Below are 57,671 nucleotides of genomic sequence, written 5' to 3'. Positions count from 1 at the left end.
AATGTGCGTTCCTGTGGAGAAACTCGCCAACATCCCGGTGAGTATTGAAGCCACGGCTCTGCTGGGGCTTGAGGGCCGGGCAGATGGGCTATATCCCGATTACGGCATAGATGCCGTGCTGCAAGGTATCGCAAAAGCAACCCACAAACAGCTTATCGCCTTGGAAACAGCCGAGACGCAGGTTGCCTTACTGACAGGCAAAACACAAAGCGAAGAAGACATGGTGGTGGATTCCGCCATCAAGGCCCTCAGCAGCGCCACAGCCAGAAAAGACCTGAGCATTATTGCGACCATGTGGAGCGAGAGTGACCTGACCAAGCTGAACCATTACCGCGACTGGTGTAAGTGCGTGGGCACCGCGGCTGAAAAACTGCACACCAAAGCAATGCTGGACGACCGCAACAGTCTTATGGCCCAGAAAATTGAGCAGCTTCATCAAAGCGGCCAAAGTATTTTTGTTGCCGTTGGTGCCCTGCACATGAGCGGCCCTACGGGGCTACCCTCCCTGCTCCGTAAAGCGGGTTATGATGTGCAGCAGCTTGTGCCAGCCGCAACAGCGCTCTGACAGATAATAGGGTTACATTCGGTCTGTAAGCAGAGCTGGCCATTTGTCGGAAGAGCCACAGTCTCTGCAGTGTTGGGCTTAGTCTTGAGCAGGCAGGCGCTAACGCATGAAAGTCGAAGCTGCTTCGATATCAGGCCTGCTCTTGCTCAATAAGAATACGGGCCTGTGTTGCCAGTTCGTCCACACGCTCGTTTTCAGGCACGCCGGAATGGCCTTTGACCCAATGCCACGACACATCATGTTTTTTGTTGGCGTCCAGAAGCCTGCGCCACAAATCCATGTTGGCGACCGGGTCACCGGACGCATTGCGCCAGTTACGCCGCACCCAGCCCGTATGCCAACGGGTAATGCCATTTCTGACATACTCGCTATCCGTATGCAGCCGAACCACACACGGACGTTTCAACGCCTCCAGCGCCTCTGCCGCAGCCGTCAGTTCCATACGGTTGTTGGTGGTGGCAGGTTCGCCACCAGAGAGCTCCCGCTCTGTTCCCTTAAAGCGGAGCAGCACACCCCACCCGCCGGGGCCGGGGTTAGGGCGGCAACCGCCATCCGTCCATATTTCCACAACGTCCTGCTCTGGCGCAGGCGTGGGATCAAACTCCGTATCCATCCAACGTCTCCGTTGCCAGATGGAAGCGAAGGCGCTTCACATAATCCAGCGGGTCTTTGGGGGTGACAAGCGCATCTGCTGGCGTGTTGATCCAGTCATACAGGCGTGTCAGCAGAAAGCGCATGGCGGCACCACGGGCAAGAACCGGCAGGGCTGCCCGCTCCTGCGCACTCAAGGGCCTTACGTCATCATACCCCAGCAAAAGCTGCCGTGCGAACGTGACGTTAAAAGAGCCGTCTTCCTCAAAGCACCAGGCATTCAGGCAAATGGCAATGTCGTATGCCAGAATATCCGTACAGGCGAAGTAGAAGTCGATCAGGCCTGAGAGCATGTTTTTCAGGAAAAACACATTATCGGGGAAAAGATCTGCATGAATCTGCCCGCGCGGCAGGTCCGGGTTGCCACCCTGTCCGGGCCACACGGGTAGAATATGGTCAAAGGCGGCATCCAGTTCTGCTTCCAGACCAGCCACAACGCTATCTGTCTGGCCCCGGCAGCTTTCCAGCAGGGGTTTCCAGGCGTCTGGCCCCAGACTGTTGGCGCGTACCGGCGCATAGCTTTGCCCGGCAGCGTGCAGCCGTGCCAGAGCCTGACCTAGTGGACGGCAATGCGCTGCCTTGACCTTACGCGGCCAAACCCCCGGCAAAAAAGTTGTAATGGCAGCCGGGCGCCCTGCCAGCGTGTTGAGCATAGCGCCACTTCTGGCCGCCACAGGCTGCGGGCAGGACACGCCCTGCCCTGCCAGATGCTGCATCAGCCCCAGAAACCATGGTAGTTCCTGCGCATTCACCCGCTTTTCGTACAGGGTAAGGATAAAGTCCCCCTGTGTGGTACGAAGCTGAAAGTTGCTGTTCTCAACCCCTTCAGCAATACCGCGAAAAGCGACCAGATCCCCTATGTCATAGTCTGTGAGAAAAGACGTAAGGGCCTCATCACTGACATCCGTGTAAACGGCCATGGAAGCAACAGCGCCTTAGCCGAGCGGTGCGGGCAGACGGAAGATCACGTTTTCTTCCTTCACTGTCCGCTCATCAATGCACAGCGTGTAGCGCTTGGCCAGCTCTGCCACCATTTCCTGCACCAGTGCTTCCGGAGCAGAGGCACCAGCAGTAATACCCAGCGTTTTCACGCCTTCCAGCACAGACCAGTCAAGCTCGTTCAGGCGGGGCACCAGCAGGGCACGGCGTGCCCCTGAGCGTTCCGCTACTTCCCGCAGCCGCTGTGAGTTGGAGGAGTTGGGAGAGCCAATGACAATCACCAGATCACACTCAGGCGCTATGGCCTTCACAGCTTCCTGACGGTTGGTGGTGGCGTAGCAGATATCCTCACGCTTCGGGCCTTCAATCAGAGGAAAGCGCTCACGCAGGATATCAACAATCTCTGCCGTATCATCAACAGAAAGCGTGGTCTGGGTAATGAAGGCCAGACGGGACGGGTCTGCTGGTTTCACGGTGCGGGCTTCTTCCGCATCGTTAATCAGTGTGACAGCACCCACCGGCAACTGGCCCATGGTCCCCACCACTTCCGGATGGCCTGCATGGCCAATCATCAGAATATGGCGGCTTTCCGGGCCACCACCTGCAAAGTGGCGCTCTGCCTCACGGTGCACTTTAGACACCAGCGGGCAGGTTGCATCTAGATACAGTAGGTTGCGGCGCTCTGCCTCAGCAGGAACGGTTTTGGGCACACCATGAGCGGAGAAGACAACGTGGCCATCAGGTGGCACTTCGTCCAGTTCTTCCACAAAAATGGCACCCTGAGCTTCAAGCTCCTCCACAACCGTGCGGTTATGCACAATTTCGTGGCGCACATAGACAGGTGCGCCATAGCGGCGGATGGCTTCCTCCACCACGCGGATGGCGCGGTCTACCCCGGCGCAGAACCCGCGCGGGCCAGCCAGAAGGACTTTCAGGGTCTTATCGTGCACGGCCTGAGTGGTATCGACCGGGACAATGGTTTGAGTTTGATCGGGCATGGTGTTCCCCAAACTTGCGGCAAACGATATAGAAGAGACAGAATATGACAAAGCATATAAGAAAGAGGCTATGCCCGAAACCCGGAGAAGGTACGGTAACCGTTGCGCATGGCCTACGCAAAGCGCGGGACGGATGCAAGCCGTTTTAGGGCTTTCCTCCCCGCATCTGGCAGATATACCACTGTTTATGGTTTTATTCTGGCTTGTTCTACCCTGTTAACTGAAAAACCCGGATTCGCATATGTCGCATGACCTTCCCCGCCCACGCCGCCTTTTACCGCGCCTTGCGCTGTATGGTCTTGTGGGACTTGGCCTGCTCACCCCGCTGTCCGGGTGTGGGGATGAAGAAGACCAGTCCATGGCCTTTGCCCCAAGCTGCCCCCTGACACATATTCCGCCAGAAGCGGCCGATTTTTATACCTATGACGGCAAGACCACTACCTTCCCGCACCTGATCACACGCGCCAGCATTCTCAAACTTCAAGGGGACTGTCTGGCTGCGGGCAAGAAAGATCTTAAAACCCGAATCGCGCTGCGTTTTGTCGTCAGCCGTGGCATGGCCGCCCAGAATGGCACCATCACGCTGCCATGGTTTGTTGCCGTGCTGCATGGGGACAAGATTGTAAACAAACATGTGTTCCGTCACACGTTCCAGTTCCCCGCCAACCTGTCCAGCTTCACGACGGACACCAAGGTTGTAACGGTGGACCTGCCTATTGTGCCTAAGAATACGGACTCTGATTACCGGTTTGAGGTTGGTTTCCAGTTGACCAAGGACCAACTGAGCTACAACGAGGCACACCTGAAAAAAGCGGATTATCAGGCATACTGAGCCTGACGGCCCTCCGCGCTCTTCAAGAACGCGGAGGGCGCATTTGCGCAAGAGGGCTGTAGCTCCTACACCTTAAAAGACGGGAGGCTCCGGGAACCGAGCAGCCTCAATAGCGGCTTTCTGGCGGGCTGCCAGTGCGGCCTCATCAAATTCACCAACAATCTCCCGGAAGAGCTGGCACCAGTTCATTTTCACCTTCAGCCGCATAAAGACTGACCCCAACCCAACGGCTGAACGGTCCACCAGCACAAATTCACGCGGGAGCCTTACGCCACCTGTACGTTGCAGGCCGTCATGCACCTTGCTGAGCACTTCCCGGCCAAATCCGGGGTTCTCGCTATCCTGAATATAGCGCTCCCGGTCGTCCATCAGGGGGCCGAACAGAAAACCAGCCCACTCATTCAGCACATCCACCTTCTCGGGCGTTAAGCCTGTAAAGCCCCATGCGGCATAGGCTTGGGTGGCCAGCGCTTTGTCCTTGGTTTCCAGCGCACGGTAGAGGTCAATATTTCCCTTGATAAAGGAGGGGCGGAAAATACGGATTGCGCCAAAATCCAGCAGGTTCAGGCCGCAGTCTTCCCGCAGGGTAAAGTTGCCCATATGCGGGTCACCGTGCACGACCCCGTAGCGATACAGCGGAAGATACCATGCCCGGAACAGGGTGCGGGCAATCTTCTTTTTCTGCTCTTCCGTCAAACCAGCCTCAATGGCGGCGTTCAGGTTACGGCCATTCACCCACTCCATAGTCAGCAAACGCTGGGTGGAGAGTTCATCAACGGGTTGGGGCACCGTAATTTCAGGACATTCGGACAAAATAGTGCGGTAGAGGCGCATATTTGCGGCCTCACGCTTATAGTCCAGCTCTTCATGCAGGCGCTCGGTCAGTTCCTCCACAACGTCATCCTGCCGGATGGCGTTATCAAGCTTATGGTAGACACCAATAGCCATACGGAACTGCCTGAGGTCAGACTCTACGGCTGCCTTCATGTCCGGGTACTGGAGTTTGCAGGCAACGCGGCGACCATCCGTAAGGATAGCCTGATGCACCTGCCCCAAACTTGCGGCAGCAGACGCTTCGCGCCCGAAGGAACGGAAGTTTTTCTCCCACCCGGCACCCAGTTCTGCCGTCATGCGGCGGCGCACAAAGTTCCAGCCCATTGGCGGAGCGTTGGACTGAAGCTCCGCCATTTCCTTGGCATATTCTTCCGGCAATGCGCCGGGAATTGTGGCCAGAAGCTGGGCTGCTTTCATCAACGGGCCTTTCAGCCCGCCCAGAACACCCTTCAGGTCTTCTGCGTAAGCGCCGCCGCCGGTCCGCAAGCCCATTTTATGGCCAGCAAAGCGCGCGGCAATGCCCCCAACTGTGCCGGTGGTCTGCACCATGCGGCGCAGTTCACCCAGCATACCACTGTTATCTAAGTCGCGTTCGGCCATGGGTTAGACCTGTTCCAGTTGGTCAATGAAGCCGGAAATAACATCCAGCCCTTTTTTCCAGAATTGCGGGTCAGACGCATCCAGCCCGAAGGGCGCCAGAAGCTCCTTGTGGCGCAGGGTGCCACCGGCTTCCAGCATGGCGATGTATTTGTCCTGAAAACCCGGAGCGCCTTCGTTGAACACACCATACAGCGCATTGACCAGACAATCCCCAAACGCATAGGCATACACATAGAACGGGGAATGAATGAAGTGCGGAATATAGGCCCAGAACACATCATAGTCTGAGGTGAAGTTAAAGGCTGGACCAAGGCTTTCTGTCTGTACCTGCTGCCAGATTTCACCAATCCGTTCTGGCAGAAGCTCGCCTTTCTTACGCTCATCATGCACGCGGGTTTCAAATTCGTAAAACGCAATCTGGCGCACAACGGTATTGAGCATGTCCTCCACCTTGCCTGCCAGCAAAGTACGCTTGCGGGCGGGGTCCTGCTCTGCATCCAGCAGGGACTGGAAGGTCAGCATTTCCCCAAACACGCTGGCAGTCTCCGCCAGTGTCAACGGTGTGTTGGACAGGTAATAGCCTTGCTTGGCGGCCAGAACCTGATGCACCCCATGCCCCAACTCATGCGCCAGAGTCATCACATCCCGCGTGCGCCCGTGATAGTTGAGCAGAATAAACGGATGGGCAGATGGCACCGTAGGATGGGCAAAAGCGCCGGGGCTTTTTCCGGGTGCGGGTGGCACGTCAATCCACGGACTGGTCAGGAACGTGTTAATAACGGCACCCATGCGGGGGTCAAAGTCCGTATAGGCTTTCTGCACAATGGACTTGGCTTCATCCCACGCAATTTTGCGGTCTTCCGTACCGGGCAGCGGGGCATTGCGGTCCCAATGCTCCAGTTTTTCCAGCCCCATCCATTTGGCTTTCAGGCCGTAATAACGATGGGCAAGGCGTGGGTAATCCGCCCGCACGGCAGAAACCAGCGCATCCACCACCTCATCTTCAACCATGTTGCTCAGGTTGCGGGAGGATGTAGGCCGTGCAAACTGGCGCAGGTTATCCGTAATGGCCTTATCTTTAGCCAGCGTATTGGTAATAAGCGCAAACAGGCGGATATTATCTGCAAAGACAGCGCCTACCGCCTTACCTGCCCGCTCCCGCACTGCGCGGTCTGTATCTGACAGGCGGTTCAGGGCATCCCCAACGGTTACGCTCTCACCATCCAGCGTGACGCGCAGGGCGGCAATCGTCTCATCAAACAGGCGGCACCATGACTGGGCTCCTGTTACGGATTTTTCAAGCAGCACTTTTTCAACGGCATCAGAAAGCTGGTGCGGGCGGAACAGCCGTGTATCCCGCAAGAAGGGAGCCCAATGCGCAAGGGCCGGGTCTTTCAGTTTTTCCTCAAGGTCAGCCTCTTCCAGCCGGTTGATTTCCAGCGTGAAGAACAGAAGGTCTCCTGAAATATCTGTCAGGCGTTCGTTGATGGACTGGCTGAACCGGCTGATAGCAGGGTCTGATGAATTGGCTGCAAACAGTAGGGACGCATAAGACCCGGCCTTGCCCAGCTTTTCATCAATCGCTTCGCTCTCCACAATGGCTTGGGCCAACTGGGCGGCGGACAGGCTGGCCAGCTTACCCTGATAACGGGCAGAAAAGGCTGAGGCCTGCGTCTGGGCATCTGCCAGATCCTGCGCCAGTGCCGGATCTTCCATCCCACTATAAAGCGCGGAAAGATCCCACCGGGGCAGAGTATCCCCAGCCCCGTGCTGTGCCTGAGCCGCTGTGGCAACACCTGCTTCCGCCGCTAAGGCCGGACGCGAGGACGAACGAAGGAAATGCGCTGTATGTTCCATGCCCTCACCCTACAGTGCATTTTGAAATGAGGCGAGAGCATCTGCACACAACAGGGCTTCACATCCAATGCAGCTCTGGCGATGGCGTTGAAGAACGTGTGGGAACTGCCTTTGCGGCAGTGAACTTAATTCTGATTTTCTAGTCAATTTGCAGGTTTTTCTGAGCTGCCTGTGCGGCAGTGAACTAGAGCAAATTTTGGCTAACGCTTTGAGAAACTGCGGTTTATTGCCTGTTTAGCCATTTTACCCTTTTTTTCGGGGCATCTAGCTATCTATTTGATTTTCAAAGAATTTCGTTATCTCTCAAAAAAGAGGGGTAAAGTTTGGTAGCATAGTTTTGGCAACCACGGTGCACAAAAGCGGTCTGGCTCAAAACAAACGGGCCAGCCCCCTGAAAAAGCTGCTGCAATGCGGCTCTTCCGAGGGACTGGCCTGCCTGTGTCAGGTTTTACGCCGTTTGTTTGAGGGGCTGTGCCGGGGCTTCAAAGCCGATAATCTTGGCATACTCCGTTGGAACAATCTGCCAGAAGTGGGGCAGGATCTCATCCCACTTATGCAACAGCGTGGTGGCGTAAGGGGAACCCGTTTCTGCCACATGCCGTTCTACCAGCTCGCGCAGCTTATCCGCCCACTCACCCGGCACCATACGGGTCCAGAGGAGTGTTTCCGGGTTAACCTTGCGCTCAAAGCTGTCAGTTTGGTCCAGCACAAACGCCATGCCGCCAGTAAAGCCTGCGCCAAAATTGTCCCCAATATCACCCAGAATAACAACCGTACCGCCGGTCATATATTCGCAGGCATTGGAGCCACAGCCTTCCACCACGGCGGTTGCGCCAGAATTACGCACGGCAAAGCGTTCACCGGCCTGCCCGGAGGCAAACAGTTCACCTGCGGTTGCACCGTACAGCACCGTGTTGCCAATAATGGCATTCTGGTTGCAAACAAGCCGTGAGGAAGCAGGCGGACGCAACGTAATGGTAGCACCCGACAGGCCTTTGCCAACATAGTCATTGGCATCCCCCAGCACTTCCAGCTTCAGGCCCTGCACAGCAAAGGCCCCAAGAGACTGCCCGGCAGACCCGCGCAGGCGCACGGTCAGGTGACCGGGTGCCAGTGTTTTCATGCCATATTGCCGGACAATGAGTGAGGAAATACGCGTGCCAATGGCGCGCTGCGTGTTCTGCACATTGTAGTGCAGTTGCATTTTCTCACCGTGGTCAAACAGGGGTTTTGCATCCCCTATCATCTGGGCGTCCAGTGTGTCTGGTACCTCGTTCCGGCCTTCCAGTGTGCAATAACGGGCATACGGGCCGGGGTCTGCCTGAGACAGCAGGGAGTTGAGGTCCAGGTCGTCCAGATAATCTGCTCCACGTGAAACCTGACGCAGCAGATCTGTTCGGCCAATGACCTCATTCAGTGTCCGGAAGCCCAGTTCTGCCAGAATATTACGGACATCTTCCGCAATGAAGGAGAAGAGGTTGATGACCTTTTCCGGTGTACCTTCAAACTTTTTCCGCAGTTCTTCATCCTGAGAGCACACGCCAACCGGGCAGGTGTTGGAGTGGCACTGGCGCACCATAATGCAGCCCATGGCAACAAGGCTGGCTGTACCAATACCAAACTCTTCCGCACCCAGCATGGCGGCTATCACCACGTCACGCCCGGTTTTAATGCCCCCATCGGTCCGCAGTTTTACGCGGTGGCGCAGGCGGTTGAGCATGAGCACCTGGTGCGTTTCCGCCAGCCCCAGCTCCCACGGCAGGCCCGCATATTTAACGGATGTCTGCGGGCTTGCCCCGGTACCACCGGAGTGGCCGGAAATAAGGATGGCATCAGCCTTTGCCTTGGCCACACCGGCTGCAATGGTGCCAATGCCTGAACGGGCCACCAGCTTAACTGTAACCGTTGCATCCGGGTTAATCTGCTTCAGGTCATAAATAAGCTGCGCCAGATCTTCGATGGAATAAATATCGTGGTGCGGCGGGGGAGAAATAAGGGTCACGCCAGGGGTGGCATGGCGCAGCTTTGCAATAAGCTGCGTTACCTTAAAGCCCGGCAACTGCCCGCCTTCACCCGGTTTGGCACCCTGTGCCATTTTAATTTCAAGCTCGCGGCAGTCATTCAAATACTGCGCGGTCACACCAAAGCGGCCAGAGGCCACCTGCTTGATGGCAGAAGACGCATTATCCCCGTTGGCGCGCGGCTTGGCGCGGGCCGGGTCTTCCCCACCCTCACCTGAGTCTGACTTAGCGCCAATACGGTTCATGGCGATAGACAGGGTCTCGTGCGCTTCCGGGCTGAGGGCACCAAGGGAAATTGCTGGTGCAATCAGGCGTTTACGCAACTGGGTAATGCTTTCCACCTCTTCTACCGGAATAGGTGTACGGCCTTCACGGAAGTCCAGCAGGTCACGCAGGGCAACGGGCGGCTGGGCGCGCACGGCATCAGCATACCGCTTGTAGATTGTAAAACTGTCGGTTGCCACAGCAGTTTGCAGCATGTGAATGAGCGTGCCGTCAAAGGCATGCTGCTCCCCACCACGCCGCATTTTATACAGGCCCCCCACCGGCAGGGTCAGGCTGGCCGTGTTCCATGCTTCATCATGGAAAGTTTTCACATTGCGGGCAATACCGGGCAGACCAATACCGGAAATACGGGATGGCATACCGGGGAAGAACTCTGCCGTCAGCGCACGGGACAGGCCCACGGCCTCAAAATTACACCCGCCACGGTAAGAAGCCATGATGGAAATACCCATCTTGGACATGATCTTGAGCAGGCCTTTATCTACCGCTTTACGGTAGCGTTCCATGCATTCACGCAGGGTCAGTTTATCAAACAGCCCACGGCGGTGACGGTCTGCAATACATTCCTGTGCCAGATAGGGGTTTACAGTTGTCGCCCCGACACCAATGGTCACGGCAATAGCGTGAACATCCAGCGCTGTGGAGGTACGCACGTTCAGGGATGTGAATGTCCGCAAGGAGTTACGGACCAGATGCGTATGCACCGCAGCCGTAGCCAGAATCATGGGAATATAGGCGCGATCTGCTGACTGGCCTTCATCACTCAGAAACACATGCGTGCAGCCACCGCGCACGGCATCTTCTGCTTCCCGGCGGATGCGGGTAATGGCATCCCGCAGTCCGGCTTCCCCCTCGGCTACCGCAAAGGTGCAATCCACCACACAGCCGGACGCACCACAGAACGCAACAAGCCCTTCATACTCGCCAGATGTCAGGACTGGGCTGGGCAGTTGCAGCATTTCACACTGGTCTGCTGACTGGTCCAGAATGTTACCCAGATTACCAAGCCGCGTCACAAGGCTCATCACGCGCGATTCACGCAGGGAGTCAATTGGCGGGTTGGTAACCTGACTGAAGCCCTGCCGGAAATAGTGCGACAACCCACGATAGCGCGGCGAGAGCACGGCCAGAGGTGTATCATCCCCCATGGAGCCAATGGCTTCACTGCCGGTTTCCACCATCGGGTGAAGGATGGCTTCAAGTTCTTCCAGCGTAGTGCCAACAGCCAACTGGCGGCGGCGCAGGGTTTCCGTGTCGTAATTGACTGGTTCTGTCACATCTGAACGGACAACGGACCCAATTTTCTGGATACGGCCAATCCAGGATGAAAACTCCTGACGGCTGGCCAGAAGGTCCAGCAACTCTTCATTGCCGTACAGTTTGGGCTCGTGCAGATCAACACCAATGACATCCCCCGGGCCAAGCCGCCCGCGGGACACCACATTGCTTTCCGGCACGCGCACCATACCGGTTTCAGACCCCACAATAAGCAGGCCGTCCGCCGTAACCGTATAACGCAGCGGGCGCAGGCCGGAGCGGTCCAGCCCGGCCACAACCCAGCGGCCATCAGTGGCGCACAGGGCGGCGGGGCCATCCCATGGCTCCATGACAGCGTTGCAGTACGCAAACATGTCCTTATGGCTCTGCTTCATGGAGGAATTCCCCCCCACGCTGGCCGGAATCATCAAAGACTTGACGGCAGGCGCATCCCGCCCGGCAAATGTCAGCAGTTCAAACACGTTATCCAGCACGGCCGTATCAGAACCACCCGCCTGCACCAGCGGCTTGATATCTGCCATCCATGGGTCAAGGTCTGGGTGAGACAGCCGGGTTTCGTGGCTCTTCATCCAGTTGATGTTGCCGGAAATGGTGTTGATTTCACCATTATGCGCCAAACGCCGGAAAGGCTGCGCCAGCTTCCATGTCGGGAAGGTGTTGGTGGAATAGCGCTGGTGATAAATGGCAAAACGGCTGACAAACCGCTCATCCCGCAGATCGGGATAGAAGATGGTCAGATGTTCCGCCAGAAACATACCTTTATAGATAATGGACCGGCATGACAGCGAGCAGATATACAGGTCGACCTGTGCTGCAATAGCTGCTTTTTCAATTTTACGGCGGATCACATACAGGTCACGTTCAAACGCATCCTCTGCCTTACCGGGCAGGTTGCGGATCATGATCTGTTCAATTTCCGGCCGTGTTGCGTTGGCTTTTTCACCAATGCAGGATGTGTCTATAGGCACCTGACGCCAGCCATAAATGCCGTAGCCAAAGGCCAGAATTTCAGTTTCAATAATCTGGCGGCACTGTTCCTGCGCCACCATGTCCGTTTTTGGCAGGAACACCTGACCAACGGCAATAATGGTGCCGTCTTCTGGCTGATCGCCTGTGCTGGTTATGGCATCGGCAAAGAAATCCTGCGGGATTTCAACGTGAATACCAGCGCCATCCCCTGTTTTACCGTCAGCATCCACAGCGCCTCGGTGCCAGATGGCGCTCAGGGCGGCAATACCAGCTTCAACCACGTCCCGGCGGCGTTTGCCATCAAGGGCGGCAATCAGGCCAACACCACAGGAATCCCGTTCGTCCGCAGGGTCATAAAGACCTTCTAGGGCTTCTACGTTTGCATCCCATGCCGTGAAAAATTCTTCTGCGCTTTCACCGCGCCCTGTGTTCTGGAGCTTATCCATGTCCATTATCCCTGCTCCGCCACGGCTTCGGCCGATGCGTGTTCTTGAATCCATGAGTGAATACGGTCTGCGGCGTCGCGGCCATCCCGAATGGCCCACACAACAAGGCTGGCGCCGCGCACAATATCACCAGCGGCAAAGACACCCGGCAGGTTGGTCATGAAGCTGTTTTGCCCTACCTTAAGCGTACCCCAACGGGACACTGCCAGATCTTGCTGGCCCCACTGCTCTGGCAGAGGCTCCGGGTCAAAACCCAGCGCTTTGATGACCAGATCTGCCTCAAGCGTAAAAGAGCTGTTTTCCAGCGGTTCAACAGCCTGCCGGCCTGTGGCATCCGCCATACCCAGTTTCATGCGGGTAGCGCGTACACCTGTAACCGTGCCCTCACCTACAAAGGCTTCCGGTGCTGCCAGCCAGACAAATTCCACACCTTCCTCTTCCGCATTTTTCACTTCGCGGGCAGAGCCGGGCATGTTGGTCTTGTCACGGCGGTAAAGGCATTTTACGGATTTTGCACCTTGGCGAATGGCCGTGCGGACGCAGTCCATAGCGGTGTCCCCACCACCCAGCACCACAACGTCTTTCCCGGCAGCGTTAAGGGCTGATTCATCCTGCTCCGGCAACGTGTCTCCCAGAGAGCGGCGGTTGGATGCGGTCAGATAATCAAGCGCCCGCTCAATCCCTGCCAGCCCAGCCCCCGGCCCCCCGATCTCGCGAGATTTGTAAACGCCGGTTGCAATCAGCACAGCCTGATGCTGCTGGCGCAGGGCTGCAAAGGAAAGCTCGCCTTCACTATCACCAACAGCCTGACCCAGATGAAAAACAACGCCGCTTTCTTCCAGCAGGGCATGCCTGCGGGCAACAATCTCTTTTTCCAGCTTGAAGCCGGGAATACCATAAACCAGCAGGCCGCCTACGCGGTCATAACGGTCATAAACATGCACCTGATAGCCTTTGGCCCGTAACCGGTCCGCCGCAGCAAGCCCGGCTGGCCCTGCCCCGATAATGGCAACCGATTCTGTACGCTCGCGTACCGGGCGGGTTGGCTTGACCCATCCCTTCTCAAACGCAGTATCCGTAATATAGCGCTCTACCGCACCAATAGTAACACTCTCAAACCCCGGCTCAATCACGCAGTTGCCTTCACACAGGCGGTCCTGCGGGCAGATGCGGCCACAGATTTCGGGGAAGGAATTGGTTGCTGAAGAGACTTCATACGCCTCCTCCAGCCTGCCATTTGCAGTCAGCATCAACCAGTCGGGAATATTGTTCCCCAACGGGCAATGAACGGAGCAGAATGGCACACCACATTGCGAGCACCGGCTGGCCTGATCTGCCGCATCCGCTGGTCTGAAGTCTTCGTAAATTTCCGCAAAGTCCGCCCGGCGGACCTGTGCGGTCCGCTTGTCAGGCTGCTTTTGCGCAACGGAGATAAATTTCAGCATCGGTGTGGTCATGGAGGCTCTTCCCGGCGAAAGGGCATGGCAAACGGACCACGCCCAAATGTGCTGAAATCAGGTAGCCCGTAGCCTTCCATCTTGAAAAGGCAGCAATGCTGTCCTTTCTGTATTTTTTCAGAATTTCATGCCGGATAATATAATATCCCTCAGATAATTATGTATCATTTCGGACCAATTTATCTCTAAACCCTTATTTTATAACAACAGTTCCTGAACGCCCTCCGCCCGGCCGGAATCTGTCCAGATAGAACGGCACGCACTCCTCCACACTGCGGGGCACCATACCCAGTTCAGCAAAACCGGGAGTGCCGGGCGGCACCACATTGTCCCGGGAGAGCATAAGGAGTTGATCCCGCGTGATAAGCTTGCCGGGCAAATGCTCAAAAAAGGCCGCCTGCAATTTTGCCAGCCCTGACGGCACCGCAAACAGGGGCTTGCTCCGGTGCGTTGCCTTAAGCACCCATTGGTAAATTTCCCGCATGGTCAGAATATCCGGGCCACCCAATGAGAACGTCTGCCCGGCCAAGGCGGCATCCCACCCTGCACGCGCCACAACCTGTGCCACATCGCCCACAAAAACAGGCTGAAGCCGTGTGTTGGCTCCATAGACCGGCAACACAGGAAGATAGCGGGCCAGTGTGGCGAATAGATTGAAAAACCGGTCATCAGGCCCGAAAATCACGGAGGGTCGGATGAGGGTTGCTGTTGGGAAATGTCCTGTCACAGCCTCTTCACCCGCTGCACGGCTGCGCGCGTAGGCAGAGGGCGCATTGGCCGCAGCACCAAGCGCGGACATATGCACAAACCGTGTCACACCGGCTTGCGCTGCCATACGCGCCACACGCTCTGCGCCCTGAACATTCACCGCATCCAATCCCTGTCGGGCAGAAGAGCCCAGCACGGCAACCAGATTGATAACGGTCTCCGCCCCCTGCACAACAAACCGAACAGACTCATCATCCAGCACAGACGCATAAAATGGCGCTATCTGCCCCACCCGTCCCAGCGGCCGCAACTGGGCTGCCAAGTCAGGACGACGACTGGCAACGCGTACCGTATAGCCAGCTTCAGCAAGGTTCTGGACAACATAGCGGCCCACAAAACCGTTGCCGCCAAATACTGTCGCAATTTTACCTGTGGTCATGCTTCTCTTCCGTTTGCCTCGCACCCTGCCCCTTGCGAAGGCACAGGGTTTTACCGTGAACGCCACACTCCCTCAGACGCTGCATGCAGTCTTTATTTTTCTGGGCCGTTTGTACGGGAGCAGCCCACCTCAAACAGGGTGCGCTTTTCCCGCCCGGTCGACCAGACCAACAGAAAACACAAAATTGTCAAAAAAAGTTATTTTCCCCGTTGACGCCCCCACCGGGTCAGGGTAAACCCCGCTTCACCAACCCGGAACACTCCGGGTTGCCATTTGAGCCCAGATGGCGGAATTGGTAGACGCGCAGGTTTCAGGTACCTGTGACCGAAAGGTTGTGGAAGTTCGAGTCTTCTTCTGGGCACCAAATGTTCTTCTAAAGAACATTCTGGTTTGAAGCTAGCTTACAAGTTAAACGATTATACAACACCGCCTCTGGCGGTGTTTGTCGTTTCAAGGCTTTTTAACTCAATTTATAGCCTCCTTAACTGTTTAACAGTTATCCCCAGATTCTGCGGATGGTTACGTGGATAAGCGTGTGGATAGCCAGTGCAGCATCTGTGCATTCCATCCCAACCCCACCGAGACAGACCGTATCCCTCTGGTACGAAAGAGGAATCGCCTTTGTAGGGCCAGGATGAAGCATGATCCATCAACCCAAGTGGCACACCAGACTGAACAGCGCTCAACCCCCGAGCTTTCCAGCCCTGAGAGATAACAAAGCCCACGCTCTCTGACTGTAATGGCCACAAACACAAAAAAGAGCCCGTCAGACGCAAAATGTCTGACGGGCTCTGACTATAGACCGGCACTTTGATAAAAAGACCGAGGCTATTTTTTGCGGAATAGACCGGCTATCTTAAGGAGAAACCACGCCATGATAACACTGCCTATAACAATAAGATGTGCCACCGGCTTTTGGCGTGCCTGAAAGTCTTTGGATAGTTTTTCCATCTCTTGGCTTCCTTCCCTGATGAAAAGTCTAACGCGCGTTTGAGGTGCATGTTCCGCACCTCAAGCAGCGCCCCCGCCCTTTCGCATCAAATAACGTGCTGCACGCAGTAGTGTGACATAACGCCCGATGTCATCTCTGGACCTGACACACCCTCAATTTTTACAGAAATTTGCAAATCCAATTTTACACTTTGCCGTCAGCGTCAGGGGTCTCTGTGTTGTGCGGCGCTGTCTGTGCCTGAGTAGCGGCCAGATGATTGGCCGCCCATCCAAAATTTAGCCCCACAAAGGCAACACCCTTATAGAGCGCTGACCAGGCAGATTGAGGCTGCGGCGCGGGAATGACGGTAGCCAGTGCGCCGCACACGATAATAATTGTGCAAACCAGCGTATCCCAGGGTTCTGGAACCTGCGCCAGCAGCAGAGGAACAAGGGTAATAATGCCACTTATTTTGCCACCCGTAATAAGCGCTTGCTTCATGGGTATATCCTTACAAACTAAAACATTTGGTTTTTATTTGGCGTGAGGGAGTTTTTGGCGATTTACTGTTAAAATGCGCCAGGGTGGTTCACTAAACTGATCAGGAAATGCCACAGGGCTTCCCCCAGTTGCGACCAGCCGAGCACCGCCGTTGCGATGGTCATGAGCGTGGCTGTTATCCAATTTGCCAGCCGGATACCGCCTTCAATACGGGCCAAACGGTCCGAGACCGCCGTATCTCTCTGCTGTGCCATACGGCCTATTGCTTCAACCCTGCCCATAATTTCATGGCGTGTACGGCTGGCATTTTCATCAACGGACTGTGTCAGGTCACGCCGCAAATCTGCAAACTGTCGCAGCAGCGCGTCCAGCCCCGTTTGCAAATAGTCATGCGCCCCTTCCACCCGCGCAACACGCTCCCGTAAAAGAGCAACTTCCTCCGCTGTGGCACATCGGTTCTCCTGCATTTTTTCTTACCTAAAACAGAAAAAGCCACCCAAAGGGTGGCTTTAGATACGGAAGAAAAAGGGGCATCCGCCCATCTTCCAGACTGCTTCCGTCTTACGCATGACCACGCAGCACAACAACGCGGAAGGAGAGAGGGAAAAGCCCTCCCTACGCACCCATTCTTACAGGTCTGCGGAGACCGAAAACTTGAACGTACGCGGCTGCCCCTGAAGCAGGTAGCCATTAAAAGATGAAGCCCAGTACCGTGTGTTTGCAAGATTATCGACGCCAAAACGTAGTGTCATCGGTTTATGCTGCACAGCAAATGTGTAACGGGCAGCAAGATCAAACCGGGTCCAGACAGGCAAATGCGCGGTGTTGGCTGTATTAACCCACTGCTTACCCGTGTTTACCACACGCCCGACCAGCGTTCCCCCTTTAAGGAAGGGCAGGTCATATTCCAGATTACCGTTAATGGTATAATTCGGCACGCCAATAGCTGTATGGCCATTGTTTGTGCCCCCTGATGTGCGCGTCAGGTTGGCATCAATCAGCGTTGCCCCACCGTTAAAACGCAAACCACGTATAATCTGGCCATTAATGCTCAGCTCGGCACCGCGGTTCCGCTGCATTCCGTCATTGCGATATATAAGCGCGCCGGAATTACCGTAAGGCTCCGTATAGCTGTTTTGCTGCGAAACCTGAAAAAAGGCGAGTGTGGTACTAAAACGGCCAACATCATACTTGGCCCCCACTTCATATTGCACGCTCTGATACGGCGGGAACACCTGACCGACATTAATGACGTTACCACTGGCCGTAGGCGCTTGGGATAGGCCTTCAATACGGTTAAAATACAGGGACGTCTGACGGGTTGGGTGAATAACAAGACCCACCACAGGTGTTATGGCATCCTGATTATAATGGCTGGTCATGGCTGTGGTGTTATAGTCATAGCCATTAATCAGCATATTCTGGTAACGGAACCCTGCCGTCAATGCGATACGATCTTTCCAGAACGTCATGGTATCGGAAAAGAATAGACTATAAAGGCGTGTATTGGCAGTGCGTGTTGGATTACTGGTGTTGCCGCCAACAAAATTCTGCACCAAAGGCGCGGAATAAACGGGATGATACAGATTACCCGTGGCAGACGTGCCCCACGCCATAGCGTAGGCCGTATCCGTTTCAGACCACAGGGCAGACCCACCGGCATTGACCTCGTGCCGAATTGGCCCTGTGTCAAAATGCGCTCTTACGCCAGCACGCGTACTTTCGTTGGTTTGTACGTAGGGCACATACATGCTGCCGTATGTGCCACTACCCGTTGCCGCATTGTTGACTGTAAGGGATGAGTACGTCCCTTTTTCATTACTACCCAATCCACCAAAAGCACCATAAAGCGTCACGTGCTTGGATAAATCGTGCTCGACATTGAGCATACCAAAAATATAGTTCAGGTCATTGTAAGACCAAGGCTGTCCGTAATTTTTGCCCGCCGAGGGAGCACGTGGCACCTGCGTGACACCACTTGCCAGAAAAACGCCAGGGCGGCCCCAGTCTACACCCTGATTCTGAAAGTTCATATCGACAGACACACGTGTGGTCTCGTTATGCCAGTCAAAATCTGCACCCAGCGCCACACTATGCCGCCGCTCGTGCTCGATAGCGTCCTCGCCCGAGCGCCCGGCTACGTTCAACCGCAGACCATAAGCCTTGTCACGCCCAAAACGGCGCCCCACATCCAATGCGCCACCGCCAAGGGCCTTACTGGTGTAATCACCGGTTATGCGGGTAAGCGGGGTGTTTTCAGCATGTTTGAACATCAGATTAATGTTCCCGCCAATAGCGGACCCACTGGGTGCTGCACCGTTGAGGAACGCACTGGCCCCGTTTAACACCTGCACCTGATCATAAAGCTGAGGGGACACAAGTTGCCGCGGTGTGATGCCATACAGTCCGTTAATGGAAATATCATCCCCATTCAGCACCAGTCCGCGAATGATGAACATTTCTGAAAAGTTGCCATAACCGTAGGTTGTTCTTACGGATGGATCGTTCTCCAGAACCTCCCCCAATGTCTGAGACTGCTGGTTCAGGATAAGGCTGGACGTGTAGCTGCGGATATTAAACGGCACATCCAGACCACGTTTGGTGCCCAGTGCCCCAAGCTGCCCGCCGCTGATAACCTCCATCTGGTTACGGCGCTTGGCTTTCACCACAATCTGCTCATCCCGCTTGGCCTCAGACGTCTCCTGCTGTTGCTGTGTGGACTGTGTTTGAGTTTGCGCCTGAACTGGCAGAGCCACCAGCACTGCCGTACTGGAAAGCAACCCAGCCAAAGCCATGCGGGCGTGATATCTGCGAGCAGTAGCCAGCCGAAGGGACATAATTTTAAACCTTGGAAAGAAATCCTGTTGCGCCCTTCTATACGCAACTAATAGCTATTCGCAACTATCAATTGATCTTATAGAAGGGTCATGCACTCGACAGGTGTAGAACAACCCCTTAGCAGGATGGTTATGGCTTTTCTCACGTCCCTGGCTTTGTCTCCCGGCCAAAAAACCAAACAGCAGCAGAAACGACTGCTTGTTTATAAACGGATTTTGTGGCTGCTCGCTGCAAGCCTGCTGGCGTACGCCGTATGCCATTATGGCACACTCCTTGCTCTGGACACGCATGGGGAAGACAATCGGGTGCGGGTAAATGTCATTGAAATGTTTGGCGTTGCCTTACTGCCTCTCCTCCTGCTGGTGGGGTATGGAGCACGCACTTATAAATGGGGCCTGTGGAGCCTGGTCGTGCTGGCTGGCGGCATGACCCTGTCTGGCTGGTGGCTGGCATGACAGGAGAAAAACCTAAGCGTGAGACGTTCCGGGTGCATATGGGCTGGCTGCACAGTTGGGTAGGGCTACTGGCTGGCTTTATTCTGACTGCTATTTTTGCCACAGGCACCCTGAGCGTTTTTGACACGGAAATAACACACTGGATGCAACCTGAGGCTGTGCTGACCGGCCCTCCGGCTCTTACTGCACATGCGCTCCAAAACGCTGTTGAAACCTTGGAGGCTGAAAAAACAAAAGGGTTTTCAGCTTTTTTAAATCTGCCATCTGTTAGAGACCCCTTTATACGGGTCATTCATTATGACGGCGCGCAATTTGTTGGCGCCGTGCTGGACCCTAAAACTGGAGACGCCCTACCCGCGCGGCAAACTGCGGGCGGACAGTTCTTTTTTGATTTTCATTACACGCTCAGAAGCGGGCCGGTTATAGGCTCCACCATTGTTACCATTCTTGCGGTGTGCCTGTTAGTTGCGGTTGGGGCTGGGGTGGCTATTCACATTCGCGCTCTCTGGCCCGATCTGGTGCTTTTCCGGCCCTTTGGCCCCCGCCCACGGGCGTGGCTGGATGCCCATTTGTTAACCGGGCTTCTGTTCCTCCCCTTCCTGATTATGATGACCTATACAGGTGCAGTCATACGGGGTCGCAATATATTACCACCCCACCCCTTTCTAGCAGCGCATACAGAGCTGGATCATCCACGGGGTAACGGTAACGGCAGAAGGGCGCATGAAACACCAGCACAACAGCCTGCGCCTGCCATCCCGCCCCTTCTGCCACTTATTGAACAGGCAAAAACGGCTCTTAACTTGCCTGAGTGCAGTTTTATTCTCTTCTCAGACACGGAAGTGCGTATTTTCGGAAACGACACCGCCAGCGTTTTCATGAACCGTGACATGGCTGTTTTTAGCCGGACGGATGGGCATTTCCTCTCCACAACCATTCACCGGGAACCTGCGTCACAAGCCACGGCGCTCATGCATGGGCTGCATTATGCCCGCTTCCCCTCCCTCCTGCTGCGCTGGCTGTATTTTATCTCTGGCCTTGCCTGTACTGCCATGATGGCAATAGGTCTTATTTTATTTTTCATAAAACGGCGCCGCGCATCTGGAGATATGCTGACCTTCCGGTTAGGCGAGGGCCTAACCATGAGTTGTGTGACAGGACTAACGGCAAGCACTTTGGCTTTCTTCTGGGCCAATCGTTTGCTGCCTGCCACACTCCCTAACCGCATTCATAGCGAAGTCAGTGTATTTTTCATTCTTTGGGCGCTGTCTTTTGTGCATGGTGTATGTTTTTCGCTCTGCAAAAAGCCTTTGTCTGGATGGATCATGCAGACCCAAGCCGTTTTGGTTCTTGCCCTAGGCCTACCTCTGCTTGACGCTGCTGGACAAAGCCACGACTGGCACCATAATCCAAGCTTATATTATAGCGTTGATGGTCTGCTGTTCTTGACCGGTGTGATAGCCCTTGTGGCACTAAAACGCATGAAGCGAGCAGAATTGTCATGATGGCTTTTGTGATCTTTTTTTTGTGGTGCATCACTTTTGTCAGCCATGACAGTTTGCAAACACATTCCCTCAAGCTCATGCCACTCTCAAAGGCGCAGACATGTCTTGCACATTGCATACGCGCACTCGCGCCGCTGCTGGCACTTGTCTGGTGCCTGTATTCTGACCCGGCAAAGGGTATTTTGCTTTGGTTGGGATTAGGGTCCGTTGCGGGTGTAACTGTCGCTTTGGCTCTGGCTTACTATAAAAACAAACGGAGCGCCCCTGCGCAAAGGGCACTCCGTCAAAAACCCTGAAAACAGTCAGATCAATAAAGACTGACTGTCTCTGATGTTTTTACTGACCTACAGAAAGCGGCTTGTAGGTGCTGGTAATAAACTTGGCAACGTTGTCATGCAGTTCCGCCAGTGACTGCTGATGTGCATACACCATGTGGCCTGACTGATACTGCACAATCTGCACGTTCTTGCTGAGTTCAGCCGAAATAGGCAGATGCCGCATTTCGTAAATACCCTGGAAGTATGGCGTGCCAAGGTCATAATACCCTTGGTTCAGCATAACTTTCAGACTGGTGTTGTGCTTCATGGCAGAGGCCAGATCTGGCAACACGTTGACTGCTCCATGAATGGGGAAGTCAGACCCTGGCGGACGATGCGTGAAATCCCATTTCATGATGGCATCACTAAAGAATTTGTATTCCTGGTAGCCATCGCCAAATGCCGGGCTATTGCCATAATGCAGGGTGTTGCGGGCATAGTCGTTAAATGCCGCAATATAGGCTGCCGACATGGCGGAAGACTGTGGGTCGTAATACGGATACTGCGCAAGGCGGTCCATGGTCGGACCGGAGAAGCGGCTATCCAGTCGGCCTGTATCAAGCCCTTCCTCGCTCAGCAGTTCTTTTTCAAACTCACCACCATTAACACGCAGATCTGCCTTTTTGATGTAATCAACCGGCAGGCCTGTGTAGTCGTGCAGTTTCTGGGCAACGGCATCACGTTTTTCTGGGGTAATGGCCGTGCCGTCCTGCAGGGCAGACGTGTAATCTGTCAGAGCAAAATGTTCGACTTCTGCCAGAAAGGCCTTCATATCCGCTGGCTGGTTAGGCAGTTTTTTATGGTACCAAGCTGTTGCCGCGTAGCTTGGCAACGCCAGAACATAGGGCTGGTCATTGGACGGGTTGTTCTGGGCGGCATCAATGTCGTTATCGTAATTCAGAATTTGCGACAGTAGAATAACACCGTTCAGGTCAATACCTTTTTCGTCCGCCAGCTTGTTGGCAATAATGGCAGACCGTGTTGTGCCATAGCTTTCACCAAACAGATATTTGGGGGAGTTATACCGCCCAAAGCGGGACAGGAACTGAGCAATAAAATCTGTAAAAGCCCCGGCATCCGCATCCGTGCCGAAGAAGCTTTTTTCCTTATCCGTGCCGGTCAGGCGGCCATAGCCGGTGCCGGGTGCATCAATAAACACAAGGTCAGACGCATCCAGCAGACTGTCGTTGTTGTTCACAATAGCATACGGAGACGCCGGAGTATGTGTGTCGTCTGCCGTTACAACTTTCTTGGGCCCAAATGCGCCCATATGCAGCCAAACGCTGGATGATCCCGGCCCGCCATTATACACAAAGGTTATAGGACGGTTTTCGGGGCGCGCGCCTTTCTTGAAATAGGCGACATAAAATATGGATGCTGCCGCCTCGGGCTTTTTCTCATCAGCCGGCTTTTCTGAATCGTCCCAGCCGTCCTTGTGCACAATCAGGGTGCCACTGACCGCTTGATAATCAATGTGCGCACCGTGAATGACAACAGAACCGTTTGACGTCACACTCTGCGGCCTCGTGAAGAAGCTGATATCAGCGTCCTTCGCTTTGCTGGCATCGGCCGCGGGCTTTGCTTCTTCCGCATGCACAGAAGAAGACGGTACAACAGTGGCTGTACCAAAAAGTGCTACTGTTGCCAGAAGCGTTGCAAGTGTAAATTTTGAACGCGTAACGTGCTGCGTCATGCAGAAGGATCCTGTCTTGGTGTGTTATACTATTTCATTATAACAACAAAACATTCTCCCGGCCAAGGGGCTTGGTCCCCGTGCGCCCCGCCTTTGGCCGCCTACCCCGCCAGCCCAACACCTGCTGAGGCAAAATAACGGTTTACGGCTGTACACATGGCCCCGGCCACCATAGCGCGGTGCCCTGCCTGCCGGAGGGCGGCTTCATCCAGCCTGTTGGACATGAAACCCATTTCCACCAGCACCGAAGGAATTTGCGCTGATTTTAGCACCGCGAAGGCCGCGTGACGTTGGGGGTGCGGCAACAGATTAATGCGGGACCGGAAGGAAGAGACAACCGCGTTGGCCATGTGCAGTGACCCTCTGCGCGCCTCCTCCGTCACTAAGCTTGCCAGAATTTGCTGCACTTCTGGGGATGCGCCCTGCACAAGCGGGCCACCAAAGCGGTCCGCGCTGTTTTCTGTCTGCGCCAGTGCTGCGGTCTGGCTGTCCGATGCGCCGCGAGAATGCGTGTAAACACTCGCCCCACGAACGGACGCATTGTTCAAGGCATCTGCATGCATGGACACAAAGAGAGAAGCTCCGTGCTGCTGGGCCAACTCTACCCGCCCATCCAGGGGAATAAACCGGTCAGAGTTACGAGTCATGGCCACACGGTACCGTCCCGTTGCCATGAGTTGCCGATACAATTCTGCCGCAGCAGCCTCTGCCACATGTTTTTCATACGTGCCGGAAAAACCGATTGCGCCAGGATCTTTGCCGCCATGGCCGGGGTCCAGCATGACCAAAGGCAGAGGCGCACGCGCTTTACCAACTATGGCGGGAGCCTGCACAGCTCCATGGGCAGGCTGCGGGCGGGACAAGGTACCGGCTTGAGCTACGTGCGCCAAGGCAGGAGCCGTCAGGGCCGCAGCGGCACCAACCAGCATCCGCCGGGACAGAACTGGCACAACATATCCGTTATAACGCACCATCTGGTCATGGCCGGAAGACCCATGCAGGGAAGATGATGATGGATCTGAAGCAGCAGGCGGGCGCTTTGCGGTCATAAGATGTGCACTCTGGTTATAACGCTCGGTTCTGGAGCAAGATAATGTCTAAACCATGTCTGCCGGGAAAGGGATAAAAAACAGTTATACGGGGTGGCTTGCGATTTAATGCGCTTTGCGTCATGTTGCAGGGGCATGGCTCAAGGCAGATTGCCCGTCATGCATCCTGTTTCCGCCCTTTGTGTGTAAAGGGCGCGGCTGGCGCACACAGCGCTGCCCCGCGCATTGGGACAGGACCATACTGGTTGAAGGATACATGACCATAGCTCGGGGCCTAGACGTTGAGTGTTTGACCAGAGCGGAAGCAGACGCCTGCTTCCGGCGCTTTGATGTCACCTCACGCGGCGCTGCCCTGACTGCTGCCTCCTGTTTTTTCTTACAGACCTATTCTTGCCAGCCGGAAGAGCCCCTACCCCATATCACTCTGCCAGAGCAGAGCTATCAGGTAGGCCAGCCACCGGCGCACCGGAGTTTTTCTTTTTATGTCAAAGCGGATGCTTATCGATGCGACGCACGCGGAGGAAACGCGCGTTGTCGTTATGGATGGAAACAGACTTGAGGATTATGATGTTGAAGCCGCTGCCAAAAAGCAGCTTAAAGGCAACATCTATCTCGCCCGGGTTATTCGGGTAGAGCCCAGCCTACAGGCTGCTTTTGTTGAATATGGCGGTAATCGCCACGGCTTTCTTGCCTTCAGCGAAATTCACCCGGACTACTACCAGATTCCGGTAGCAGACCGTGAAAAGCTGCTCGCCCTTCAGGCTGAGGAAGAAACCCTGCTCGATCATCAGGATGACGGTGATGAGCAGACGGACGCTGACCTTCAGGACGCCGGGGGCAACGTTGACGCCGCTGAGCGTGCGGAAGACATTACCGCAGAAAGCGAAGAGGGTGACGAAGGCGAAGAACGCCGCCCACAGCAGCAGCGCCGCTCTAATGGCCCTGACTATGTAGGCGGTGAAACCGATACCGGTGAAGAAGCGCTTATCCAGAAACGCATTGCCCGCTTCCTGCGGAATTACCGTATTCAGGAAGTGATCCGCCGCAGGCAGGTTCTGCTGGTTCAGGTGGTTAAGGAAGAACGTGGCAACAAGGGTGCAGCCCTGACCACCTACGTGTCTCTTGCTGGCCGCTATTGTGTGCTCATGCCCAACGCGCTGCGTGGTGGCGGGGTGTCCCGCAAGATCACTTCCGTTGCTGACCGCCGCCGCCTGCGTGACATTATTTCGGACCTGAACCTGCCGCATGGTATGGCCATGATTGTCCGGACAGCAGGCGCTCAGCGCCCCGGCCCGGAAATTACCCGGGACTGCGAATACCTGCTGCATTTGTGGGATGACATTCGTGAGCTGACATTACAGTCCGTTGCGCCAGCCCTGATTTACGAAGAAGCAAGCCTCGTTAAACGCGCCATTCGGGATGTGTATACACGCGAAGTAAGCGAAATTCTGGTGGACGGCGAAGCCGGGTGGAAAGCTGCGCGGGACTTCATGCGCCTGCTCATGCCCCAGCACGCAGAAAAAGTCCGCCTGTGGAACAAGGAAAACCAGCCGCTCTTTACCCACTATCATGTGGAAGGGCATCTGGACGCCATGTTCTCACCGGTCGTGTCTCTACGCTCCGGCGGCTATCTGGTGATCAACCAGACAGAAGCGCTGGTGGCTATTGACGTAAACTCCGGCAAGTCCACCAACCAGCGCAATATTGAAGAAACGGCCTACCGTACCAATCAGGAAGCTGCGGACGAAGTGGCACGTCAGCTACGCCTGCGTGATCTGGCCGGGCTGATTGTCATCGACTTCATTGATATGGAGTCTCGCCGCCACAACGTCACAATTGAACGCCGCCTGAAAGATGCCCTGCGCCACGACCGTGCCCGCATCCAGATGGGAAATATCTCCCATTTCGGCCTGCTAGAAATGTCCCGGCAGCGGCTGCGTCCGTCCGTAGCAGAGGCCGTCTTTACCCCTTGCCCGCACTGTCAGGGCACAGGCATGGTGCGCGGCATTGAAAGCTCTGCCCTGCATGTCCTGCGCGCCGTGGAAGAAGAAGGGGCTCGCCGCCGCGCTTCTGCCATCACAGTACACGTGGCCGCAGACATTGCGTTTTACATTCTCAACAACAAGCGCACATGGCTGCATGAGATTGAACAACGCCACTATATGGAAATTCTGTTTGCAGCAGACTCTACTCTGCCTGCCCCAGAAGTCCGTATTGAGCGCCGCCAGCCTGCAAAAGTGGGACGTGCCCCTGCACCAGCCCTTGTAGCACCACCGGTTGAAAACGTGGCTGTCGAGAGCGTTGTGAGTGAGGACGTTCCTGCTGACCATGAAGATGAGCAGGCAATTGCAACGCATCCGGCGGCAGACGTAGCCGCAAATGGGGAAGAGGCTCCGCGCCGCCGCCGTCGCCGCCGTCGCCGTGGGGGCAGTGGCAACCGCGAAAACCGTGAACAGCTTGTGTCTGGTGAGGCTGACGCACACTCCGCACAAGCCGAACAAAACACCACGCACCAGCCCGCTGCTGAAGGTGCTGCCGACAGTCAGGCTGACGAGACCCAGGAAAACAACCTGGTACCGGGCCGCCGCCGGACGCGCCGTTCCCGTGTTCAGCGGGCAGACCAGCGCACGGACCGGCTGGACGTTGAGGTTCCAATTATGGAAGGCCCTGCCCCCCGTCAGGAACCGCGCCCTCGCCAGATCTGGCAAGGGCCAACACCAGCCAACCCGTTTGGGGGGAGTATTGATATTTTCGATCTGATCGAAAATAGCACCCAGAACGCGCTGCGCGAGCAGCAGGCTGCCCCTGTCAAAACACCCGCTCCGGCACCCGTTCAGGCTGCTGAGTCTGCCGCTGTTGAAACGAGAGTGGAAACCCCAGAACCCGTGCAGGCTACACCTGTGACCGAGGCAACGGACAACACCGAGCAGGATGAAGCCAAACCTGCCCGTCGTCGTGCGCCACGCCGCGGCCGGAAAGTGGATGCCGCACCGCAGGCTGAGCCGCAGAGCGAAGGAGAAGCCAGCGCTGAGGCTCAGGACACAGTCGAGGCCGAAGCCGAAGCACCCAAGCCGCGCCGTCGCCCTGCCCGCAAAAAAGCGGACGCGGAAACGGAAGGCACAGAGGCTGTAGCGGAAGACAAGCCGCGCACACGCCGCCGCACAACGCGCCAGAAAGCTGACGCCGTAGAGACCACAGACGATGCGGCATCTGCTGACAGCGTTGCTGCGGAAAAACCGGCCCCTCGCCGCCGGAGTGCTGCCGCAAAAACGGCTGCCGCTGAAAAAACAACTGAGGAGTCTGCACAAGCCGCAGACCCTTCAATTGTGCAGCCCGTGGTGATTGATGACACCAAACCTGCCGCAAGCCGCCGCAGTGGATGGTGGCGCCGCTAACCCCCGCGCATATGTTCTGGGCAGGTTTATCCTGCCCAGAATACGGCCTTGCCTTTGAAGCCGGCCGGGCTTGTGCTACGAGTGCCGCCGTCACGCACTCTTATTTACCCGCTCGACCGGAGTTTTCATGACCGTGCCCCAGCCTGACCGACTGCCCCCACTCCAGCCTGGCACGCAAAACCATCATGCTCCTCTGGTTCTGGCTCTCCCCAAAGGCCGCATCCTCAAAGCCGTCACGCCGCTGCTGAGCAAGGCCGGTTGTGCTCCGTCCGAGGACTGCCTGGGTGATAACAGCCGCAAACTCCGTTTCCCCACTCAGGACCCTAACCTGGATGTTGTTCGGGTACGCTCGTTTGACGTTGCAACCTTTGTTGCTACCGGCGGCGCTCAGGTTGGCATCTGCGGCGCAGATGTGCTGATGGAATTTGACTACCCGGAAATTTACGCTCCGCTGGATCTTGGTATTGGTGGCTGCCGTATCTCTGTGGCGCAGCCAGCCAACCTGCCGCACGACCCGGCCGAATGGGCCAGATGGTCAGAAGTACGGGCTGCCACAAAATACCCCGCCATTACACGCCGCTATTTTGCAGAGCGCGGCATTAACGCCAATATTGTGCATCTGAACGGTGCCATGGAACTGGCCCCCATGCTGGGCCTCTCCCGCCTGATTGTTGATCTGGTGGACACAGGCTCCACCCTGCGTGCGAATGGTCTGAGCGAAGTTGAGACCATTGCGCATGTCACCAGCCGCCTGATTGTAAACCGCACGGCGCTGAAAACACGGCCAGAAGAAATTTCGGCCATCATCAATAAATTTCGGATGGCCCTTGAAGGCCAGATGCAAGACCGTAACGGCTAAGGCGGACATTTTTCATGAAACGGCTTGATATTCGTGATCCCGGCTTTGAAGCTGAGTTTTCCTCGCTCCTTACCGCGCGTGAGGAACAGGGACAGGAAGTGCACGGCCCTGTTACAGCCATTCTGGCGCAGGTCCGGCAGGACGGTGATGACGCCCTGTGCGCTCTGACCGAGAAATTTGACCGCCTGCCCCTAACAGCCGAAAAACTGGCTTTTACGGCAGCCGAAGTTGAAGCCGCCCGGGCACAGGTCAGCCCTGACCTGCTGGATGCGCTGGACGTAGCCGCAACCCGTATTGAATCCTTTCACGCCGCGCAAATGCCTGAAGGCATCCGGTATACGGATGACGCAGGCATGACATTGGGTATGCGCTGGATTCCGTTGGATGCGGTTGGCCTGTATGTGCCGGGCGGGAAAGCCGCTTATCCGTCCTCCGTCCTCATGAACGCTATTCCTGCCCGCGTTGCCGGTGTGGAACGTCTGGCCATGTGTGTGCCCACACCTGACGGAATCATTAATCCGCTTGTTCTGGCCGCAGCACACCGCGCCGGGGTTACGGAAATTTACCGGGTTGGCGGAGCTCAAGCCGTAGGAGCTATGGCTTTTGGCACCCGGACCATTCGCCCGGTTGACCGTATTGTCGGCCCCGGCAACGCCTATGTTGCAGAAGCCAAGCGGCAGGTTTTTGGCCATGTCGGGATTGATAGCATTGCTGGCCCGTCTGACGTGGTGGTCATTGCCGATTCGGCAACCGACCCACGCCTGATAGCCCTTGATCTGCTGGCTCAGGCGGAACATGACGAGCTGGCGCAAGCCACCCTTATTACCCCCGATGCTGCTTTTGCAGACACCGTTATTGCAGCGGTTGAAACTGAACTAAAAACCCTCAAACGGTCCGCCATTGCCGGGGCAAGCTGGGCACGGAACGGGGCGGTGCTGGTTGTCCGGACGCTGGAAGAAGCCGTAAGCCTTGCAAACCGTCTGGCCCCTGAGCATCTGGAACTGATGGTGGATGACCCGGAAAGCCTGTTTGCCCATGTGCGGCACGCGGGCGCGGTGTTCCTTGGCCGTTATTGCCCGGAAGCCGTGGGGGACTATGTAGGAGGCCCTAACCATGTGCTGCCAACATCCCGTACAGCGCGTTTTGCGTCTGGCCTGTCCGTTTTTGATTTCATGAAACGCACCACATTCCTGTCCGGCGGGCCTGATGCCCTCCGCCGTGTTGGACCCGCAGGGGTCGCGCTGGCTCATGCGGAAGGGCTGGAAGCCCACGCCCTGAGCATCTCCGCCCGGCTGGATGCTTTAGCAAAGAGCACACCAAACGCTTGACCGAATGGGGCTGCTCACCCATATCTGCACATCGCAACCATAACGTAGGCTTAAAAATGAACGAAGGACGCCATGTCTAAAGAAGACATGATTGAATTTAGCGGCACAGTCACCGAACTGCTGCCCAACGCAATGTTCCGTGTGAAACTCGATAACGAGCACATGATTCTGGCCCATACCAGCGGCAAAATGCGTAAAAACCGCATTCGCGTTCTGGCTGGTGACCGGGTGAATGTTGAAATGACACCTTATGACCTGTCCAAGGGTCGTATCACATTCCGCTTCAAGTAAGGGCCATGACCGCATCCGGGCCGTCTGGCACGGAAAGCGCATCACGCCCCGCTTTTGTGCTGGCTTCAGCGTCTCCCCGCAGGCTGGACCTTCTGGCCCAGTTGGGGTTGACGCCTGACCGCGTTTTTCCTGCTGATATAGACGAAACGCCTGCGCGCGACGAAGCGCCAAGGCTGTATGTACGCCGTATGGCCGTAGAAAAAGCAGCGGTCGTCGTCCGGCAGATAGAAACGCCCGCCCTGGTTCTGGCAGCCGATACAGTGGTGGCTCTTGGCCGCCGTATTCTGCCAAAGGCGGAAGACCGTGACACAGCACGGACTTGCCTGCGCCTGCTTTCAGGCCGCCGTCATACTGTTCTGACCGCCCTTCAATGCCGCCCTAGCAGCAGTTGGCCTGAAGGCCAGACCGCCGAGCGGGTCGTTGAAACAGCCGTCACCTTTGCCCGCATGACTGATCGACAGATTGAAGACCTGCTGGATAAAGGCGACTGGCAGGGTAAAGCCGGAGGCTATGCCTTACAGGGCCATGCTGCGGGGTTTATCCGCGCATTGTCCGGCAGTGCATCCGCCGTGATCGGTCTACCCTTGTTTGAAACTGCCCAGCTTTTGCGGGGGCAACCGGGCCGCTGGTTGCTGTGAGCGTTTTTTTACGCCTCGCCTTTTCCCCCGGCGAAGTGCGTATTGCGGCCACGCAAGATGATACGCTGCTTGATTACGCTCTCTGGCGGCCTGGCGCGCCAGATGGTGTCGGGGATATTTACTGGGGCCGTATTGCAACTCTTCTGCCAGCCATGGGCGGCGCTTTTGTTGAGCTTGGCGCGCCCAAGCAAGGTTTTCTGCCCCTTTCCCAAGACAAATCGCCTCTTACTGAAGGTCAGACGCTGGCTGTACAAGTTGCCAGGGCCGCACAGGGCGGCAAGGGGCTACGGCTGCGCAAGGTTGATCTACCAAACCATATACCTGCACCGCAGACATGCTGCCTGCTGACGCGTGGCCCAACCGCGCTGGAGCGCTTGGCTGCCCGCTGGCCAGAAGCTGGCATTACCGTTGATGGGCCTGAAGCCGCAGCCCTTCTGCCGCACGCCCTCCGCGAGCGCCGCAGTAAAGGGTTCCGCCCTTGGCCCGAGACCATTGCCGCCGCATGCGCCATGCTGGAAGAGCCGCTGATTGATCTCCCCGGTGGGATGCAGGCCAGCATTACGCCCACCCCTGCCCTCACAGCCATTGATATGGATGCGCCTCCAACCTCTGGCGGCTGGAGCAAACAAACAGCGCAATTTGCCGCAAACCGGGATGCTCTTCCAGCTTTGCTCCAGCAAATTCACCTCCGCAATATCTCTGGGGCCATTCTTATAGACCCGGCAGGCCTGTCTACACGCAAACGGCAGGCGTTGCTTGAGCCTGTGACAGCCATGCTGAAAGCAGATCCGTTAAAACCACGCTGCCTTGGCATTACGGGGCTGGGCCTTATAGAAATTGTCCGGGCACGGGTTCACCCGTCCCTCACGGAGCTTCTGACCAGCCCGCATGGTGTCGCCCTTGCCGCATTACGCGCGTTGGTCCAGACCCAGCCGACTGCCACACTGCTAAGAGTAGGCCTCCGGCTGGCGACAGCGCTTGATGCAGACCCACAAGCCGTGACTGACTGCAAGACAATGCGGGGCAAAGCTTTTACGTTAAAGCTTGATCCCTCCTTACCAGACCTAGCCTGGATAGCTGAACATCATGACTGATACCGCCCCCTGCCCTGTGTGTGGAAAGCCAGCCCAAGCTGCAACACGGCCTTTCTGCTCCCAACACTGCGCCGACATTGATCTCGGCCGCTGGTTTACCGGGCAATACCGCATACCCGGTCCGTTGGTGGACGAAGAAAATATTCAAAAAAATGAAGGAAATGATGAAAGGTGACTTGATCACTCGTGCAGGGTGAGATAAACCCGCTCTCACACCGCAAGGTTACGGTGCCCAAGTAGCTCAGTTGGTAGAGCATGCGACTGAAAATCGCAGTGTCACTGGTTCGATCCCGGTCTTGGGCACCATTTATTTCCCTAAAAATTTAAATTACCAGTAATGCTTATTTTACGTGTTAGCGTGTCAGAAAGCCTGCTTCATTGCTGGTTATATATCCAGTGTAACCCGGCAATTTACCTGACATCACACGGCAGATGACCACGCCATGGTTACATCTATGATGATTTTTCCCACGAAAAATCTGAAAGCCAAAATGTGTGACAGTCGAACCCAGAGGGTTACGGAACAACAATCCCGGTAATCTGAATTTTGCCCATCAGGCAGGTGCCGTCTTAGAAAATGGTGTAGCGCACCCTCGTTTTGCATATTTCAAAACAATGGATGATGGGGTGGAAGCCCTGTGTCAGCAGCTTCGACTATATTTCCAGCGTAATATAAACACTGTTGCCGCCATTATTTGCAAATGGGCACCACCCACTGAAAACTTTACATCAGCCTACAGTGCTTATGTTGCACAACAAATGGCTGTAGACCCAAACACGGTTTTACAGGGCACACCTGCACAGGCCGCCAGATTAGCCCTTGCCATCATCCATCTGGAAAACGGCAGGCAGCCTTTCACTTACGCCCATATTTTAGCAGCGGCGGAAAAAGTTTGGGGTCATACTGCGTTGTCACACGCCTCATGACCCCTTCTCACACTCAGCCCTGGTGACATCAGTTTAGATTAGTCTTTGGGCTTATCCGGGTCTTGCGTGGACGGAGGATCGCTGGCGGGGAAGCTTTCTTTCAAAGCTTCGTCCAGCTCTTTCTGTTTTTCTTTGTCGGTTTTGGTCTGTGATGCGTTGTGAGCCGTCATTGTACGGTTCCTTCTTGCGTGGTGAGCACAAGAAGAACGCAGCAGACAGGATAAGGAAACAGGCCAAGCCAGCTCACAATAATGCGAGTGTCTCCGCTCTGCCGTTACCGTAACAGGAGCGTACGGAACACTTCCAGCAGCAGAGGTTGCAGCACATACTGAATACCCAGCAGCACAACCATCGGGCTGAAATCAACCCCACCCAAATTAGGCAGCATACGCCGCACCGGCCCAAGCACAGGCTCGGTCACACGACTGAAAAATACACCCACTTTCCACACAATCTGGTTGCGGCTGTCCAAGATACCAAACATGCACAGATTAATAAAAATGCATGAGAGCAACAGCACCCAACAATACACGTCCAGAAGGCGCATCAACACCATAAAAAGGCCTATGAGCAAGCATTCGTTCCTTTATGAGAGACCAGTAGGGCTGCACTTTAAGCCTGTTTGCCACGGCTGCAACAGAAACTTGACAGCGCTTTAACCCGCCTTCTACCCTCCAAAGGACAACAGGCGGGGCTGTAGCTCAGTTGGGAGAGCGCCTCGTTCGCAATGAGGAGGTCAGGGGTTCGATTCCCCTCAGCTCCACCAACCGCCTGCATTCCGTGTAAAACATAAAAAAAGGGAGCCAGTACAGTGACCGGCTCCCGCTAAACGTCTTGGCTTTACACGCCAGATAGATCAGGCTGCCAAATCAAGCTTTGCAGCAGCCTGCGCCGCACGGTGCTGTGCGTCCCAACGCCGTGTGAAAGGCAAACACACGACAAACACCAGCGTACAGCCCACAGCCATAATAAAGAGGGTGCGGAACAGGTCAGCATAAATGGGAAGAGTCACTGCTGGTCCTCCGTCCCCCACGCTGGCACCAACCGCAGCAAGGTTAGCGACCATGCTCCCCAGATACATCGCCACGCCATTGGACACGCAATAACTGCCCATCATGAACGCCCCGATATTGGCAGGGACATAGCGCGCAACCACCGCCAGCCCCAAGGCGCTGATCAGCAATTCCCCGACTGACAAGGCACCATATGCCCAGAACATGACCCATGGTGACACCAGGGTGGTGCTATTGGCTGCACTCAGCCACCAGATAAGGAAAGAGAGCGCCACGAGGGAAAACCCGACAATGAATTTTTCAGCTATCGGGAAATTCCAGCCCCGGTCTTCCATGGTTTTATATACCCACGACAGAACCGGGCTGGCCGCCATGATCCATACAGGGTTAAGAGCCTGAAACTGCCCGGCCGACAATGAAAACAGCGGCACCCCAAACAATGTGAACTGAGACGCCACATCCCGCAGAGCAAACAGGGTCAGTGACGTGACCATCTGCTGGTAGAACACAAAATACAGCATGGTTTGCACAATGAGCAGATAAGCCAGCCGCAGGCCCGGCCTATAGGCCGGAGCAGCGCGCCGATACAGCACAACCCAGATAACGGCTATGATGCTCGCCGCCAGCCAGACGCAGGCCCGCCCAAGACTGGGGGAGCCCAGAATGCCCACCATAACAGCCAAAGCGACAACCATGCCACCCAGCACCGCGGCCAGACGGGAGAGGACAATTGGCTGAAAATCGGGTGCTGAGCCAATGGCTTTTAGGCGGCTCTGAAACAGCATGTAGCAGGCCAACCCAAAGGCAAGACCGGCTGCACAGACAAGGAACGGAGGCCCCCAGCCATAGTGCTGCTGCATCCATGGTGTCAGCAAAAGCGACACAGTGGAACCAACATTGATGCTCATGTAATAATAGGTGAAGGCAACATCTATGCGGGCGTCATCCCCCTCATAAATGCGGCGGACAAGATTGGCAGCATTAGCCTTGAACAGCCCATTGCCTAACGCAATAACAGAGAGTGCTACGTACAGGGCCATCTGGCCGTTCAGGTCCAGCCCCAACAGGGCATACCCCAGGGTCAGCACCACAGTACCCATAACCATGGTACGGCGGGACCCAAGAACAGTGTCCCCTATCCAGCCCCCAATAGCGGGTGCGGCATAAGTTACTGCGGAAAAAGTGCCCCAAAGCAGGTTGGCCTGTGCATCACCAAAGCCAAGCCGTTGCACCATGTAAAGCAGCAGGATGCCCTGCATACCGTAAAACCCGAACCGCTCCCACAGCTCAATGGCAAGCACCACCGAGAAAGACTGTGTGCGGCTGGGCGTGGAAGACAAAGTTGCTGTCATAAAGCCCTGACCATATTGTGATGTCTGTTCCTAGAACAGAACGACAAGCTGCGGCAAACTGCGTTTTTTTGCGCGGTTATACCAGCCTGTAGTGCATCAGGCCGCCGTCCGCTATCTGGAATGTGAGTGGCCGCAACACGCCGCCCGGATTAGTCCGTTTATCCGTCTATTGCATGGCGGTCATGCGCACAGCGCACTTTTTCGCGATTTTTGGGAACGGATTTCTCTTATGGCAAAGATCAAGGTCAAAAACCCCGTCGTTGAGATGGATGGGGACGAAATGACCCGCATTATCTGGCATTTCATTCGGGAGCGGCTGATTCTGCCTTACCTCGACATTGACCTGAAATATTATGATCTGGGCATTGAACACCGTGATGCGACAGACGACAAAGTAACCGTTGAGGCCGCCGAGGCCACCAAACGCTATGGTGTGGCCGTTAAATGCGCCACCATTACACCGGATGAAGCCCGCGTGCAGGAGTTTGGCCTCAAGCGCATGTATCGGTCACCAAACGGTACCATCCGCAATATTCTGGATGGCACCATTTTCCGTGAACCCATTATCTGCACCAACGTACCGCGCCTTGTGCCGCACTGGACACAGCCGATTGTGATTGGCCGCCACGCCTATGGTGACATCTACCGCGCGGTTGAAACCAAAATTCCCGGACCAGGCAAACTGACGCTGTCTTACGTTCCGGACGATGGCGGAGAAACCGTAACACTGGATGTGCATGACTTCAAAGCCCCCGGCGTGGCCCTTGGCATGCATAATACCCGCGCCTCTATTGAAGGGTTTGCCCGCGCCTCCCTCTCCTATGGTCGCGACCGGGGTTTTCCGGTTTACCTGTCCACCAAGAACACAATCCTGAAAGCCTATGACGGCATGTTCAAGGACATTTTTCAGGACGTGTACGACCGGGAATTCAAGGCTGACTTTGAAAAAGCTGGCCTTACCTACGAACACCGCCTGATTGATGACATGGTCGCCTGCGCCCTGAAATGGAAAGGCGGCTATGTTTGGGCCTGCAAAAACTACGATGGCGATGTGCAGAGCGACATTGTGGCGCAGGGCTTTGGCAGCCTCGGCCTCATGACCTCGGTTCTGCTCAGCCCTTCAGGAGACGTGGTTGAAGCAGAAGCCGCCCATGGCACCGTTACGCGGCATTACCGTGAGCACCAGAAAGGCAAGCCCACCAGCACAAACCCGATTGCCTCCATTTTTGCCTGGACACGCGGTCTGGCTTACCGGGGCAAGTTTGATAACACGCCAGACGTTGTAAACTTTGCGCACGCCCTTGAGAAAGTGTGCATAGACACGGTTGAAAGTGGCAAAATGACCAAGGATCTGGCCTTGCTGGTTGGCAAGGATACCCAGTGGCTGGACACCCAGCCCTTCCTTGATGTGCTGGATGCAGGCCTGAAGAAAGAACTCTCACGGTCCTGAGTTTCCGGCTTAGCGGGTTACGGAAAAGGGAGTGCTTCACGGCACTCCCTTTTTTTGTGGGTTGCCCAGACGGGGTCTCCCATTGCGCGGGCAAGCGTGCTAGCGCACAACACGTTACATTGCGCACTATTACCGCAGCACAGTAGGGAGACGCTTCGCGCCATGACCGAGACGCAGATTGAAACCGATGTTGCCATTATTGGCGCTGGCCCTACCGGGCTGTTTGCCGCCTTTCAGTGCGCCATGCTGCGGTTGCGCTGCCTGCTTATTGATGTGTTGCCAGAAGTTGGCGGCCAGTGTGTGGCGCTGTACCCTGAAAAACCGATTTACGATATTCCGGCCTGCCCCGCTGTTGAGGGCGCACAGCTTATTGCCAACCTTGAAAAACAGTTGGCCCCGTTTGACATCCCACGCCTTCTCAAGCACCGGCTGGACAGCCTGACCGGCCATAGAGGTGACTTTATACTGGGCACGGACAAAGGAACTCAGATTAAAGCCAAAGCCGTTATTATTGCGGCCGGGGCAGGCGCTTTTGGGCCGAACCGCCCTCCACTGGATGGGCTGGAAGGGTTTGAGACCTCAGGCGCGGTACAATATTACGTCCGCCGCAAGGCAGATTTCGAAGGCCGTAGCATTGTCATTGCTGGAGGGGGCGATTCAGCTCTGGACTGGGCTTTAGCCCTGAAAGACAAAGCAAGGAAGCTTTATCTTGTGCATCGCCGGGACCGTTTCCGGGGCGCGCCAGAAAGCCTGCGCCAGTTGGATGACGCCGTTGCTGCGGGCCAGATTGAAAAAGTTGTGCCTTATCAGCTTCATGCCCTGCACGGGCAAAACGGCGCACTGACCGCCGTAGAAGTTGCAGATCTGGATGGGGCTACCCGCACACTGGAAGCAGATACGCTTCTGCCATTCTTTGGCCTTGCGACCGACCTTGGCCCCATTGCCCGCTGGGGGATGGATACCGTACGCTCAACCATTCCGGTCGTTCCGTCCAGTTGCGAGACGTCACTACCGGGTGTGTTTGCCATTGGCGATGTTGCGACCTACCCCGGCAAGCTGAAACTGATCCTGCAAGGGTTTAGTGAAGGGGCTATGGCGGCGCACTCCATATATCCCATCGTTAATCCAGATCAGGCTTTGCATTTCGAGTATTCCACCAGCAAGGGCGTTCCCACCGCATAACCCCTTGGCAGACCCGTGTGTGTATGGAAAAGTAAACTCTTAACAAGGTTTTAAGTAGCAGTAAGGATGATCCCCGTGCGTTTTAACCCTATTTGGCTACGGGGCCTTTCTACTGCTTATCCTGCTGTTGCGTGCGCACGCGCACCACGCCTGACGAACCAGGGAGAGGGCATACTCTCCCCTATCCAGCCTGACATTAAACTGACAAGAATGGGGCGTAATAATACTCCACGGCCAGCAAGTGATCTTTTTACACACCCTGACGGGCACCCCCTGTCCCGATCGACGTTGAGACGGGTCAGTGCTCATGCGCTCTAGGTTGCTTGCGTCCCGCTCACCGGAGAGGATGAAAATATGAAGGTCATCATTCTCGGTGCAGGCGTTGTCGGCACGGCCTCCGCTTGGTATCTGGCAAAGCTGGGGCATGAGGTCACGGTTATAGACCGTCAACCCGGTCCGGGGCTTGAAACCTCTTTTGCCAATGCTGGTCAGGTTTCACCGGGTTATTCAACCCCATGGGCTGGCCCTGCCCTGCCCCGACTTGCCTTGAAGTGGATGCTACAGCGCAACCACAGCCCTTTGGTTGTCCGCAAGCGGTTTGACCTGGCCATGTTCCGGTTCATGGAGCAGGTCCTTAAGAACTGTAACGCCCACGCGTATGACATCAACAAATCCCGCATGCTGCGTGTCGCCGAATATAGCCGGGATTGCCTTGACGCCCTCCGTGAAGAAACAGGCCTGACATATGATGACCGCCAGCGCGGCCTTATTCAGCTCTTTCGCACGAACAAGCAGATTGATAAGGCGCGGCATGACATGAAGCTGCTGTCCGACAGCGCCATTCCCCATGCTCTTCTGAATGTTGACCAGATTCTGGCCCGTGAACCCGGCCTGTCTCATGCCCGCCACTTGTTGAAAGGCGGCTTGTATTTGCCGGGTGACCAGTCCGGCGATGCCCACATTTTTACGCAGCGGTTAGCCAAAATGGCCGCCGCACTTGGCGTAAAGTTTCAGTATGACACCGTGGTAAAAGGCGTTGATGCCGCCGCTGATGAGGTCATGTCCATTCGTACAAGCGCAGGCCATGTACGAGGGGATGCCTATATTGTGTCCATGGGCAGCTACAGCCCGCTTTTACTGAAACCCCTTGGCATCCGGCTGCCGGTCTACCCCGTAAAGGGCTATTCCCTAACCCTGCCCCTCACTGACGAAACCCACGCCCCTCTGTCCACCGTAAATGATGAAACTTATAAGGTGGCCATAACGCGGTTGGGCAACCGCATTCGTGTGGGTGGTACTGCCGAACTTACCGGCTATTCCATGCGTTTAAGCCCAGATCGGCGGGAAGGCTTGGAATTATCCTTCTCCGAACTTTTTGGCGGGGGAGATTTAAGTGCTGCGCATTATTGGGCCGGACTCCGCCCCTGCACACCGGATGGAACCCCTGTTATTGGCGGGGTATCCGGCTTCAAAAATCTATGGCTCAATACCGGGCACGGTACATTGGGCTGGACCATGGCGTGCGGCTCTGGCCGTCTGATTGCAGACTTGGTACATGGCAGGAAACCTGACATTCCGGCCTTGGATCTCTCGCTGGACCGTTACCACTAAATTCGGTTTTTTGTGCAATTTTTTCAGATACATCCGGGCGGAATTAAACGTCCGCCCGTGTCTGCACCATTACTGAGCAGCAGGCGCGTCTGAAGACGTTGCGTCTGTTGTTGCAGCTTTCTTGCTCTTTTTATGACCATGGTGGTGCTTTTTGCCACTGTGGTGCTTTTTGGTTTTCTTGGTTGTGTCAGCGGGTTTAGCAGCTTCGTCTGCGCCAGCAGGAGCAGGAGCTGCTTCTGGTGTGGCAGGCGCCGTAGCGGCTGGAGCAGAGGCTGCTGGAGCTTCTGGTGCAGCAGGAGCAGTTGCCTGCTGAGCGAAAGACGGAGCAGCGGCACCCATCAGGGCAACGGTGGAAACAACTGCGAGGAAACGACGAGAAATCATAAGAAACTCTCTCCCAAAATAGTTGGGCCGGATAAAACGCTAAGCTATTATGTCACTCTGCATGTGGCACCATATACGCGCCAGCCCTATGCCGATTCATAGCATGACGCCTTGCTGCCGTCTCGCACAATAATTCATGAAAAACAGAGGGTTGCCGTCAGTTTGACGCATACCAACCTTAATACAGACACATTCCCACTCAGGAGTTTCAGGCTCTCCAAAAAGTGTGCCCAAATAAAAATGGCCTGCCTGCACAGTCGTGCAAAGCAGGCCATTTTTTAAGTCCAGATTATGCAGGCTTAGTTAGCTGCATCCCCTTTACGTTCACGCTTCTTACGCTCGTTCGGATCAAGGTAGCGCTTACGCAGACGGATGGCAGATGGCGTTACTTCCACCAGTTCATCGTCTTCAATGTAAGCAATAGCCTGTTCCAGAGACATACGGCGCGGCGGTGTCAGGAACAGCGCATCGTCTTTCCCAGAAGCACGCATGTTGGTGAGTTTCTTTTCACGAACACCGTTCACTTCCAGGTCGTTCTCACGGGAGTGTTCACCGATGATCATGCCAACGTAAACTTTTTCGCCAGCATCAACAAACAGCGTACCACGGTCCTGCAGAGAGAACAGGGAGTAGGTGGTGGTGTTACCATCTTCCGCAGAGATCAGAGACCCGTTGCGACGGCCTTCGATGGAACCGGCATAAGGCTGATACCCATGGAACAGACGGTTCATGATGCCTGTGCCACGCGTGTCGGTCAGGAATTCACCATGATAGCCGATCAGACCACGTGACGGGATGATGAAGGTCAGACGAACCTTGTCACCACCGGATGGGCGCATATCCTGCATCTGGCCTTTACGCAGAGACATTTTCTCCACGACAACGCCGGAATAAGGCTCGTCCACGTCGATCATGACTTCTTCGTAAGGCTCTTCGCGCTCACCAGTTTCTTCATTGGTCTGATACAGCACGCGGGGGCGACCAATGGTCAGCTCGAACCCTTCACGGCGCATTGTTTCAATAAGAACACCAAGCTGAAGTTCGCCACGGCCAGCAACTTCAAACGCTTCGCTTTCCGGGCTTTCGCTCACGCGAATAGCAATGTTGCTCTCGGTTTCCTTGAAGAGACGGTCACGAATCTGGCGTGATGTCACTTTCTTGCCTTCACGGCCACCCAGCGGGCCATCGTTCAGGCGGAAGGTCATGGACAGCGTCGGCGGATCAACCGGAATCGCTTTCAGCGGCTCTACAACTTCCGGTGCTGCGATGGTGTCAGGAATTGTTGCTTCGGACAGACCGGCAACGGCCACAATGTCACCTGCTTCAACTTCTTCAACAGCCACGCGATCAAGGCCACGGAAAGACAGCAGCTTGGTCAGGCGGCCTGTTTCAACGGTAGAACCGTCAGCACGCAGCACTTTAACCGGCATGTTCACACGGGCGCGGCCCTGCTCAACACGACCCGTCAGAACGCGACCAAGGAAGTTGTCGTTCTCAAGAATAGTGGCCGTCATGGCGAACGGCTTGTCTTTGTCCAGCGCCGGAGCCGGTACATGACGGAGAATCAGATCAAACATCGGGCTGAGATCTTTGCGCGGACCATCCAGCTCAATATCAGCCCAGCCCTGACGGCCAGATGCGTACAGCATCGGGAAGTCAAGCTGTTCATCATTCGCACCCAAAGAGGCGAACAGATCAAAAATTTCGTTGTGCACTTCGTCCGGGCGGGCATCGCCACGGTCAATCTTGTTCACAACCACAATTGGCTTCAGGCCACGGGCAAGGGCCTTACCAACCACAAACTTGGTCTGGGGCAGTGCGCCTTCAGCGGAGTCGACCAGCACAACAGCGCCGTCCACCATGCTGAGAATACGCTCCACTTCCCCGCCGAAGTCGGCGTGTCCGGGTGTATCAATAATGTTGATGCGGGTGTTATTCCACACAACGGAGGTGCATTTCGCCAGAATGGTAATGCCACGCTCACGTTCCAGGTCATTGCTGTCCATGGCGCGTTCAGCAACGTGCTGATGCTCATGGAAGGAGCCAGACTGTTTCAGCAGTTCATCAACGAGAGTGGTCTTGCCATGATCGACGTGTGCAATGATGGCGATATTGCGGATATCCATGAAGTGTGCCTGATTTTCCCTGCGCGTTGTCCCGCCTCCATTCTCGTTAACGGGGCGGTTGCGTTACGGTCTATAAAGAGTGCTGGCCCCGTTGATAAGCGCCAGCGCGCAGAATTGCACGTAAAATCCTCACAAGGCACCCAGAACAGTTGCGCGCGCCACGTCTTGCGGGACTGCAAGACCGCAAAACAGCCACCACATCCTGGCATGGACAGCCACCCGGATTGGAATTAAGGATCATTCTCAATATACGCCGTAGCAGCTCTGCTACTCTGTGTTCTCTCATCCAAGCGGGATTCATTCAGCCTTGCGCTTAAACCAGCTCTCCCTCCGCAGTACAGGTGTGATTGACCGCATCGAAGCGCTCTCTCCGTCCGATGCCATTGCACAGAGGCTGAACGAACTGGGTTTTGTGCCAGGTGAACCCGTGACGGTCATTGCGTTTGGCCCCTTGGGCGGAGACCCCATGGCGGTGGAAATTGGCTTTACGCGCTTTGCCCTGCGCTGCTCTGAAGCCGCACGGATTATCCTGCGCACTCCACAAGGAGAGCCTGTAGCATGAGCGGCTCCCTCCCTCCGTTAAGGATCGCGCTGGTTGGTAACCCCAACTGCGGCAAGACGGCCCTGTTCAACCAGTTAACCGGCAGCCGCCAGAAGGTGGCCAATTATGCCGGAGTTACGGTGGAGCGTAAGGCAGGACGGCTGATTACCGCTGCCGGACGCAAGGTGCAGGTGCTGGATCTGCCCGGCACATACAGCCTTGCCGCCACCAGCCCTGATGAAGCCGTGACGCGGGACGTGTGTATGGGCGTTTATAAGGGTGAGCCCGCCCCGGACCTGCTGGTAAGTGTTGTGGCTGCGGTCAACCTGCGCCTGCATCTGCGCTTTATGCTGGAATTGCGCCAGTTGGGCCGCCCCATGATTGTGGTGCTCAACATGATTGATGCCATACAAAAGCAGGGGCTGGCAATTGATGTGCCGCGCCTTCAGGCCGAGCTTGGCGTGCCGGTCGTCACAACCATTGGCGTCAAGCGCGGCGGAGCACAACCGCTCCTGACTGCGCTGGATGATCCCGCACCCGCCGCACCCGCCCCGCTCCCGTCGGGCACAGATCTGCATGACGAAGTGCGGCGCATCCTCTCACTCTGCGTCGCACGCGTTTCTGAGCGCAGGCAGGCGCTGGAAGACAAACTGGACCGATGGGTGCTGCACCCGGTCTGGGGCATGTGCATTCTGTTTGTCCTGCTGTTCATCATGTTTCAGGCCGTGTTCTCATGGGCGCAGCCGTTCATGGACTTGCTGGACAACGGCATGAAGCAGCTGGGAGACTTTGTCGGCACGCTTCTACCGGCCGGGGCTTTGAACAGCCTGATTGTGGACGGCATTATTGCCGGGGCGGGCACGGTTATCGTGTTCCTGCCTCAAATCCTGATCCTGTTCCTCTGGATTCTGGCTCTTGAGGAGTCGGGGTATCTGCCACGTGCGGCTTTCATGCTCGACAAGCTCATGGCCTCAGCCGGGCTGAGCGGGCGCTCCTTTATTCCGCTGCTTTCAAGCTTTGCCTGCGCAGTACCGGGCATCATGTCCACCCGCACTATTCAGAACCCCCGGGACCGTATGGTCACCATTCTGATAGCCCCTCTCATGACCTGCTCAGCACGCCTGCCGGTCTATGCGCTGTTAATTGGCGCTTTTGTGCCCGCCCGGCATATTGGCGGCATTTTCAATGTGCAGGGTCTGGTTTTATTCGCGCTCTACGGGGCCGCGATTTTAAGCGCATTGATTGTTGCGCGTGTTATGAAGCGGCGGGACACGGACGAACATCCTCTTTTGCTTGAACTCCCCAACTACCGGCTGCCGGGCCTACAGAGCCTGGCCGTGGAGCTGTGGCAGCGTACCCGCATTTTCCTCTCCCGTGTGGGCAGCATTATCGTCACGCTCAGCGTGCTACTGTGGGCTTTGTCCAGCTTCCCTGCACCGCCAGCAGGTGCTACTGGCCCAGCTATTGATTACAGTCTGGCAGGGCGCATCGGGCATCTGATGCTGCCATTCTTCCAGCCACTCGGGTTCAACTGGCAGATCTGTGTAGCGCTCATTCCCGGCCTTGCTGCGCGTGAGGTTGCAGTGAGCGCCTTGGCGACCGTCTATTCCGTAGGCGCATCCGAGGCCGATGCAGCCTCCCAACTCACGCCGCTCCTGTCTTCTCAATGGAGCCTTGCAACAGCCCTGTCTCTGCTGGCATGGTATGTGTACGCCCCTCAGTGCTTTTCCACCCTTGCCGTTATCCGGCGGGAAACAGGGTCATGGCGGTTGGTTATCATTACGGCAGGCTACCTGTTCGGCATGGCATACGCAGCCGCCTTCCTGACCTACCACCTGACACGACTTATCAGCGGATAGAAACAGGAGGCTTCCTGTGGTTCAAATTCTTATCGTTACCCTTCTCGTTCTGTGTTGCGCTGCTTACTGGCTACAGCGTCTGGCACCAGCCACCACCATCCCGTTCTGGCGTGCGCTCGCAGGGTCACTCCAAGGCACTCAGGTGTTCCCGGCCTTGCGCGCAAAGGCTGAGCGCCTTGCCACACCCAATGGCGCAAGCTCCGGCTGCGGGGGTTGCAAAGGCTGTGACAAAAGCGGCGGCGGCTGCCACTAAGCGGTTGCTGCCCCCTCCGGCTTATCCCTACCCTCTGCGTCCCCTCTTGCGCCTGCTTGGCTGACAGGGCACTCATGGCCTGCTGGTTTGTAGAAACGGGCAGACCAGAACGCCTCCGAACATTCAGGACAGGACAGACTGTGGATCAGCTAGAAGAACCACCACGCACACCCAAAGCCCTTCTCGCAGCGGTTATTGGTATGGGCGTACTGATTGTTGCAGGCACTGTAACCTTGGTGGGCGTGATTATTCACAGGATGAACAGCCACCCCGCACCGCCAGCCTTGCCCGCTGCCGTACCGTTGCAGGACGCCACACCAGAAGCAGCCCCCCCTACTCTGCCCGCTGGCACCAGACTGCTTAGCGTAACCCGCGTTCAGGACGGGCTGCTGGCCCTGCATGTTACAGAAAACGGGCAGGACAAAATTCTACTCTGGCAGGTCAATGCTCATAAAATTCTACAAGGGTTGAGCGCCCCGCCCCCGGCGCCATGACCACCCATTCTGCACCCTATAAGCCCATGTTGACCACTATCGGCCTGATGAGCGGTACATCGCTGGATGGAGTGGATGCCGCCATACTGGTGACAGACGGTGTGCAGGTTGAGCGGCACGGCCCCTCACTCACACAGCCTTATCCCCCTGCCACGCGCACCATGCTTCGCTCTTTGCTGGATAAGGCTGCACGTCTGGACGCGCAGGACCCGCAAGTGCTGGCCGCAAGCCACGCTGTAACACAGTGCCACGCGCAAGCGGTTGCAGCCCTGTGCGCGCAAGCAGGAGGGCTACTGCCGGACCTGATAGGCTTTCATGGGCAAACCATTTTGCACCAGCCGGGCCGCACATGGCAGATTGGGGATGCCACAGCCCTGTCAGCCCAGACCAACACACCGGTTGTGCATGATTTTCGCAGCGCAGATGTGCAGGCGGGGGGCGAAGGCGCACCATTAGCTCCCCTTTATCATGCTGCTTTGTTGCAGGGGCAGAAGCGCCCGGTTGCGGTGCTGAATATTGGCGGCGTGGCCAACCTGACTTACCTTGATCCATCCGGCACGGTGCTGGCCTGTGACACGGGCCCCGGCAACGCTTTGCTGGACGACTGGACTTACCAGCATACCGGCCAAACCTACGATAAAGATGGCGCATTAGCGTTAAGTGGCACCATGAACAAGGCGGTGCTGGCCCAGCTTATGGACCATCCGTTTTTTACCCAAAGCCTTCCCAAATCCCTGGACCGTCTGAGCTTTCATAAGGGACTGGAGCATGTCTCCTCCCTGAGCGCAGCAGACGGTGCGGCAACACTTGCGGCTTTTACCGCCCAGGCTGTTGCCAGCACGCAGCTACCACACCCACCGGAAGCATGGTTTGTGTGCGGCGGTGGCCGCCATAACCCCGCCATTATGGCAGCGTTACGCAGGTGTCTGTCCGGGACCATTCAACCCGTGGAAGTGCTGGGCTGGGATGGCGATGCTCTGGAAGCCGAATGTTTTGGTTTTCTGGCAGCCCGCAGCCTGCGCGGCCTTCCGCTTTCCCTGCCAGGCACCACAGGGGTTAAAACCCCGACCACCGGCGGCAGGCTAAGTTGCGCCAACCTCGTCCCACAGCGCCTCTTACCCTGCGCCGCCCTGATGGTTCAGGCCACCAATCAGCCCCCCGGTTGATCTTACCGCCATAAGCCCTACCATACGCCCAGCCAGTTATAAGGACCTGAAGCCATGAAGCGCGCTTTTTTACTCTCCCTCAGCCTGCTTGCACCTGCTGTTCCGGCATGGGCGCAGACTGTAGTGGACGGAAGCGATAAAACCGCAACGCCCTTCGTCAAAACCACCCTGAAAACCCTTGCCAGCAAGTTTCCGGAAACCCCACCGCATTTCCGCAAGATCAACACACACACGGTCAATGATAAGACGGTGGTTTGTGGGGAAATAAGTCTGGCCAATGCCAAGGCACCAGATGACGCCTCCTTCATGCCCTTTGGCGCAACAGAGGGAGAAGAAAATCCTCTGGTGTTTGAAGGCCGCACCATACCTTCCGCGCTGGATTTCCGGGAGGTTAATAGCTGGATCAACCGTGGGGCAGACCTTGAAGATCTGGAAGAAATGGGCTGCGTGCCAGAGGGCAGCTACCGCAGCTACAGCGATAAACTGAACAAGGTCCTGCAACACCGCAAGACCTCTACTTGATATAACAAACGCGTGTTATAACTTAATAGTTTTCAAAATTACGTTATAACACGTGTGCGTGTCTGTGACACGCGCACCACACGGCCACCCCATGCTCCGGGCCGCACAGTGAATGGTGATTGACACCACCCAAGCTGCTCTGCATGACTAATACGGTCGCAACAAAAAAAATAACTTCTGGCCGTTATATCATGAAATTTCTGAACCTGCTCCTGCTGCTGCCCTTTCTGGGGCTGCTCTGGACGCCGCTCTATGACCGGTATACGCCGGCTCTGTTCGGCTTCCCGTTCTTTTACTGGTACCAGCTTGCCTGGGTGCCCGTGACATCTGTCATCATCTGGATTGTCTGGAAAAAGGGGCGTGACGTATGAGCACCGTCAATCCGTGGGCGCTTGGCGTCTTCGTCGTCTTTTTTGCCGCGACAATTGTTATTGGCAGCTCCATTCAGTGGATCCGCAAACTCTTCAGCCGTGGCCAGGCTGCGCAGGGGGGAGAAGACTGGTCTCTTGGTGGGCGACAATTCGGCCCGTGGGTCACATGGTTTCTGGTCGGGGGTGATTTCTATACTGCCTATACCGTCATTGCTGTGCCAGCTCTGGTATACGCGGTGGGCGGATATGGCTTCTTTGCCCTGCCCTATACCATTATTGTGTATCCCTTTATTTTTCTGGTTATGCCCAAGCTCTGGCGCATTGCCCAGAAAGGCGGGCACACGACGGCTGCCGATATTGTCAGAGCACGCTTTAACAGCCGCCCATTGGAAATTATTGTGGCCATAACCGGCCTTGTTGCGGTTATGCCCTATATTGCTCTTCAGCTTATTGGCATCCGTACAGTTATTCAGGCGCTGGGCCTGCCGGGCGACATTCCACTGATTATCGCCTTCCTGTCTCTGGCAGCCTATACATGGCTAGGCGGGCTACATGCCCCGGCCCTGACGGCATTCATCAAAGACATCATGATCTATATTGCCGTACTGGTTGCTGTGACCGTCATCCCCCTGCATATGGGTGGCTACGCAGCGCTGTTTGCGGGTACGGATCATACCCAGCCCGTTCTGAAGGCTGGCATGGGCTTGCCTTATGCAACACTGGCTCTTTCCTCCGCTCTGGCAGCCTTCCTCTACCCGCATACGCTGACGGGTATTCTGGCCGCACGCTCGGCTGATACCATTAAGCAGAACGCCGTGTTCCTGCCCATTTACACCATTGTGCTCGGGCTTATTGCCATGCTGGGCTTCATGGCCCATGTAGCGGGCGTCAACACCACCAATACCTCGCTGGTGGTCCCAATGCTGTTTCAGGCCGTTTTTCCGGCATGGTTCAGCGGCTTCTGCCTTGCCGCCATTGCGGTTGGCGCACTTGTTCCAGCCGCCGTTATGGCTATTGGGGCCGCAAATCTGGTCACTCACAACCTACTGCCAGCAAAACAGCGCACTGTACAAAACAGCCGCCTGACCGCGCTGGCCATCAAGGTGGGGGCTCTGCTGTGCGTCATGTTCCTGAATGCGCAGTTCGCCATTGACTTCCAGTTGCTGGGCGGGGTGATTATTCTGCAAACATTCCCGGCACTTATTCTGGGCCTGCTACGTATCCGCTTCTCCGCCATCGCCATGCTGGCCGGGTGGATTGTCGGCACCTGTGTGGGTATGGGGCTGTGCTGGATGGACGGTCTGAAACCGGTACATGCCGTGGCTCTTGGCCTCTTCTCTGGCAATGTTTCTACCGGGTTGATTTCACTTGTAGTCAATATTGCGGTTGTAGCGCTTGTGTCCGCCATCAAACCCGGAACAAGCAAGGCCTATCACCAAGCCTGATACTGCACCAAAACCAGCGCAACGCTTATCTGAAGCCTCACCTGATTTTCAGGTGAGGCTTTTTTATAGTCAGCAAGCCGCGCTCTTACTGCTCTGCTTCGGTAGCGTTACGGTGCTGCATATCCATTTTTCTCTGATGCAGCATCAGTTCCTCAAACGCCGTTGCTTTACGCTGAAAAGCAAAGGGTTTTTGTTCCTTCACAAAAACCTCCAACGTCTGCCCCCGCTGCTCGGCTATTACCTTTAGTTCAGCATACACATCTTCCAGCACATAGTGCTCGTTATTGTCGCCATACCGCTTGAGGGGGTGGCGGTCCTGCTCCCGACATTCTGCAATAAACGCATCAAGCGCCTCTTGCCCCCTGGCCCGAAGTTCCGACACCCTTGCCGCCTGAAAAGAGACAAGCTCACTCAGGCCCACAAATTCTCCGCGCACGACAAATGTCTTAACATCAAGCACTACAAGAGCGGGTACACCCCTGATAATTATCATGTCGTGCATGGTCTTCACGGATTTTTCCACCTATCGCCGGCTAACACACTGCCGTCACAGTGCTGGCGTGTTGTATGCCAGATTTCCTGTTATAGAGTAAATTGCTTCATAGCGTTATCTTCTGCGTCAACCAGTCTGCCGTCAGGCCTGCCACAGGCCCACGGCTTAGGGCGATACTGTGACAGACCCTGCCAGCTCCGCCACCCAGATGTCCCTGCTTTTGCCGGACACCCGCCCCAGCCGTGTGACCCTAAGCCCCGGTGCAATTGTTTTGCGTGGTTTTGCCCTGCCGGACGCTGAGGCACTCCATGCCGCCATAAGAGCTGTCGCGGCACAAGCTCCCCTCCGCACCATGCACACACCCGGAGGGGGAACGCTTTCTGCCGCCATGACCAATTGCGGCACCCTGGGTTGGGTGACGGATAAAGCGGGCTACCGCTACACCCCGCAAGACCCGCTTTCACATCGGCCATGGCCACCGCTGCCAGCACTTTTTGCCCAAGTAGCAACGTCAGCTGCACAGACTGCCGGTTTTTCCGGTTTTCACCCCAATGCCTGCCTGATCAACCGCTATGAGGCAGGCAGCCGCATGGGGCTGCATCAGGACAAGGATGAGAAGGATTTTACCCAACCCATCGTTTCCGTCTCTCTTGGGTTGCCAATTCATTTTCTCTGGGGTGGCCTTACGCGCTCTGTTTCTCCTTTTTCGTTTCTACTGGAACATGGTGATGTTGTGGTGTGGGGCGGCAAGGCACGCCTACACTATCACGGTGTCAAACCGTTAGCCGCAGGGCAGCACCCTCTTACCGGGTCATGCCGCTTTAATCTGACCTTCCGGTTTGTAGCTCCTTAAAAGACTGGATAGGCCAGAAAGCGCCACTGTGCTTTAATACGCTCCACCATAGCTCTTAGCTGTCAGGAGTTTAGCACGACATGCTACCCCGTCCCTCCCGCCGGATTTTTCTCAAAACCGGGATTGCATGTACCAGCCTTTACGCAGTGCCACGTGCTGCAAGGGCGCAGACCGAACGTGCGTCACCTCGCTTTGACAGCCTGACTACCATTTTTGAAAACGCCATTGCAGACCATAAAACACCTGGTGCAGTGGCAGCCGTTTGCTCTGGTGGTCAAACTGTGTGGACGGGCGTTTTTGGCCTGAGAGCGACCACACCCACACCAGAACCCATGTCATGGTCCACCTTGTTTGACATGGCGTCCCTTACCAAAGTGCTTATCACCGCCCCCGCGATCATGCAGTTATATGAGCAAGGAAAATTTGGGCTGGATGATACGGTGGCCCGCTATCTGCCTGCCTTCGCGGCAAACGGAAAACAGCATATTACCATTCGGCATTTGCTGACCCATTATTCCGGCCTGCCGCCAGATGTTGACCTGACCGCCCCTTGGGCTGGCAAACAAACAGGTCTTAACCTTGCACTCAACGCCACCTCCATTCACAAACCGGGCAGCATATTTGTTTATAGTGACATCAATTTTCTTATTCTCGGCCTGCTTGTTGAAACCTTTTCAGGCATGCCACTTGACCAGTATGCCGCACAAAACATTCTCTCCCCTCTTGGGTTAAAACGAACTTTTTTCCTTCCAGACCCCGCTTTACGCCCATCAATAGCGCCAACACAGTATGACGAGCGCGGGCTTATTCTGCGCGGAGATGTGCATGACCCGACAACACGGCGTATGGGTGGCGTAGCAGGCCATGCCGGGCTGTTCTCCTGCGCGGATGACATGCTGGTTTATGCCAAAGCCCTGCTGGCGCGCCGGGCAGGCAAAGCGTCTACTTTTCCGCTCTCCCCTCAAACACTTGTTCTTATGTCCACCCCACAACAACCTTCCGGCAAGACCGATATCCGGGGCTTGGGGTGGGATATTGCAACCCATTACTCTACGCCACGGGGTGCCGTGTTTCCGCCAACCTCTTACGGGCACACGGGGTTTACGGGCACATCACTCTGGCTTGACCCACAGTCAGAAACCGCTGTGCTGATCCTGACAAACCGCGTGCACCCGGATGGCAAGGGAAATGTTGTGGCCCTGCGGCGTGATGTCGCTACGGCAGCCGCCTTAGCCCTGCAGTAATATAAAGTGGTGAAATATCTTTTTAATTGGAGTATTTTTCAAAAACACCACTAGCCGTTAATGTCACATCATCCCCAACCGCAACAGGGGACTGCACCATCCCAAATGCGCTCCGACTGATGGTGCCCCGCACTTCAAACCCAACATTATAAGTATGTTGGGCTACATTAGGGCCTGCACCAAGAAAAGAGGCCTTAAACGTCACCGGGTGCGTAACCCCACGCAATGTGAGCGTACCGGCTACATCTGCACGGGATGGACCATCATACACAACGTTCGTGGACGTAAACTCTGCCTCCGGATAGTCTGAGACATCCAGCCATGACCGCTGCCGAAGCATCTGCCCTACTTCATCAGTCGTTGTGGTAAGGGATGTGAGCGGAATAATCAGATGTACTTTTGAGCGTTCAGGGTGCTCCGGGTCCAGAGACAGGTCCCCCGTCACCCCGGAAAAAAGGCCTCTGTAATGGCTCATGCTCAAACAGGAGACTGAGAATAGGACCTGTGTTCGGTTACTCTCAATTTTGTAGTGCCCAGCCTGCACCTGTGGGGCTTGCGCCATTACTTCGGAAAAACCTGCCGCCTTTACCGGGCCAGCCGTCATGACGCCCATAACCGCCACAGCAAGCCCTGACACACAGATATTTTTCCAGCGCATTCTGGCTTCGTCTCCCTTTTTATGCCCCACGCAAACACTGTTAGCTAAAGTCGGATTCAAACTATAAGTTCCTTGTATTGGCCGAATAAATAAAAGGCACTCATTTCAAAATTCTCTCATGTGTTGTGTCGCACTGAAACTAATTGGCATTTATCTGCGGCTTTAACTGCGCCTCACTGAAATAAGAATGAGCACTGTCGTTATCTTGCCACGCTTCTCATTTATATTTGTTGGTATATAGACATTCTGGGGGAATGGCGTCACAAGCACTCCACTCATATCGCCATTTCCAGCAAGAAGGTCCCCGCTTCTCCCATGAAGTACCGTCTTCACACTCTGCTTGCAGCCAGTGCGCTTGCAACGTCCTGCTACACGTCATTTTCTGTTGCACAAACTGTTGCTGCGTCTCCTGCAACACGGTTGCACACGCCTGTAGCACCGCATGCCAAAAAACCGGACAACGTACAGGGGAAAAAAGAGACCATTCTTGTCAAAGGACGCGCCGCTTCCGGTGCGTTGGCGGATTATAACAAGACAACTGCCGCACTGGGGCCGCTTGGCACCCGCCGTACGCTGGACACCCCTTTTTCTGTCATGACGGTGCCGCACGACGTTATTGTCAACCAGCAGTCCCGCAACATGAACGACCTGATGGCCTATCTGCCCTCCGTCCAGCTTGAGGTGCGCGGAGACCCCAATACCAGCCGCCCGCAGTCCCGTGGGTTTGAGGCAGACGTGGTTGCCAATATCCGTATTGACGGGCTGAACGCTGTGTCCACCACCCCCTATGCCGCAGAACAGTTTGACAGCCTGCAAGTTCTTAATGGTCTGGCGGGTGCGCTCTACGGTGCACAAAACCCGGCGGGCACGTTTGAATACGGGCTCAAACGCCCAACAGACAGCCGCATAAACCGCCTTGTTGTCGGGGTAGATTCCATCGGCACACTCATGGAAAATGCAGACCTGTCAGGCCGCCTGGGCCGTAACAAATGGTTTGGTTATCGCCTCAACCTGCTGCACGGTGACGGCACAACCTATGTGCAGGACAGTTGGGTACGCCGTAACCTTGTCAGCGCTGACTTTGACTTCCGCCTGGATGAAAAAACAACCATTGAGGTTGATGCCAGCCACTACACTTACGCGCAGCGTGGGCAGGCCGCAGGCTTCGCCTATAGCGGCTCCATAGATCTGCCAAAGGCACCAGACCTGAGCAACCCCGGGCTCGGCCAGAAATATGCTGGCTACAATATGGAAACCAATACGTTTCTGGCCAAGGTCAAGCACAAGTTCAACGAAAACTGGAGTGTTACACTGGGCGGCCTGTATCAGGACGCTATCCGGCAATCTTTTGGTAACGCCAACACCATTATCAACAATGCGGGTGACTTCACGCAAACCATTGCCGCAGCCACCACAGCCAATGACTTCCGGGTTGGTAGTAACCTCGCCTACGTTAATGGCCGCGTGCACACCGGGTTTATTACGCATGATCTGGTCATTGGGACCAATGGCTACATGATGGGCAACTACAACCCGACAACAGGCCAGACCTTCAAGCTGAATAATGGTCAGGCCATGTCCATGTATGACCCCAAGCAGGTGAGCGGTCAGCAACCTTATTATCATGGGCGTTACCGGTCAGCGTATGTGTCCAACCAAACGTTTATTGTTGGGGATACTCTCCAGTTCAACAAACACTGGTCCATCATGGGCACCCTGTCCTGGAGCTGGCTGCACACGGATAGCTGGAGCAACCCTCTGGCCGCCAAATACACGCATTCAAGCTATGACCGTTCAGCAGCGTTCAGCCCCATGACCAGTCTGATCTACAAACCGACAGACAATCAGACAGTGTATTTCACGTACGGTCGTGCATTCCAGGCTGGCAGCATTGCCCCAGCGGGCGCGACCAACGTTAACGAATATACCGCCCCCTTGCGCAGCGAAGAGTACGAGGTTGGTTATAAGGTCATGATCCGCAAAATGCAGATCAACATTGCGGGCTTCCGTATGACCCGCCCTTATGCCTTTACAGACCCCACCACACACGTTTTCGATACCTTCGGCGACCAGCGAAACTATGGCGTAGAAGCCCAGTTTGCCGGGTATATTCTCCCTAATCTCTCTGTATTGGGCGGCATGACCTGGATGGACGCACAAATGGGCAGCACCGGCGTTGCCTCCACCAGCCATAAGGAAGTTGTGGGTGCGCCACCGGTTCAGGCCAACGTGCTGCTGGACTACCGGCTCCCTGCCTCTTTGGGAAGTGTGGCATCCCGGTTGGCGTTCAACGCCAATGTTCACTATGTTGGCCGCCGAGCAGCTAACGTACAGAACACCACATTTGCTGACTCTTACGTGACACTTGATCTGGGCACGCGCTTTGCGTTCCGTGCAGCGCACCACCCGTGGATGGCCCGCTTTGGTGTTTCAAACGCAACCAATGCCCGTTACTGGGCGTCCGTTTATCCAACGTCTCTCAATGGGGCCAGCGCAAGCGCAAACAATAGTGCCTATGCCGGCCTGCCCCGTACCTTCCACTTCACTCTGGAAGCAGACTTCTAAGCCCTGTCGGGCCTAGAGCGTCGGGTCTCCACCGCTTTGCAAAACCTTGACCTGTCTTTCTATCCATTTCTGGGCAGAAACCTTACGAGACGGGTCAAGCATGCGGTACATTTTGATCATGTCATATTCGTCAGGTGAGACGGTCAGCGGAATATCGGCCTGCACATAACCTGTCAGAAAAATTTCCGGGTCTACACCAAACAGGGCAGCAAGCTTGGGAATATGTTTGCGCGCGCTGCCTTCCCGGCCTGTTTCCCAAAAAGCAATAGCCGGACGAGAAACACCAAGGGCATCTGCCACCTGCTGCTGTGTCATTCCCGCTGCTTTACGCAGAATTTTCATTCTCTGCCCAAGGTCTGATCCTGGGGAGATTACTTCCTGTCTTTCCACGCTACCCTGCTCTCTTCACATGGAGACGGGACGCAAACCCGGCCACGAGAAGCTGACTAGCTTTCCCGGCCAGAAGCGCGCCATTCCGGTTCTCCAGAACAACATCTTGCCTATACCATGGCAGCCCGGACACCCGTGTTCCGGTTTCCAGCTACCTTATCAGCGCGTTATGTAACGCATTACACCCGATAAGACAGCGTGAAATTTTCCATGCAATAGCGCAAACACCATCAGCCATGCACTTCAACAGTACATGGCTGGGTTTATATTATTCTGATTTAAGGCGTTTCCAAGTCCATACTAACACAATCTGCGTATTATATGGACATGGCTTACATTTGTTTTTTTATTCTTAATATGTCAGGTTTTAACTTACACTTCTTCTCAGAAATTCTGCGAAATACCCGTCAGAATTGTACGGCGCAGGCCGTATTGCGGCGCTCCCACCCCAATTCCGCCGCCGTCACGGAGCATATAGGTCCGGTCAAACAAGTTGGTTACATCCAGCCGAATCTGGGTATCACCAAGGAAAGTATGGCCAAACAGGTTTTTGAACGTCTGCACTGCTGCAAAATTAAAGGTGGCATATTGCGGCAGGGCTACACCGTTGGGTGTTGCGCCATCCGTCCGCAGGCCGCTCCCGTAAACCATAGTTCCGGAAACGCGTAGCGGGTGCCAGCTCTTCTGAAACAGGGTGTAAGATGCCCCGGCAGATGCAGTCCAGCGCTGGTCATGGTCAAGATGAACCCAGCGACCTTTGATGTAGTTCAAGTCATCCGGGTCAAAGTTGAACTGCGCACTGGTAACGTCTTTCCCAATGGCGCGAGACCAACCGAAGTTACCATAGAGTGACAACGGCCCATGGTCATAGGATGTGCTGACTTCATACCCATTAACCTGCCCCCGACGGTAGTTAAAGCCACTCAGGATGATAGGTGCACCAAACTGGCCTTCATCAATCAGGTTATGAGCAAGTTTGTAGTAGGCATCAAACGATACACGCCAACCGGGTAGAATTTGCTGCTGGAAGCCTGCATCAAAGTAGTGGTCTCGTTCAGCGCGCACAGTGCTATTTTGATAATTGGCAGGTGCGGCACTGGTGTTGGCAAATTTGTAGAGCGATGTGCTGCTGACCACTTCAAACGGCGGGGGTGTAAAATAGCGGGAATAACCAGCATGGAGCGTGCCACCCTTCCACGGTGTCCATACCAGGTTCAAACGCGGGCTGACCTGCATCTGGCTTGTATACTGGCTCACACCATCAAACCGCAGACCGTAGTTAACCGTCAGGTTTTTAACGGGTTTCCATTCATCCTGCGCATATAGCCCGTAAACCGTACCTGTTTTGCCGCTGCCATCATGAATGGAGACCGGTGTCGGGTCGAACACAGCATTTCCGTCATCATCCTCACCGGACTGATTAAAGACCTGTGAGTCTGTTTTTGATGTTGTCCGTTCAACAAAAACCTGAAAACCAAACCGGACAGTATGGTTACGGGCTGCGTGCCACGTTACGTCATGCTGCGTGCCGGTAGAAAACACTGAACGCGCAGCACGTTGTGCAATGCCGTTATAAACCAGATCACCCAACGGATCTGGCGAATAGCGCAGACTGCTATAGCGGGTAAAAACAGAACTTTGCAGGCTGAATTTGCCAATTTCCTTTTGCAGGGCAAGTACGGCAAAATCCGTAATCTGCTTCTGATGCTCGGAAAGACTGGCGCTATCTACACTACCACCAAGGCTTTGGGCCAGAGAGCTGCCGTTATACGAAGGCTCTGCAAACTGCGTCTGCTGGCCAGGATTGTTGGGCAACTGGTATTCAGCGTTAGAAACACCGGCAATAAAGCTGATACGCGTGTTTTCATCAGCCGTATATCGCGCATGGCCGAGGAAATGGTACTGGTTGCTCAAGTCATGAATGGCATTGAAGGAACCTGTTGTATTCTCAATCCCAACGCGGTCATGCACAAAATCTGCGGTCGCAAAATAATCCCATTTCCCTGAATGACCGCCATATTGCAGCGAGGGAAAGAAATAATCTCGTGCGCCACCATAGACGGAAACATTGCCACCAGCATTCGTCGTGCCGTTCTTGGTCGTAATATCTACAACAGCAGCCTGTAAAAATCCGAATTCGCTTGGCAGCGCGCCTGTGGTGAGCGACATATTATCCGCAAAGCGGGTCATGAGCGCCTGCCCGAATACGCTCAAGCCTTCCGGAAGCTGCACGCCGTCAAGACGGAACTGCACTTCGTTATGGTCGCCACGCACATGGATCTGCCCGTAACTGTCCTGCGCCACGCCCGGTGCTTGCAACAGAACCTGATTCAGCGGGGCGTTATCACCCCCCGGAATTGTTTCCAGACTTTTGCGGCTAAACCGATAGACCGTTGCCCCAGTATCGGGCTGAAGTTCAGAGCGTGCACGGTCCAAATGCGCCGTAACCGTTACATGTTCTGGTGTATAAGCGCTTGCAGGTTCAATTTTAACCGTTTCATCGCCTGCGCGCTGCTCTTTCACAGCAGGTTGAGGCGGAATAACCTGCTGCGGCTGCGCCGCAACTCCGACTGTGCTTTTCAGCTGCGGAGCAGTCTTTTTGCCTTTGACCTTGTGTGACACATGCGTCTGCGCACGCTGGTGCGTTTGAGCATGAGCTTTCTCTGCCCATGACAGAAAACCTGCCGTTGTGCACAAGGCAGAACACGCCAGCACAGCCAAAAGACCAGACAACCGCATGAATATAGCTTCCTATTTTGAACGACGCAGAATGAGGAGCCTATAATTCGTTATGGTATAACATATCAATGTTGATTTATGCGGTTTGTAAATCTGGGCAAGGCACTGTTTCATTTTTGTCGCACTTCTTTCCACCGCTCCAGATTATGCTTTTTTTCACGCTGGTTGCATTTTGCCTCTTGCATAAGCCACCGACTTTGCGTAAATCAGCGCCAACGCCTCACTTTGTCCCGTTCGTCTAGAGGCCTAGGACACTGCCC

Annotated in this window: 49 protein-coding genes and 3 tRNA genes (1 of these 52 running past the window's edge); 30 read left to right on the top strand and 22 right to left on the bottom strand. The window is 55.5% G+C overall.

Going from position 1 to position 57,671, the window contains the following annotated elements:
• Window positions 1–565, top strand: partial view of a TraB/GumN family protein gene (locus Abci_RS02930; protein ID WP_048837665.1) — the 3' portion only. Its footprint begins 458 nt before the window's first position; 565 of the gene's 1,023 nt are visible here — the last part of the coding sequence; its start codon lies beyond the left edge, outside the window; the stop codon is at window positions 563–565.
• A gap of 130 nt (window positions 566–695) precedes the next feature.
• Here the strand turns inward: Abci_RS02930 and rnhA are convergent, their stop codons facing one another.
• Genes rnhA through ispH form a run of 3 tightly spaced genes read right to left on the bottom strand, consistent with a single transcriptional unit; the run spans window position 696 to window position 3,153 of the window.
• Window positions 696–1,178, bottom strand: coding sequence for a ribonuclease HI (rnhA, locus tag Abci_RS02925; RefSeq protein WP_048837664.1), 483 nt, complete (start codon window positions 1,176–1,178; stop codon window positions 696–698).
• On the bottom strand, window positions 1,162–2,136 hold the full coding sequence (locus tag Abci_RS02920) for a homoserine kinase (RefSeq protein WP_048837663.1): 975 nt from the start codon (window positions 2,134–2,136) through the stop codon (window positions 1,162–1,164). The genes rnhA and Abci_RS02920 overlap by 17 nt, the downstream gene beginning before the upstream one ends.
• Before the next feature lie 15 nt (window positions 2,137–2,151).
• Window positions 2,152–3,153: a 4-hydroxy-3-methylbut-2-enyl diphosphate reductase gene (gene ispH, locus Abci_RS02915; RefSeq protein WP_048837662.1), complete on the bottom strand. Its 1,002-nt coding sequence runs from the start codon at window positions 3,151–3,153 to the stop codon at window positions 2,152–2,154.
• Between the two features lie 241 nt (window positions 3,154–3,394).
• On the opposite strand from ispH, the gene Abci_RS02910 reads away from it, so the two are divergent.
• Window positions 3,395–3,985, top strand: a complete 591-nt coding sequence (locus Abci_RS02910; RefSeq protein WP_048837660.1) for a hypothetical protein — start codon at window positions 3,395–3,397, stop codon at window positions 3,983–3,985.
• A 72-nt stretch (window positions 3,986–4,057) separates the two neighbouring features.
• On the opposite strand, the gene Abci_RS02905 is transcribed toward Abci_RS02910, so the two are convergent.
• From Abci_RS02905 to Abci_RS02885, 5 genes are all read right to left on the bottom strand, one after another.
• Entirely contained in the window at window positions 4,058–5,419 is a 1,362-nt protein-coding gene (locus Abci_RS02905) for an ABC1 kinase family protein (RefSeq protein WP_048837659.1), read from the bottom strand.
• A gap of 3 nt (window positions 5,420–5,422) precedes the next feature.
• Window positions 5,423–7,276: a M3 family oligoendopeptidase gene (locus Abci_RS02900; RefSeq protein ID WP_048837658.1), complete on the bottom strand. Its 1,854-nt coding sequence runs from the start codon at window positions 7,274–7,276 to the stop codon at window positions 5,423–5,425.
• Between the two features lie 448 nt (window positions 7,277–7,724).
• The gene (gltB, locus tag Abci_RS02895) at window positions 7,725–12,275 is read right to left on the bottom strand and encodes a glutamate synthase large subunit (protein WP_371861362.1); all 4,551 of its coding nucleotides are present in this window, start codon (window positions 12,273–12,275) and stop codon (window positions 7,725–7,727) included.
• 5 nt (window positions 12,276–12,280) lie between these two features.
• Complete coding sequence (locus Abci_RS02890; protein WP_048837656.1) at window positions 12,281–13,732, bottom strand: NAD(P)-dependent oxidoreductase; 1,452 nt, start codon at window positions 13,730–13,732, stop codon at window positions 12,281–12,283.
• A 193-nt stretch (window positions 13,733–13,925) separates the two neighbouring features.
• Entirely contained in the window at window positions 13,926–14,879 is a 954-nt protein-coding gene (locus Abci_RS02885; protein WP_048837655.1) for a complex I NDUFA9 subunit family protein, read from the bottom strand.
• 277 nt (window positions 14,880–15,156) lie between these two features.
• Between Abci_RS02885 and Abci_RS02880 the strand changes: the two genes are divergently transcribed.
• Window positions 15,157–15,243: transfer RNA gene (locus tag Abci_RS02880), tRNA-Leu, on the top strand.
• A 771-nt stretch (window positions 15,244–16,014) separates the two neighbouring features.
• On the opposite strand, the gene Abci_RS02875 is transcribed toward Abci_RS02880, so the two are convergent.
• From Abci_RS02875 to Abci_RS02865, 3 genes are all read right to left on the bottom strand, one after another.
• Window positions 16,015–16,311 (bottom strand): hypothetical protein, encoded by a 297-nt coding sequence (locus tag Abci_RS02875; RefSeq protein ID WP_048837653.1) that lies wholly within the window; start codon window positions 16,309–16,311, stop codon window positions 16,015–16,017.
• A 68-nt stretch (window positions 16,312–16,379) separates the two neighbouring features.
• Window positions 16,380–16,778 (bottom strand): hypothetical protein, encoded by a 399-nt coding sequence (locus Abci_RS02870; RefSeq protein ID WP_048837652.1) that lies wholly within the window; start codon window positions 16,776–16,778, stop codon window positions 16,380–16,382.
• A gap of 162 nt (window positions 16,779–16,940) precedes the next feature.
• Complete coding sequence (locus Abci_RS02865) at window positions 16,941–19,148, bottom strand: TonB-dependent receptor (protein ID WP_048837651.1); 2,208 nt, start codon at window positions 19,146–19,148, stop codon at window positions 16,941–16,943.
• 132 nt (window positions 19,149–19,280) lie between these two features.
• On the opposite strand from Abci_RS02865, the gene Abci_RS02860 reads away from it, so the two are divergent.
• Genes Abci_RS02860 through Abci_RS02850 form a run of 3 tightly spaced genes read left to right on the top strand, consistent with a single transcriptional unit; the run spans window position 19,281 to window position 21,405 of the window.
• A complete protein-coding gene (locus Abci_RS02860; protein ID WP_048837650.1) occupies window positions 19,281–19,604 on the top strand; it encodes a hypothetical protein in 324 nt (107 codons plus the stop codon).
• On the top strand, window positions 19,538–21,109 hold the full coding sequence (locus Abci_RS02855; RefSeq protein WP_084597494.1) for a PepSY-associated TM helix domain-containing protein: 1,572 nt from the start codon (window positions 19,538–19,540) through the stop codon (window positions 21,107–21,109). The genes Abci_RS02860 and Abci_RS02855 overlap by 67 nt, the downstream gene beginning before the upstream one ends.
• Complete coding sequence (locus Abci_RS02850) at window positions 21,106–21,405, top strand: hypothetical protein (protein ID WP_146806717.1); 300 nt, start codon at window positions 21,106–21,108, stop codon at window positions 21,403–21,405. Before Abci_RS02855 ends, Abci_RS02850 begins: the two co-directional genes overlap by 4 nt.
• A 40-nt stretch (window positions 21,406–21,445) precedes the next feature.
• On the opposite strand, the gene Abci_RS02845 is transcribed toward Abci_RS02850, so the two are convergent.
• Both Abci_RS02845 and Abci_RS02840 read right to left on the bottom strand, forming a co-directional pair.
• Window positions 21,446–23,119 carry a S10 family peptidase gene (locus Abci_RS02845; RefSeq protein ID WP_048837647.1) on the bottom strand — a complete coding sequence of 558 codons (1,674 nt, stop codon included), beginning with the start codon at window positions 23,117–23,119 and terminating at the stop codon, window positions 21,446–21,448.
• A 101-nt stretch (window positions 23,120–23,220) separates the two neighbouring features.
• Window positions 23,221–24,093: an N-acetylmuramoyl-L-alanine amidase family protein gene (locus Abci_RS02840; RefSeq protein ID WP_048837697.1), complete on the bottom strand. Its 873-nt coding sequence runs from the start codon at window positions 24,091–24,093 to the stop codon at window positions 23,221–23,223.
• Window positions 24,094–24,650: 557 nt separating this feature from the next.
• Here Abci_RS02840 and Abci_RS02835 point away from each other — a divergent pair.
• The 9 genes from Abci_RS02835 (at window position 24,651) to Abci_RS02795 (ending at window position 32,700) form a co-directional block, all read left to right on the top strand.
• Window positions 24,651–27,563, top strand: coding sequence for an Rne/Rng family ribonuclease (locus Abci_RS02835; protein WP_048837646.1), 2,913 nt, complete (start codon window positions 24,651–24,653; stop codon window positions 27,561–27,563).
• A gap of 127 nt (window positions 27,564–27,690) precedes the next feature.
• The gene (gene hisG, locus Abci_RS02830; RefSeq protein ID WP_048837645.1) at window positions 27,691–28,422 is read left to right on the top strand and encodes an ATP phosphoribosyltransferase; all 732 of its coding nucleotides are present in this window, start codon (window positions 27,691–27,693) and stop codon (window positions 28,420–28,422) included.
• 14 nt (window positions 28,423–28,436) lie between these two features.
• The gene (hisD, locus tag Abci_RS02825; protein WP_048837644.1) at window positions 28,437–29,750 is read left to right on the top strand and encodes a histidinol dehydrogenase; all 1,314 of its coding nucleotides are present in this window, start codon (window positions 28,437–28,439) and stop codon (window positions 29,748–29,750) included.
• A gap of 72 nt (window positions 29,751–29,822) precedes the next feature.
• Window positions 29,823–30,041, top strand: coding sequence for a translation initiation factor IF-1 (gene infA, locus Abci_RS02820; RefSeq protein WP_003622234.1), 219 nt, complete (start codon window positions 29,823–29,825; stop codon window positions 30,039–30,041).
• A 5-nt stretch (window positions 30,042–30,046) separates the two neighbouring features.
• Complete coding sequence (locus Abci_RS02815; protein ID WP_048837643.1) at window positions 30,047–30,679, top strand: Maf family protein; 633 nt, start codon at window positions 30,047–30,049, stop codon at window positions 30,677–30,679.
• Window positions 30,676–31,773 (top strand): ribonuclease E/G, encoded by a 1,098-nt coding sequence (locus Abci_RS02810; protein WP_146806715.1) that lies wholly within the window; start codon window positions 30,676–30,678, stop codon window positions 31,771–31,773. Before Abci_RS02815 ends, Abci_RS02810 begins: the two co-directional genes overlap by 4 nt.
• Window positions 31,766–31,948, top strand: coding sequence for a DNA gyrase inhibitor YacG (gene yacG, locus Abci_RS02805; protein WP_048837641.1), 183 nt, complete (start codon window positions 31,766–31,768; stop codon window positions 31,946–31,948). The genes Abci_RS02810 and yacG overlap by 8 nt, the downstream gene beginning before the upstream one ends.
• Before the next feature lie 55 nt (window positions 31,949–32,003).
• A tRNA-Phe gene (locus tag Abci_RS02800) sits at window positions 32,004–32,079 on the top strand.
• A 189-nt stretch (window positions 32,080–32,268) separates the two neighbouring features.
• Window positions 32,269–32,700 carry a hypothetical protein gene (locus Abci_RS02795; protein WP_084597493.1) on the top strand — a complete coding sequence of 144 codons (432 nt, stop codon included), beginning with the start codon at window positions 32,269–32,271 and terminating at the stop codon, window positions 32,698–32,700.
• A gap of 38 nt (window positions 32,701–32,738) precedes the next feature.
• On the opposite strand, the gene Abci_RS14295 is transcribed toward Abci_RS02795, so the two are convergent.
• Together Abci_RS14295 and Abci_RS02790 are read right to left on the bottom strand one after the other, a co-directional pair.
• The gene (locus Abci_RS14295; RefSeq protein WP_261766254.1) at window positions 32,739–32,870 is read right to left on the bottom strand and encodes a hypothetical protein; all 132 of its coding nucleotides are present in this window, start codon (window positions 32,868–32,870) and stop codon (window positions 32,739–32,741) included.
• A gap of 104 nt (window positions 32,871–32,974) precedes the next feature.
• On the bottom strand, window positions 32,975–33,274 hold the full coding sequence (locus tag Abci_RS02790) for a YggT family protein (RefSeq protein ID WP_048837640.1): 300 nt from the start codon (window positions 33,272–33,274) through the stop codon (window positions 32,975–32,977).
• 116 nt (window positions 33,275–33,390) lie between these two features.
• On the opposite strand from Abci_RS02790, the gene Abci_RS02785 reads away from it, so the two are divergent.
• Window positions 33,391–33,466: transfer RNA gene (locus Abci_RS02785), tRNA-Ala, on the top strand.
• 90 nt (window positions 33,467–33,556) lie between these two features.
• Here the strand turns inward: Abci_RS02785 and Abci_RS02780 are convergent.
• Window positions 33,557–35,065 (bottom strand): peptide MFS transporter, encoded by a 1,509-nt coding sequence (locus tag Abci_RS02780; RefSeq protein ID WP_048837639.1) that lies wholly within the window; start codon window positions 35,063–35,065, stop codon window positions 33,557–33,559.
• Between the two features lie 229 nt (window positions 35,066–35,294).
• Here Abci_RS02780 and Abci_RS02775 point away from each other — a divergent pair, with 229 nt between their 5' ends.
• The 3 genes from Abci_RS02775 to Abci_RS02765 all read left to right on the top strand — a co-directional run bounded on the left by Abci_RS02775 (window position 35,295) and on the right by Abci_RS02765 (window position 39,308).
• The gene (locus Abci_RS02775) at window positions 35,295–36,515 is read left to right on the top strand and encodes an NADP-dependent isocitrate dehydrogenase (RefSeq protein ID WP_048837695.1); all 1,221 of its coding nucleotides are present in this window, start codon (window positions 35,295–35,297) and stop codon (window positions 36,513–36,515) included.
• Between the two features lie 162 nt (window positions 36,516–36,677).
• The gene (locus Abci_RS02770; protein WP_048837638.1) at window positions 36,678–37,697 is read left to right on the top strand and encodes an NAD(P)/FAD-dependent oxidoreductase; all 1,020 of its coding nucleotides are present in this window, start codon (window positions 36,678–36,680) and stop codon (window positions 37,695–37,697) included.
• Between the two features lie 354 nt (window positions 37,698–38,051).
• Window positions 38,052–39,308: a D-amino acid dehydrogenase gene (locus tag Abci_RS02765; RefSeq protein ID WP_048837637.1), complete on the top strand. Its 1,257-nt coding sequence runs from the start codon at window positions 38,052–38,054 to the stop codon at window positions 39,306–39,308.
• A 69-nt stretch (window positions 39,309–39,377) separates the two neighbouring features.
• Here the strand turns inward: Abci_RS02765 and Abci_RS02760 are convergent, their stop codons facing one another.
• Entirely contained in the window at window positions 39,378–39,692 is a 315-nt protein-coding gene (locus tag Abci_RS02760; RefSeq protein WP_048837636.1) for a hypothetical protein, read from the bottom strand.
• Window positions 39,693–39,991: 299 nt separating this feature from the next.
• Window positions 39,992–41,818, bottom strand: coding sequence for a translational GTPase TypA (gene typA / locus Abci_RS02755; RefSeq protein WP_048837635.1), 1,827 nt, complete (start codon window positions 41,816–41,818; stop codon window positions 39,992–39,994).
• 307 nt (window positions 41,819–42,125) lie between these two features.
• On the opposite strand from typA, the gene Abci_RS02750 reads away from it, so the two are divergent.
• From Abci_RS02750 to Abci_RS02715, 8 genes are all read left to right on the top strand, one after another.
• Entirely contained in the window at window positions 42,126–42,380 is a 255-nt protein-coding gene (locus Abci_RS02750; protein ID WP_048837634.1) for a FeoA family protein, read from the top strand.
• Window positions 42,377–44,218, top strand: coding sequence for a ferrous iron transport protein B (gene feoB, locus Abci_RS02745; RefSeq protein WP_048837633.1), 1,842 nt, complete (start codon window positions 42,377–42,379; stop codon window positions 44,216–44,218). Before Abci_RS02750 ends, feoB begins: the two co-directional genes overlap by 4 nt.
• A gap of 16 nt (window positions 44,219–44,234) precedes the next feature.
• Entirely contained in the window at window positions 44,235–44,471 is a 237-nt protein-coding gene (locus Abci_RS02740; protein ID WP_048837632.1) for a DUF6587 family protein, read from the top strand.
• 140 nt (window positions 44,472–44,611) lie between these two features.
• The gene (locus Abci_RS02735) at window positions 44,612–44,965 is read left to right on the top strand and encodes a DUF6476 family protein (protein ID WP_048837694.1); all 354 of its coding nucleotides are present in this window, start codon (window positions 44,612–44,614) and stop codon (window positions 44,963–44,965) included.
• Window positions 44,962–46,131, top strand: coding sequence for an anhydro-N-acetylmuramic acid kinase (locus tag Abci_RS02730; protein ID WP_244877565.1), 1,170 nt, complete (start codon window positions 44,962–44,964; stop codon window positions 46,129–46,131). Before Abci_RS02735 ends, Abci_RS02730 begins: the two co-directional genes overlap by 4 nt.
• Before the next feature lie 54 nt (window positions 46,132–46,185).
• Window positions 46,186–46,653: a hypothetical protein gene (locus Abci_RS02725; RefSeq protein WP_048837631.1), complete on the top strand. Its 468-nt coding sequence runs from the start codon at window positions 46,186–46,188 to the stop codon at window positions 46,651–46,653.
• A gap of 191 nt (window positions 46,654–46,844) precedes the next feature.
• Entirely contained in the window at window positions 46,845–47,024 is a 180-nt protein-coding gene (locus tag Abci_RS02720; RefSeq protein WP_048837630.1) for a DUF3311 domain-containing protein, read from the top strand.
• The gene (locus tag Abci_RS02715; RefSeq protein ID WP_048837629.1) at window positions 47,021–48,469 is read left to right on the top strand and encodes a sodium:solute symporter family protein; all 1,449 of its coding nucleotides are present in this window, start codon (window positions 47,021–47,023) and stop codon (window positions 48,467–48,469) included. The genes Abci_RS02720 and Abci_RS02715 overlap by 4 nt, the downstream gene beginning before the upstream one ends.
• 85 nt (window positions 48,470–48,554) lie before the next feature.
• On the opposite strand, the gene Abci_RS02710 is transcribed toward Abci_RS02715, so the two are convergent.
• Entirely contained in the window at window positions 48,555–48,962 is a 408-nt protein-coding gene (locus Abci_RS02710) for a hypothetical protein (protein ID WP_048837628.1), read from the bottom strand.
• A 208-nt stretch (window positions 48,963–49,170) separates the two neighbouring features.
• Between Abci_RS02710 and alkB the strand changes: the two genes are divergently transcribed.
• Together alkB and Abci_RS02700 are read left to right on the top strand one after the other, a co-directional pair.
• On the top strand, window positions 49,171–49,815 hold the full coding sequence (gene alkB / locus Abci_RS02705) for a DNA oxidative demethylase AlkB (protein ID WP_048837692.1): 645 nt from the start codon (window positions 49,171–49,173) through the stop codon (window positions 49,813–49,815).
• 80 nt (window positions 49,816–49,895) lie between these two features.
• The gene (locus Abci_RS02700) at window positions 49,896–51,059 is read left to right on the top strand and encodes a serine hydrolase domain-containing protein (RefSeq protein ID WP_048837627.1); all 1,164 of its coding nucleotides are present in this window, start codon (window positions 49,896–49,898) and stop codon (window positions 51,057–51,059) included.
• A gap of 22 nt (window positions 51,060–51,081) precedes the next feature.
• Here the strand turns inward: Abci_RS02700 and Abci_RS02695 are convergent, their stop codons facing one another.
• Window positions 51,082–51,777 (bottom strand): YceI family protein, encoded by a 696-nt coding sequence (locus Abci_RS02695; RefSeq protein ID WP_244877564.1) that lies wholly within the window; start codon window positions 51,775–51,777, stop codon window positions 51,082–51,084.
• A 255-nt stretch (window positions 51,778–52,032) separates the two neighbouring features.
• Between Abci_RS02695 and Abci_RS02690 the strand changes: the two genes are divergently transcribed.
• Complete coding sequence (locus Abci_RS02690) at window positions 52,033–54,282, top strand: TonB-dependent receptor (protein ID WP_052944752.1); 2,250 nt, start codon at window positions 52,033–52,035, stop codon at window positions 54,280–54,282.
• A 12-nt stretch (window positions 54,283–54,294) separates the two neighbouring features.
• Here Abci_RS02690 and Abci_RS02685 read toward each other — a convergent pair whose 3' ends face one another.
• Together Abci_RS02685 and Abci_RS02680 are read right to left on the bottom strand one after the other, a co-directional pair.
• The gene (locus Abci_RS02685; protein ID WP_261766253.1) at window positions 54,295–54,672 is read right to left on the bottom strand and encodes a helix-turn-helix domain-containing protein; all 378 of its coding nucleotides are present in this window, start codon (window positions 54,670–54,672) and stop codon (window positions 54,295–54,297) included.
• Window positions 54,673–55,056: 384 nt separating this feature from the next.
• The gene (locus tag Abci_RS02680; RefSeq protein WP_048837624.1) at window positions 55,057–57,411 is read right to left on the bottom strand and encodes a TonB-dependent receptor; all 2,355 of its coding nucleotides are present in this window, start codon (window positions 57,409–57,411) and stop codon (window positions 55,057–55,059) included.
• Between the last annotated feature and the right edge of the window lie 260 nt (window positions 57,412–57,671).

Origin of the sequence: Acetobacter cibinongensis, assembly GCF_000963925.1 — a bacterium.
Taxonomy (GTDB): domain Bacteria; phylum Pseudomonadota; class Alphaproteobacteria; order Acetobacterales; family Acetobacteraceae; genus Acetobacter; species Acetobacter cibinongensis.
Note: the sequence above shows the minus strand (reverse complement) of the source record. Positions and strands in the feature narration are given on the sequence as shown.

What these genes read in the sequence shown, in the direction of transcription:
- rnhA (WP_048837664.1), bottom strand. Translation starts at nt 1,178, where the DNA reads ATGGATACGGAGTTTGATCCCACGCCTGCGCCAGAGCAGGACGTTGTG.
- Abci_RS02920 (WP_048837663.1), bottom strand. Translation starts at nt 2,136, where the DNA reads ATGGCCGTTTACACGGATGTCAGTGATGAGGCCCTTACGTCTTTTCTC.
- ispH (WP_048837662.1), bottom strand. Translation starts at nt 3,153, where the DNA reads ATGCCCGATCAAACTCAAACCATTGTCCCGGTCGATACCACTCAGGCC.
- Abci_RS02910 (WP_048837660.1), top strand. Translation starts at nt 3,395, where the DNA reads ATGTCGCATGACCTTCCCCGCCCACGCCGCCTTTTACCGCGCCTTGCG.
- Abci_RS02905 (WP_048837659.1), bottom strand. Translation starts at nt 5,419, where the DNA reads ATGGCCGAACGCGACTTAGATAACAGTGGTATGCTGGGTGAACTGCGC.
- Abci_RS02900 (WP_048837658.1), bottom strand. Translation starts at nt 7,276, where the DNA reads ATGGAACATACAGCGCATTTCCTTCGTTCGTCCTCGCGTCCGGCCTTA.
- gltB (WP_371861362.1), bottom strand. Translation starts at nt 12,275, where the DNA reads ATGGATAAGCTCCAGAACACAGGGCGCGGTGAAAGCGCAGAAGAATTT.
- Abci_RS02890 (WP_048837656.1), bottom strand. Translation starts at nt 13,732, where the DNA reads ATGACCACACCGATGCTGAAATTTATCTCCGTTGCGCAAAAGCAGCCT.
- Abci_RS02885 (WP_048837655.1), bottom strand. Translation starts at nt 14,879, where the DNA reads ATGACCACAGGTAAAATTGCGACAGTATTTGGCGGCAACGGTTTTGTG.
- Abci_RS02875 (WP_048837653.1), bottom strand. Translation starts at nt 16,311, where the DNA reads ATGAAGCAAGCGCTTATTACGGGTGGCAAAATAAGTGGCATTATTACC.
- Abci_RS02870 (WP_048837652.1), bottom strand. Translation starts at nt 16,778, where the DNA reads ATGCAGGAGAACCGATGTGCCACAGCGGAGGAAGTTGCTCTTTTACGG.
- Abci_RS02865 (WP_048837651.1), bottom strand. Translation starts at nt 19,148, where the DNA reads ATGTCCCTTCGGCTGGCTACTGCTCGCAGATATCACGCCCGCATGGCT.
- Abci_RS02860 (WP_048837650.1), top strand. Translation starts at nt 19,281, where the DNA reads ATGGCTTTTCTCACGTCCCTGGCTTTGTCTCCCGGCCAAAAAACCAAA.
- Abci_RS02855 (WP_084597494.1), top strand. Translation starts at nt 19,538, where the DNA reads ATGGGGCCTGTGGAGCCTGGTCGTGCTGGCTGGCGGCATGACCCTGTC.
- Abci_RS02850 (WP_146806717.1), top strand. Translation starts at nt 21,106, where the DNA reads ATGATGGCTTTTGTGATCTTTTTTTTGTGGTGCATCACTTTTGTCAGC.
- Abci_RS02845 (WP_048837647.1), bottom strand. Translation starts at nt 23,119, where the DNA reads ATGACGCAGCACGTTACGCGTTCAAAATTTACACTTGCAACGCTTCTG.
- Abci_RS02840 (WP_048837697.1), bottom strand. Translation starts at nt 24,093, where the DNA reads ATGGTGCGTTATAACGGATATGTTGTGCCAGTTCTGTCCCGGCGGATG.
- Abci_RS02835 (WP_048837646.1), top strand. Translation starts at nt 24,651, where the DNA reads ATGTCAAAGCGGATGCTTATCGATGCGACGCACGCGGAGGAAACGCGC.
- hisG (WP_048837645.1), top strand. Translation starts at nt 27,691, where the DNA reads ATGACCGTGCCCCAGCCTGACCGACTGCCCCCACTCCAGCCTGGCACG.
- hisD (WP_048837644.1), top strand. Translation starts at nt 28,437, where the DNA reads ATGAAACGGCTTGATATTCGTGATCCCGGCTTTGAAGCTGAGTTTTCC.
- infA (WP_003622234.1), top strand. Translation starts at nt 29,823, where the DNA reads ATGTCTAAAGAAGACATGATTGAATTTAGCGGCACAGTCACCGAACTG.
- Abci_RS02815 (WP_048837643.1), top strand. Translation starts at nt 30,047, where the DNA reads ATGACCGCATCCGGGCCGTCTGGCACGGAAAGCGCATCACGCCCCGCT.
- yacG (WP_048837641.1), top strand. Translation starts at nt 31,766, where the DNA reads ATGACTGATACCGCCCCCTGCCCTGTGTGTGGAAAGCCAGCCCAAGCT.
- Abci_RS14295 (WP_261766254.1), bottom strand. Translation starts at nt 32,870, where the DNA reads ATGACGGCTCACAACGCATCACAGACCAAAACCGACAAAGAAAAACAG.
- Abci_RS02780 (WP_048837639.1), bottom strand. Translation starts at nt 35,065, where the DNA reads ATGACAGCAACTTTGTCTTCCACGCCCAGCCGCACACAGTCTTTCTCG.
- Abci_RS02775 (WP_048837695.1), top strand. Translation starts at nt 35,295, where the DNA reads ATGGCAAAGATCAAGGTCAAAAACCCCGTCGTTGAGATGGATGGGGAC.
- Abci_RS02770 (WP_048837638.1), top strand. Translation starts at nt 36,678, where the DNA reads ATGACCGAGACGCAGATTGAAACCGATGTTGCCATTATTGGCGCTGGC.
- Abci_RS02765 (WP_048837637.1), top strand. Translation starts at nt 38,052, where the DNA reads ATGAAGGTCATCATTCTCGGTGCAGGCGTTGTCGGCACGGCCTCCGCT.
- Abci_RS02760 (WP_048837636.1), bottom strand. Translation starts at nt 39,692, where the DNA reads ATGATTTCTCGTCGTTTCCTCGCAGTTGTTTCCACCGTTGCCCTGATG.
- typA (WP_048837635.1), bottom strand. Translation starts at nt 41,818, where the DNA reads ATGGATATCCGCAATATCGCCATCATTGCACACGTCGATCATGGCAAG.
- feoB (WP_048837633.1), top strand. Translation starts at nt 42,377, where the DNA reads ATGAGCGGCTCCCTCCCTCCGTTAAGGATCGCGCTGGTTGGTAACCCC.
- Abci_RS02730 (WP_244877565.1), top strand. Translation starts at nt 44,962, where the DNA reads ATGACCACCCATTCTGCACCCTATAAGCCCATGTTGACCACTATCGGC.
- Abci_RS02725 (WP_048837631.1), top strand. Translation starts at nt 46,186, where the DNA reads ATGAAGCGCGCTTTTTTACTCTCCCTCAGCCTGCTTGCACCTGCTGTT.
- Abci_RS02720 (WP_048837630.1), top strand. Translation starts at nt 46,845, where the DNA reads ATGAAATTTCTGAACCTGCTCCTGCTGCTGCCCTTTCTGGGGCTGCTC.
- Abci_RS02715 (WP_048837629.1), top strand. Translation starts at nt 47,021, where the DNA reads ATGAGCACCGTCAATCCGTGGGCGCTTGGCGTCTTCGTCGTCTTTTTT.
- Abci_RS02710 (WP_048837628.1), bottom strand. Translation starts at nt 48,962, where the DNA reads ATGATAATTATCAGGGGTGTACCCGCTCTTGTAGTGCTTGATGTTAAG.
- alkB (WP_048837692.1), top strand. Translation starts at nt 49,171, where the DNA reads ATGTCCCTGCTTTTGCCGGACACCCGCCCCAGCCGTGTGACCCTAAGC.
- Abci_RS02700 (WP_048837627.1), top strand. Translation starts at nt 49,896, where the DNA reads ATGCTACCCCGTCCCTCCCGCCGGATTTTTCTCAAAACCGGGATTGCA.
- Abci_RS02690 (WP_052944752.1), top strand. Translation starts at nt 52,033, where the DNA reads ATGAAGTACCGTCTTCACACTCTGCTTGCAGCCAGTGCGCTTGCAACG.
- Abci_RS02680 (WP_048837624.1), bottom strand. Translation starts at nt 57,411, where the DNA reads ATGCGGTTGTCTGGTCTTTTGGCTGTGCTGGCGTGTTCTGCCTTGTGC.